This is a genomic window from Actinoallomurus sp. NBC_01490 (assembly GCF_036227085.1).
Taxonomy (GTDB): Bacteria; Actinomycetota; Actinomycetes; order Streptosporangiales; family Streptosporangiaceae; genus Actinoallomurus; species Actinoallomurus oryzae.
Genome location: NZ_CP109433.1, coordinates 6,635,727 through 6,691,617 on the forward strand (window position 1 = coordinate 6,635,727; position 55,891 = coordinate 6,691,617).

Annotated in this window: 56 protein-coding genes and 2 pseudogenes (2 of these 58 only partly in view); 27 read left to right on the forward strand and 31 right to left on the reverse strand. The window is 72.3% G+C overall.

From position 1 onward, the window contains the following. A protein-coding gene (locus OG417_RS31025; RefSeq protein WP_329236062.1) for a methionine ABC transporter permease crosses the window boundary here: on the forward strand, positions 1 to 201 show its final stretch. It extends 459 nt beyond the left edge of the window; only the last 201 of its 660 coding nucleotides appear in the window; the start codon falls outside the window, past its left edge; its stop codon occupies positions 199 to 201. 3 nt (positions 202 to 204) lie between these two features. Here OG417_RS31025 and OG417_RS31030 read toward each other — a convergent pair whose 3' ends face one another. Together OG417_RS31030 and OG417_RS31035 are read right to left on the reverse strand one after the other, a co-directional pair. Next, positions 205 to 1,116: a GlxA family transcriptional regulator gene (locus OG417_RS31030; protein WP_329236064.1), complete on the reverse strand. Its 912-nt coding sequence runs from the start codon at positions 1,114 to 1,116 to the stop codon at positions 205 to 207. After that, entirely contained in the window at positions 1,113 to 1,652 is a 540-nt protein-coding gene (locus OG417_RS31035; protein WP_329236066.1) for a cysteine hydrolase family protein, read from the reverse strand. The genes OG417_RS31030 and OG417_RS31035 overlap by 4 nt, the downstream gene beginning before the upstream one ends. Positions 1,653 to 1,811: 159 nt before the next feature. On the opposite strand from OG417_RS31035, the gene OG417_RS31040 reads away from it, so the two are divergent. Continuing rightward, positions 1,812 to 2,516 (forward strand): phosphatase PAP2 family protein, encoded by a 705-nt coding sequence (locus tag OG417_RS31040; RefSeq protein ID WP_329236067.1) that lies wholly within the window; start codon positions 1,812 to 1,814, stop codon positions 2,514 to 2,516. Between the two features lie 191 nt (positions 2,517 to 2,707). After that, positions 2,708 to 3,094 (forward strand): nitroreductase family deazaflavin-dependent oxidoreductase, encoded by a 387-nt coding sequence (locus OG417_RS31045; RefSeq protein WP_329236070.1) that lies wholly within the window; start codon positions 2,708 to 2,710, stop codon positions 3,092 to 3,094. A gap of 18 nt (positions 3,095 to 3,112) precedes the next feature. On the opposite strand, the gene OG417_RS31050 is transcribed toward OG417_RS31045, so the two are convergent. Further along, the gene (locus OG417_RS31050) at positions 3,113 to 4,216 is read right to left on the reverse strand and encodes a PP2C family protein-serine/threonine phosphatase (protein ID WP_329236072.1); all 1,104 of its coding nucleotides are present in this window, start codon (positions 4,214 to 4,216) and stop codon (positions 3,113 to 3,115) included. Between the two features lie 236 nt (positions 4,217 to 4,452). On the opposite strand from OG417_RS31050, the gene OG417_RS31055 reads away from it, so the two are divergent. After that, complete coding sequence (locus tag OG417_RS31055) at positions 4,453 to 6,711, forward strand: Orn/Lys/Arg decarboxylase N-terminal domain-containing protein (RefSeq protein WP_329236074.1); 2,259 nt, start codon at positions 4,453 to 4,455, stop codon at positions 6,709 to 6,711. Between the two features lie 15 nt (positions 6,712 to 6,726). Here the strand turns inward: OG417_RS31055 and OG417_RS31060 are convergent, their stop codons facing one another. From OG417_RS31060 to OG417_RS31080, 5 genes are read right to left on the reverse strand one after another with little or no spacing between them, the layout of a single operon-like run. Beyond that, a complete protein-coding gene (locus OG417_RS31060; RefSeq protein WP_329236076.1) occupies positions 6,727 to 7,491 on the reverse strand; it encodes an amino acid ABC transporter ATP-binding protein in 765 nt (254 codons plus the stop codon). After that, the gene (locus OG417_RS31065) at positions 7,488 to 8,426 is read right to left on the reverse strand and encodes an amino acid ABC transporter permease (RefSeq protein WP_329236078.1); all 939 of its coding nucleotides are present in this window, start codon (positions 8,424 to 8,426) and stop codon (positions 7,488 to 7,490) included. Before OG417_RS31065 ends, OG417_RS31060 begins: the two co-directional genes overlap by 4 nt. Positions 8,427 to 8,431: 5 nt before the next feature. Continuing rightward, positions 8,432 to 9,364 carry an ABC transporter substrate-binding protein gene (locus OG417_RS31070; RefSeq protein WP_329236080.1) on the reverse strand — a complete coding sequence of 311 codons (933 nt, stop codon included), beginning with the start codon at positions 9,362 to 9,364 and terminating at the stop codon, positions 8,432 to 8,434. Further along, positions 9,361 to 10,170 (reverse strand): nitrilase-related carbon-nitrogen hydrolase, encoded by an 810-nt coding sequence (locus OG417_RS31075; RefSeq protein WP_329236082.1) that lies wholly within the window; start codon positions 10,168 to 10,170, stop codon positions 9,361 to 9,363. The genes OG417_RS31070 and OG417_RS31075 overlap by 4 nt, the downstream gene beginning before the upstream one ends. After that, a complete protein-coding gene (locus OG417_RS31080) occupies positions 10,167 to 11,105 on the reverse strand; it encodes a hypothetical protein (protein WP_329236084.1) in 939 nt (312 codons plus the stop codon). Before OG417_RS31080 ends, OG417_RS31075 begins: the two co-directional genes overlap by 4 nt. A gap of 110 nt (positions 11,106 to 11,215) precedes the next feature. Here OG417_RS31080 and OG417_RS31085 point away from each other — a divergent pair, with 110 nt between their 5' ends. Continuing rightward, on the forward strand, positions 11,216 to 12,571 hold the full coding sequence (locus OG417_RS31085; protein ID WP_329236086.1) for an aminotransferase class I/II-fold pyridoxal phosphate-dependent enzyme: 1,356 nt from the start codon (positions 11,216 to 11,218) through the stop codon (positions 12,569 to 12,571). 16 nt (positions 12,572 to 12,587) lie between these two features. Here OG417_RS31085 and OG417_RS31090 read toward each other — a convergent pair whose 3' ends face one another. After that, positions 12,588 to 12,920 carry a hypothetical protein gene (locus OG417_RS31090; protein ID WP_329236088.1) on the reverse strand — a complete coding sequence of 111 codons (333 nt, stop codon included), beginning with the start codon at positions 12,918 to 12,920 and terminating at the stop codon, positions 12,588 to 12,590. A gap of 164 nt (positions 12,921 to 13,084) precedes the next feature. Here OG417_RS31090 and OG417_RS31095 point away from each other — a divergent pair, with 164 nt between their 5' ends. Next, positions 13,085 to 14,212 carry a suppressor of fused domain protein gene (locus tag OG417_RS31095; RefSeq protein ID WP_329236090.1) on the forward strand — a complete coding sequence of 376 codons (1,128 nt, stop codon included), beginning with the start codon at positions 13,085 to 13,087 and terminating at the stop codon, positions 14,210 to 14,212. 141 nt (positions 14,213 to 14,353) lie between these two features. Here the strand turns inward: OG417_RS31095 and OG417_RS31100 are convergent, their stop codons facing one another. The 3 genes from OG417_RS31100 to OG417_RS31110 all read right to left on the reverse strand — a co-directional run bounded on the left by OG417_RS31100 (position 14,354) and on the right by OG417_RS31110 (position 16,249). Further along, complete coding sequence (locus OG417_RS31100) at positions 14,354 to 14,704, reverse strand: ATP-binding protein (RefSeq protein WP_329236092.1); 351 nt, start codon at positions 14,702 to 14,704, stop codon at positions 14,354 to 14,356. A 156-nt stretch (positions 14,705 to 14,860) separates the two neighbouring features. After that, positions 14,861 to 15,670 (reverse strand): SAM-dependent methyltransferase, encoded by an 810-nt coding sequence (locus OG417_RS31105; protein ID WP_329236094.1) that lies wholly within the window; start codon positions 15,668 to 15,670, stop codon positions 14,861 to 14,863. 45 nt (positions 15,671 to 15,715) lie between these two features. Beyond that, positions 15,716 to 16,249, reverse strand: coding sequence for an ATP-binding protein (locus OG417_RS31110; protein ID WP_329236096.1), 534 nt, complete (start codon positions 16,247 to 16,249; stop codon positions 15,716 to 15,718). 185 nt (positions 16,250 to 16,434) lie between these two features. On the opposite strand from OG417_RS31110, the gene OG417_RS31115 reads away from it, so the two are divergent. After that, complete coding sequence (locus OG417_RS31115; protein WP_329236099.1) at positions 16,435 to 17,283, forward strand: helix-turn-helix domain-containing protein; 849 nt, start codon at positions 16,435 to 16,437, stop codon at positions 17,281 to 17,283. Then, complete coding sequence (locus tag OG417_RS31120; protein WP_329236101.1) at positions 17,280 to 17,561, forward strand: DUF397 domain-containing protein; 282 nt, start codon at positions 17,280 to 17,282, stop codon at positions 17,559 to 17,561. Before OG417_RS31115 ends, OG417_RS31120 begins: the two co-directional genes overlap by 4 nt. Positions 17,562 to 17,602: 41 nt before the next feature. On the opposite strand, the gene OG417_RS31125 is transcribed toward OG417_RS31120, so the two are convergent. Continuing rightward, entirely contained in the window at positions 17,603 to 18,037 is a 435-nt protein-coding gene (locus tag OG417_RS31125; RefSeq protein WP_329236103.1) for a MarR family winged helix-turn-helix transcriptional regulator, read from the reverse strand. A 66-nt stretch (positions 18,038 to 18,103) separates the two neighbouring features. Between OG417_RS31125 and OG417_RS31130 the strand changes: the two genes are divergently transcribed. Further along, positions 18,104 to 18,598, forward strand: coding sequence for a universal stress protein (locus tag OG417_RS31130; protein WP_329236105.1), 495 nt, complete (start codon positions 18,104 to 18,106; stop codon positions 18,596 to 18,598). Between the two features lie 77 nt (positions 18,599 to 18,675). On the opposite strand, the gene OG417_RS31135 is transcribed toward OG417_RS31130, so the two are convergent. The 5 genes and pseudogenes from OG417_RS31135 to OG417_RS31155 all read right to left on the reverse strand — a co-directional run bounded on the left by OG417_RS31135 (position 18,676) and on the right by OG417_RS31155 (position 22,202). Next, positions 18,676 to 19,173 carry a MarR family winged helix-turn-helix transcriptional regulator gene (locus tag OG417_RS31135; protein WP_329236107.1) on the reverse strand — a complete coding sequence of 166 codons (498 nt, stop codon included), beginning with the start codon at positions 19,171 to 19,173 and terminating at the stop codon, positions 18,676 to 18,678. Positions 19,174 to 19,274: 101 nt separating this feature from the next. Next, positions 19,275 to 19,850 (reverse strand): MSCRAMM family protein, encoded by a 576-nt coding sequence (locus OG417_RS54485; protein ID WP_442875773.1) that lies wholly within the window; start codon positions 19,848 to 19,850, stop codon positions 19,275 to 19,277. After that, positions 19,814 to 20,566: pseudogene (locus OG417_RS54490) on the reverse strand (MFS transporter); the annotation flags it as partial. The pseudogene OG417_RS54490 and the gene OG417_RS54485, both read right to left, overlap by 37 nt. A 45-nt stretch (positions 20,567 to 20,611) precedes the next feature. Beyond that, complete coding sequence (locus OG417_RS31150) at positions 20,612 to 21,352, reverse strand: MFS transporter (protein ID WP_329262753.1); 741 nt, start codon at positions 21,350 to 21,352, stop codon at positions 20,612 to 20,614. A 103-nt stretch (positions 21,353 to 21,455) separates the two neighbouring features. Next, positions 21,456 to 22,202 carry a type 1 glutamine amidotransferase gene (locus tag OG417_RS31155; protein ID WP_329236111.1) on the reverse strand — a complete coding sequence of 249 codons (747 nt, stop codon included), beginning with the start codon at positions 22,200 to 22,202 and terminating at the stop codon, positions 21,456 to 21,458. A gap of 193 nt (positions 22,203 to 22,395) precedes the next feature. Here OG417_RS31155 and OG417_RS31160 point away from each other — a divergent pair, with 193 nt between their 5' ends. Both OG417_RS31160 and OG417_RS31165 read left to right on the forward strand, forming a co-directional pair. Continuing rightward, positions 22,396 to 22,992 (forward strand): RNA polymerase sigma factor, encoded by a 597-nt coding sequence (locus OG417_RS31160; protein ID WP_329236114.1) that lies wholly within the window; start codon positions 22,396 to 22,398, stop codon positions 22,990 to 22,992. Then, positions 22,989 to 23,624, forward strand: coding sequence for a hypothetical protein (locus tag OG417_RS31165; RefSeq protein WP_329236116.1), 636 nt, complete (start codon positions 22,989 to 22,991; stop codon positions 23,622 to 23,624). The genes OG417_RS31160 and OG417_RS31165 overlap by 4 nt, the downstream gene beginning before the upstream one ends. Before the next feature lie 121 nt (positions 23,625 to 23,745). Here the strand turns inward: OG417_RS31165 and OG417_RS31170 are convergent, their stop codons facing one another. The 3 genes from OG417_RS31170 to OG417_RS31180 form a co-directional block, all read right to left on the reverse strand. Then, a complete protein-coding gene (locus tag OG417_RS31170; RefSeq protein ID WP_329236118.1) occupies positions 23,746 to 24,267 on the reverse strand; it encodes a hypothetical protein in 522 nt (173 codons plus the stop codon). 1 nt (position 24,268) lies between these two features. Beyond that, positions 24,269 to 26,332 (reverse strand): toll/interleukin-1 receptor domain-containing protein, encoded by a 2,064-nt coding sequence (locus tag OG417_RS31175; protein WP_329236120.1) that lies wholly within the window; start codon positions 26,330 to 26,332, stop codon positions 24,269 to 24,271. A 75-nt stretch (positions 26,333 to 26,407) separates the two neighbouring features. Further along, complete coding sequence (locus OG417_RS31180; RefSeq protein WP_329236122.1) at positions 26,408 to 27,286, reverse strand: DUF4231 domain-containing protein; 879 nt, start codon at positions 27,284 to 27,286, stop codon at positions 26,408 to 26,410. A 153-nt stretch (positions 27,287 to 27,439) separates the two neighbouring features. Between OG417_RS31180 and OG417_RS31185 the strand changes: the two genes are divergently transcribed. From OG417_RS31185 to OG417_RS31200, 4 genes are all read left to right on the forward strand, one after another. After that, positions 27,440 to 27,847, forward strand: coding sequence for a PaaI family thioesterase (locus tag OG417_RS31185; protein WP_329236124.1), 408 nt, complete (start codon positions 27,440 to 27,442; stop codon positions 27,845 to 27,847). A gap of 65 nt (positions 27,848 to 27,912) precedes the next feature. Beyond that, entirely contained in the window at positions 27,913 to 28,416 is a 504-nt protein-coding gene (locus tag OG417_RS31190) for a hypothetical protein (protein WP_329236125.1), read from the forward strand. Next, positions 28,413 to 30,440, forward strand: a complete 2,028-nt coding sequence (locus OG417_RS31195; RefSeq protein WP_329236127.1) for a molybdopterin-containing oxidoreductase family protein — start codon at positions 28,413 to 28,415, stop codon at positions 30,438 to 30,440. The genes OG417_RS31190 and OG417_RS31195 overlap by 4 nt, the downstream gene beginning before the upstream one ends. 128 nt (positions 30,441 to 30,568) lie before the next feature. Then, complete coding sequence (locus OG417_RS31200) at positions 30,569 to 31,261, forward strand: hypothetical protein (protein ID WP_329236129.1); 693 nt, start codon at positions 30,569 to 30,571, stop codon at positions 31,259 to 31,261. 162 nt (positions 31,262 to 31,423) lie between these two features. Here OG417_RS31200 and OG417_RS31205 read toward each other — a convergent pair whose 3' ends face one another. After that, positions 31,424 to 33,580: an anthranilate synthase component I gene (locus OG417_RS31205; RefSeq protein WP_329236131.1), complete on the reverse strand. Its 2,157-nt coding sequence runs from the start codon at positions 33,578 to 33,580 to the stop codon at positions 31,424 to 31,426. 339 nt (positions 33,581 to 33,919) lie between these two features. On the opposite strand from OG417_RS31205, the gene OG417_RS31210 reads away from it, so the two are divergent. Together OG417_RS31210 and mctP are read left to right on the forward strand one after the other, a co-directional pair. Continuing rightward, positions 33,920 to 34,186: a DUF3311 domain-containing protein gene (locus OG417_RS31210; protein WP_329236133.1), complete on the forward strand. Its 267-nt coding sequence runs from the start codon at positions 33,920 to 33,922 to the stop codon at positions 34,184 to 34,186. 3 nt (positions 34,187 to 34,189) lie between these two features. Beyond that, entirely contained in the window at positions 34,190 to 35,815 is a 1,626-nt protein-coding gene (gene mctP / locus OG417_RS31215) for a monocarboxylate uptake permease MctP (RefSeq protein ID WP_329236136.1), read from the forward strand. Positions 35,816 to 36,598: 783 nt separating this feature from the next. Here the strand turns inward: mctP and OG417_RS31220 are convergent. After that, positions 36,599 to 37,213 (reverse strand): TetR family transcriptional regulator, encoded by a 615-nt coding sequence (locus tag OG417_RS31220; protein ID WP_329236139.1) that lies wholly within the window; start codon positions 37,211 to 37,213, stop codon positions 36,599 to 36,601. 398 nt (positions 37,214 to 37,611) lie between these two features. Between OG417_RS31220 and OG417_RS31225 the strand changes: the two genes are divergently transcribed. The 6 genes from OG417_RS31225 (at position 37,612) to OG417_RS31250 (ending at position 44,330) form a co-directional block, all read left to right on the forward strand. Continuing rightward, positions 37,612 to 38,592 carry an alpha/beta hydrolase gene (locus OG417_RS31225; RefSeq protein ID WP_329236141.1) on the forward strand — a complete coding sequence of 327 codons (981 nt, stop codon included), beginning with the start codon at positions 37,612 to 37,614 and terminating at the stop codon, positions 38,590 to 38,592. A 140-nt stretch (positions 38,593 to 38,732) separates the two neighbouring features. Next, complete coding sequence (locus OG417_RS31230; RefSeq protein WP_329236143.1) at positions 38,733 to 39,566, forward strand: SGNH/GDSL hydrolase family protein; 834 nt, start codon at positions 38,733 to 38,735, stop codon at positions 39,564 to 39,566. Positions 39,567 to 39,681: 115 nt separating this feature from the next. Beyond that, on the forward strand, positions 39,682 to 40,482 hold the full coding sequence (locus OG417_RS31235; protein ID WP_329236145.1) for a DUF4253 domain-containing protein: 801 nt from the start codon (positions 39,682 to 39,684) through the stop codon (positions 40,480 to 40,482). Between the two features lie 77 nt (positions 40,483 to 40,559). Then, positions 40,560 to 40,958, forward strand: coding sequence for a TIGR03618 family F420-dependent PPOX class oxidoreductase (locus OG417_RS31240; protein ID WP_329236147.1), 399 nt, complete (start codon positions 40,560 to 40,562; stop codon positions 40,956 to 40,958). Between the two features lie 126 nt (positions 40,959 to 41,084). Continuing rightward, positions 41,085 to 43,556 carry a discoidin domain-containing protein gene (locus OG417_RS31245; RefSeq protein ID WP_329236149.1) on the forward strand — a complete coding sequence of 824 codons (2,472 nt, stop codon included), beginning with the start codon at positions 41,085 to 41,087 and terminating at the stop codon, positions 43,554 to 43,556. Positions 43,557 to 43,826: 270 nt separating this feature from the next. Further along, a complete protein-coding gene (locus OG417_RS31250; RefSeq protein WP_329236151.1) occupies positions 43,827 to 44,330 on the forward strand; it encodes a hypothetical protein in 504 nt (167 codons plus the stop codon). Here the strand turns inward: OG417_RS31250 and OG417_RS31255 are convergent. Beyond that, positions 44,327 to 44,440: pseudogene (locus OG417_RS31255) on the reverse strand (IS481 family transposase); the annotation flags it as partial. The gene OG417_RS31250 and the pseudogene OG417_RS31255 sit on opposite strands and share 4 nt — an antisense overlap. Before the next feature lie 141 nt (positions 44,441 to 44,581). Between OG417_RS31255 and nhaA the strand changes: the two are divergent. Then, positions 44,582 to 46,477 carry a Na+/H+ antiporter NhaA gene (gene nhaA, locus OG417_RS31260; protein ID WP_329236153.1) on the forward strand — a complete coding sequence of 632 codons (1,896 nt, stop codon included), beginning with the start codon at positions 44,582 to 44,584 and terminating at the stop codon, positions 46,475 to 46,477. 5 nt (positions 46,478 to 46,482) lie between these two features. Here nhaA and OG417_RS31265 read toward each other — a convergent pair whose 3' ends face one another. Further along, positions 46,483 to 47,277 (reverse strand): SDR family oxidoreductase, encoded by a 795-nt coding sequence (locus OG417_RS31265; protein WP_329236155.1) that lies wholly within the window; start codon positions 47,275 to 47,277, stop codon positions 46,483 to 46,485. A 220-nt stretch (positions 47,278 to 47,497) separates the two neighbouring features. Here OG417_RS31265 and OG417_RS31270 point away from each other — a divergent pair, with 220 nt between their 5' ends. Continuing rightward, positions 47,498 to 48,382: a helix-turn-helix transcriptional regulator gene (locus OG417_RS31270; protein WP_329236158.1), complete on the forward strand. Its 885-nt coding sequence runs from the start codon at positions 47,498 to 47,500 to the stop codon at positions 48,380 to 48,382. A gap of 6 nt (positions 48,383 to 48,388) precedes the next feature. Here OG417_RS31270 and OG417_RS31275 read toward each other — a convergent pair whose 3' ends face one another. Then, on the reverse strand, positions 48,389 to 49,357 hold the full coding sequence (locus OG417_RS31275) for an ArsR/SmtB family transcription factor (protein WP_329236160.1): 969 nt from the start codon (positions 49,355 to 49,357) through the stop codon (positions 48,389 to 48,391). A gap of 122 nt (positions 49,358 to 49,479) precedes the next feature. Between OG417_RS31275 and OG417_RS31280 the strand changes: the two genes are divergently transcribed. After that, positions 49,480 to 50,133 carry a C39 family peptidase gene (locus OG417_RS31280; RefSeq protein ID WP_329236162.1) on the forward strand — a complete coding sequence of 218 codons (654 nt, stop codon included), beginning with the start codon at positions 49,480 to 49,482 and terminating at the stop codon, positions 50,131 to 50,133. 175 nt (positions 50,134 to 50,308) lie between these two features. Next, positions 50,309 to 52,534 carry a carbamoyltransferase HypF gene (gene hypF / locus OG417_RS31285; protein WP_329236164.1) on the forward strand — a complete coding sequence of 742 codons (2,226 nt, stop codon included), beginning with the start codon at positions 50,309 to 50,311 and terminating at the stop codon, positions 52,532 to 52,534. A 12-nt stretch (positions 52,535 to 52,546) separates the two neighbouring features. On the opposite strand, the gene hypE is transcribed toward hypF, so the two are convergent. The 5 genes in view from hypE to OG417_RS31310 are tightly spaced (each overlapping or abutting the next) and all read right to left on the reverse strand, a layout consistent with a single transcriptional unit that may run on beyond the window. After that, positions 52,547 to 53,698 (reverse strand): hydrogenase expression/formation protein HypE, encoded by a 1,152-nt coding sequence (gene hypE, locus OG417_RS31290; RefSeq protein ID WP_329236166.1) that lies wholly within the window; start codon positions 53,696 to 53,698, stop codon positions 52,547 to 52,549. Then, entirely contained in the window at positions 53,691 to 54,818 is a 1,128-nt protein-coding gene (gene hypD, locus OG417_RS31295) for a hydrogenase formation protein HypD (RefSeq protein WP_329236168.1), read from the reverse strand. Before hypD ends, hypE begins: the two co-directional genes overlap by 8 nt. After that, the gene (locus OG417_RS31300; RefSeq protein ID WP_329236170.1) at positions 54,818 to 55,063 is read right to left on the reverse strand and encodes a HypC/HybG/HupF family hydrogenase formation chaperone; all 246 of its coding nucleotides are present in this window, start codon (positions 55,061 to 55,063) and stop codon (positions 54,818 to 54,820) included. The genes hypD and OG417_RS31300 overlap by 1 nt, the downstream gene beginning before the upstream one ends. Beyond that, positions 55,038 to 55,430 (reverse strand): hydrogenase maturation nickel metallochaperone HypA/HybF, encoded by a 393-nt coding sequence (locus OG417_RS31305; protein WP_329236173.1) that lies wholly within the window; start codon positions 55,428 to 55,430, stop codon positions 55,038 to 55,040. Before OG417_RS31305 ends, OG417_RS31300 begins: the two co-directional genes overlap by 26 nt. Beyond that, a protein-coding gene (locus OG417_RS31310; protein WP_329236175.1) for a hydrogenase maturation protease crosses the window boundary here: on the reverse strand, positions 55,431 to 55,891 show its 3' portion. 37 nt of this gene lie beyond the right edge of the window; 461 of the gene's 498 nt are visible here — the last part of the coding sequence; the start codon falls outside the window, past its right edge — the gene reads right to left on this strand; it ends in the stop codon at positions 55,431 to 55,433. It lies immediately after the preceding gene.

Below are 55,891 nucleotides of genomic sequence, written 5' to 3' on the forward strand. Positions count from 1 at the left end.
TTCATCTTCGTCGCGGTCGTCGACATGTCCGCACAGGCCGGCCTGTTCGGCGGCGGCGGTCTCGGCGACTTCGCGATCACGTACGGGTCGCAGCGGTACAACTGGCCGATCGTCTACATCACCGTCGGCGTGATCATCGTCATCGTCCAGGCGGGGCAGTTCCTCGGCAACCGGCTCGCCCGCCGCGCACTACGCCGCTGACCGTCACCGAACGCGGGCGCGGAGCCGCCGTAGCATCCGGGCGTCCTCGAAACCCACTTCGCGGGCCGCGGCCTCCACCGTCGATCCGTTGTCGATCAGGTGCTGGGCGCGTTCCAGCCGTAGCGCCTGCTGGTAGCGCAGGGGCGTCAGCCCGCACGTGGCGCGGCTGAACAGCCGGGTGAGGGTGCGTTCGCTGACGCCGGCGCGAGCGGCCAGGTACGCCAGGGGCAGCGGCTGGGCGAGCCGGTCGTCGATGAGGTCCTGGATGCGGTGCACGGTGTCGTCCACGTGCGAACGGTGCCGCAGCATGGCGCTCGCCTGCGGCTCGTGACCGTTGCGGCGCGCGTAGATGACCATGTCCCGCGCCACCCGGGCGGCGAGAGCCGGGCCGTGCCGGACCGCCAGCAGGTGCAGCGCCAGGTCGATGCCGCTGGCGATTCCCGCCGAGGTCATCACCCGGCCGTCGGTGGTGAACAGCACGTCCCGTACCACCGTCGCCCGGGGGTACCGGGCCGCCAGCTCGTCCTGGAGCTCATGGTGGGTCGTGCACCGGCGCCCGTCCAGCAGGCCCGCCCGGCCCAGTGCATCCGCCCCCGCACAGACACTGACGACGGTGCCCCCGGCGGCGTGGTGAGCGCGCAGGTATTCCACCCCGGACGGGCCCGGCGCCGGTCCCTCGCGCAATGTGGACGCTCGCCAGCCCGGCACCACGATCAGGTCGTCGGCGCCCAGGTCGGGCCACCGGACGCTCGCGGTCAGCGGCAGTCCCTGGGCGCTGGGGACGTGTTCGCGCTCGGCCACATAGACGAGCCGGTAAGGCCGCCCGAAGCAGGCCGCCGTATCGAACACCTGGGCCGGGCCCGCCACGTCGAGCACGTGGACCCCCGGCAGCAGGACGAACACGACTTGGCTCACACCTTCGATGCCTCCAGCTCTGCCACCGTCGCGATCCGGGCGAACCGGTCCCGCAGCACCGCCTCCGTGCGCTCGGTGACCTCGCCGGCGGTGAGCCCGCCGACCGGTTCGGTCGTGGTGGCGTCGGTGACGAAGACGACCCGATAGCCCAGGTCACTGCCGACCCGGGCGGTGGTCTCCACACACTGCTCGGTGCGAATGCCGCAGACCGTCAGCTCGCGGACGCCGGCCTCGGTCAGCAACCGCTGCAGGTTCGTGGTGGTGAAGGCGTTGTGAGAGGTCTTGTGCAGTACCGGCTCGCCGGGCCTTGGCGGCTCCAGCTCCTCCAGCAGCCGCACGTGACCCAGCGCCGGGTCGAACACGTCCTGGCTGCCGGGCTCGGCGTGGAGCACCCAGACCACCAGGTCACCGCCCGCGCGGGCGAGGCGGACCAGCCGGTTGACCGGCTCCGCGATGTCCGGATCGGCGATCCGGTCCCACTCCGGGCGGGCGCGAAAGGACTCTTGGACATCCAGCACGATGAGCGCTCGGTTCATGCTCCCACTCTGACCAGGGTGGGTACGAGACCGGAAGGCTTGATCCAGCCGCGTACCGGAACGATCCGGTCATGGGGCGCTCCGTGCGGACGTCGAACCACCCGGGCCGTACCGGCCGCGAATACTACTGGTGTAGTACGGCTGCGGTAGTGTCGAGCGATGCGTACCCGAGCCGCCGACCTGCCGTCGGTCCGCGCCTCGGTTCTCGCGCAGGCGGGGAAGATCACCGTGGCGGTCGCGGCCGTTCTGCTGGTGGCGCTGTTCACGGCCGTCGTGATTCGGCACGGACGGCCGTTCTCATCCGATCTGGCACTGCATCGCTGGAGTCTCGCCCATCGTCCCGGCGCGGCGAGGGCGGTGGCCGCCGATCTCACCGCCACCGGCGTCGGCGTGGTGCCGTACGTGCTCGCGCTGGCCGCCGGGGCGCTCACCGGGCGCGGCGCCCGCGGCCGGGCGCTGGCCGCCGTCGCGGCGATGCTGGTGCTGCTGGTGGTGCAGCTCCTGCGGTTCGGGCTGGCCACCGCCATCGGCCGCTCGCGTCCTCCGTCGGCCGACTGGGCGGTCCACGTCTCCGGGTTCGCCTTTCCCTCCGGACATACGGTGACCTCGGCGACGGCGGCCGGGCTGCTGATCTGGGCGCTGTGCCGGCGCGACGGCGGGTGGCCGCGTACGGTCGCGGTGTCCCTTCTCGCGCTGTGGGCGGCCGCCGTCGGGCTCACCCGGATCTATCTCGGCGTGCACTGGCCGACCGACGTGGCCGGCGGATGGCTGATGACGGTCCTGCTGCTCGGCCTGGCGGCCATGGTCCTCCCCCGCCTCCCGGCCGTACGGCCGCGCGACGGGGATCCCGCCGCCGACGCCTGATCGCGGCGCCGCCGTCCGCCCCGTACGCCGAGCGCCCGCGGCTCCTGTCCCTGCCGTCGCGAATCTGTCAGTCTGGAGACGCGTGAGGTGGTCCGCCCGCCGGCACCACCGCACGACGGTGCGGGAGAGGAGACCTGACCGTGGCACGCGCCTACCGGCCGACGTTATCCGGACGCCTTCGCGACCGAGTCATGACGTTCCTGCTGACCAAGGGCGTTGGGCCGCCCGGGATCCACCTGCTGACGGTGCCGGGGCGCAAGACCGGCGTCCCCCGGACGACACCGGTCGCTCCGCTGGAGGACGCCGAGGGCCGCTGGCTCGTCGCTCCGTACGGGCCGGGCGGCTGGGTGCGGAACGCCCGTGCGGCCGGCCGCGTGACGCTCAGCCGGGGCCGTACGAGTGAGTCTTTCGCCGTCACGGAGCTGCCGGCGGCGGAGGCCGCGCCGGTCCTCAAGCGGTATCTGGCCGAGCACCCGCGTTCCGTCGGCGCCTACTTCGACGTGGGCAAGGACGCCGCGGTCGAGGAGTTCGCCGCCGAGGCCGCCCGGCATCCGGTGTTCCGGCTCGAGGCTCGGTAGGCCTGCCGGTCACCGGCGTCAGGCGGACCGCTGGATCGCGATCATGGCGGCGTCGTCGCCCAGCCGTCCGTCGACGTGAGCGGTGAGGTCCTCGCACAGGCGCGTGATCAGGCCCGCGGGGTCGGTGCGCGGCCAGCCCGCGACGCGTTCGGCCAGGGGGTAGAACCGTCCGCCGGCGTCCCGGGCCTCGATCAGACCGTCGGTGTACAGCAGGAGCAGGTCGCCGCGTTCGAACGGGAAGGACTCGACGTTCCCCCCGACGTGGGCCAGCCCGCCCAGGCCGAGCGGAAGGGCGGGCTCGCGTGCCGCCAGCTCGATGACATGGCCGCCGCTGAGCAGCAGCGGCGCCGGGTGCCCCCGGTTGATGATGTGCACGACCGGCCGGTCGTCGGGGATGTCCACGGCCACGGCGGTGACGAAGCATTCGTCGGGGTCCGGGACGTCCGTGTCCGGCGCGGTGGGCTCGAAGCAGGCGGCGTTGTCCAGGAAGTCGAGGAGTTCGGGCAGCGCGGCCCGCTGGTGGGCGGCCGCGCGGAAGGCCCCGGCCACCAGGGCGCAGGTGTCGATGGCCGCCAGGCCGTTGCCCCGGACGTCACCGACGATCAGGCGCGTACCGGATCGGATCCGGGCCGCGGCGTACAGGTCTCCGCCGATCCGCGCCTCCTGCTCGGCGGTCAGGTAGACGGACGCGAGGCGCAGCGGGCCGACACGCTCGGGCAGCGGGCGCATCAGCGCGTGCTGGGCGATCTCGGCCACCTCCCGGGCCTTGGTCAGCTGGCGCCGGTGCCGTTCCCGGACGATGGAGAAGAACACGATCAGGGCCGAGACCACCGCGAGCGCGACGACGTGCGTCTCGTTCTCGGTGCCGCCGGCCGCTCCCTCGATCAGGACGGTGGACACCTCACCGGCGACGGCGAGGGCTCCGATCAGGGCGACCAGCCCGGGACCGGCGAAGGCGGCCGTGATCGCGGGCGCCACGATGAGCAGCGGCCCCAGGTGGACACCGGGACCGTTCAGGAGGTCCACCGCGACGATCGCGACGATCAGCGCGATCGGGATCACCAGCAGGGCACGCCCCGGACGCCACGCCTGCCGTAGAGCCGCGTACCAGATAAGACGCATCTTCCCTGCCTACCGCATGAAACGCGGTGCCGGGCCGCCGGGGAGCGCCCGGCGCCGCGGCGAGCGCCACACCGGCCACACCAGCGCCCTGCCGTCCCTCACCGCCGGCGACCGGACCGGCACTTTACGTTCACCGGGGCATGCGGTTACATTTCGCAGTGGCTCGGCCACTTCTCGTAGTGATCGCTCGACACTACCGATGCCGCCCGGCATCCCGCAGCGACCCGGAGGTCCCCATGGAGCGCGTGGTTCTCATCGCCGTCGACGAACGACCGGACGGGGACTCGGCCGTCGCCGAGCAGTTGCGCCGCCTCCGTACGGCGATAAACGAGCACGGGGTGCAGGTCCGCTGGACCCACCGGAGGGCGGACGCGCTGGCGGTGATCCGGTCGGACGCGACGCTGTCGGCGATGCTGGTCGCGTGGGACGCCGCCGGCGCCGAAGAGATCATGACCGCGGTGACCAAGCGGTTCCACCGCCTGCCGGTCTTCCTGCTGACGACCGAGCACGAGCCGCGCGACGTGCCCCTGTGGGTGCACGAGGTGATCCAGGGCTACGTCTTCCCGCTCGAGGACACTCCCGGCTTCATCGCCGGGCGCATCGCGCACGCGGCCGAGCAGTACGCCGAAGGCATGCTGCCGCCGTTCTTCGAGGCGCTGCGGCACCTGGAGGACAGCCACCGCTACTCCTGGCACACGCCCGCCCACGCCGGCGGTGTCGCGTTCCTGAAGTCGCCGGTGGGCCGCGCGTTCTTCGACTACTACGGCGAACGCCTGCTGCGCACGGACCTGTCCATCTCCGTGCCCGAGCTGGGCTCGCCCCTGGAGCACACCGGCCCGATCGGTGACGCCGAGCGCAACGCCGCCCGGATCTTCGGCGCCGAGCGGACGTTCTTCGTGGTGAACGGCAACTCCACCGCCAACCGCGTCGTCGGCCACCACGCCATCGCCCGCGACGACCTGGTGCTGGTCGACCGCAACTGCCACAAGTCCATCCAGCACTCCCTCACCATCACCGGCGCCCGGCCGGTCTACCTGGTGCCCGAGCGCAACGGTCTCGGCCTGGCCGGGCCGATCCCCGCCCATGCCCTCTCCGCGGCCGCCGTACGCCACCGGCTGGCGGGCCATCCGTTCGCCGGCGGGGCGGCCGGGCCCGACCCCACCTACGCGGTGATCACCAATTCGACCTACGACGGGCTGTGCTACGACGCGGTCGGCGTCGCCGGCCTGCTGGGCGCGTCGGTGCCGCGCGTCCACTTCGACGAGGCGTGGTTCGCCTACGCCCGGTTCAACCCGTTGTACGAGCGCCGGTACGGCATGGCGGTGGACGGGCGGACCCTGCCCGGCCCGGAGCGCCCGACGGTGTTCACCACGCAGTCGACGCACAAGCTGCTGGCCGCGCTGTCCCAGTCGTCGATGCTGCACGTACGCTCCTCGCCGCGCGCGCCGGTGGACCACGACCGGCTCAACGAGACGTTCCTGATGCACGCCAGCACCTCGCCGCTCTACCCCATGATCGCGTCGCTGGACGTCGCGGCGGCGATGATGGACGGGCCGTCGGGTGCGTTCCTGACCGGTGAGGCGATCGTCGAGGCGGTCCGCTTCCGGCAGGCGATGGCACGGCTGGCCGCCCGCATCCGGGACGACGGCACCCGCCCGGACTGGTTCTTCGGCGTCTGGCAGCCGCCCCGGGTGCCCGATCCCCGTACGGGCGACACGGTCGCGTTCGAGGACGCCGATCCGGAGCTGCTGGCCACCCGGCCCGAATGCTGGGCGCTCGAACCCGGTGCCGCCTGGCACGGGTTCGACGGGCTGGACGACGGCCACTGCATGCTCGACCCGATCAAGGTGACGATCACCTGTCCCGGCGCCGAGGCGGCGGGCGGCACCACGGAGTGGGGCGTGCCCGCCCGGATCGTGGCCGCCTACCTGGAGCGCCGCGGCATCGTGGTGGAGAAGACCGGCGACCACACCCTGCTCGTGCTGTTCTCGCTCGGCATCACCAAGGGCAAGTGGGGCACGCTCATCGACGCGCTGATCGACTTCAAGAACGCCCACGACGACGACGTGCCGCTGGCGGAGGTGCTGCCGGGGTTCGGCCCGTCGGGCGTGACGCTGCGGGAACTGTGCGGGCAGGTCCACGGCAGCATCCACGACTCCCGGCGTGGCGCGCTGCTCGACCAGGTCTTCACCGACCTGCCCGAGCCGCGCATGACGCCGGCCGACTGCTACCAGGCGCTGATCCGGTACCGGACCGAGCGGGTGCCGCTCCGCGAACTGGCCGGCCGGGTCTCCGCCGCGACCGTCGTCGTCACCCCGCCCGGCATCCCGATGCTGGCACCCGGCGAGTCGACCGGGCCCGACGACGGGCCGCTGATGCGCTACCTACGCGCTCTGGAGGACTTCGACCGTTCCTTCCCCTACCTCGCCACCGACATCCACGGCGCACACCGCGACGACGACGGGCGCTACTGGATCGAGTGCGTCACCGCGTGACGCGCACCCGCCGGTTCACAGGACCTTGCTGAGGAAGGCCTTCGTCCGCGGGTTGGCGGGGTTCTCCAGCACCTCCGACGGGGGCCCGGACTCCACGATCAGGCCGCCGTCCATGAACACCACCCGGTCCGCGACCTCGCGGGCGAAGCCGATCTCGTGGGTCACCACGATCATGGTGAGGCCGTCGTCGGCCAGGCTCTTCATCGTGGTCAGGACCTCGCCGACCAGCTCGGGGTCGAGCGCGCTGGTCGGCTCGTCGAACAACATCAGCTTCGGGCGCATGGCCAGGGCACGGGCGATCGCGACCCGCTGCTGCTGGCCGCCGGACAGCTGCCGGGGATAGGCGCCCGCCTTCTCCTCCAGCCCGACCCGGCGCAGCAGCTCCAGCGCGTGCTCGCGGGCCCGCGCCGACGGCTCGCGGCGTACGCCGGTGGGCGCTTCCACGATGTTCTGCAACACGGTGAGGTGCGGAAACAGGTTGAACTGCTGGAACACCATCCCGATCTCCCGGCGCTGCCGGGTGATCTCGCGCTTGCGCAGGTGGCGTACGCGCCCGCCGTCGGCGCGAAAGCCGATCAGCTCGCCGTCGACGTGGATGGAGCCGCCGTCGATGGTCTCCAGGTGGTTGATGCAGCGCAGGAAGGTGGACTTGCCCGACCCGGAGGGGCCGAGGACGACGACGACCTCGCCGGGCGCGACGTCCAGGTCGATGCCGTTCAGCACCTCCAGGTGCCCGAACCTCTTGCGCACCCCCGCGGCGCGCACCATCGCGGTCGTCATGACGGCACCTCCGGGGTCCTGGCGCGACGGCGGAGCAGGGCGAAATCCCAGAAGCCCTGGGGCGCCTGGCGGGTCGCGCCGCGAGCGTAGTGGCGTTCGATGAAGGACTGCCCGACGTACAGGATCGAGGTGATCAGCAGGTACCACAGGCAGGCGACGATGAGCAGCGGGATCGTCTGGAACGTCCGGTTGTAGATGGACTGGACGGTGTACAGCAGATCGGCCAGGGCGATCACGCTGACCAGCGACGTCGCCTTCAGCATGTTGATCACCTGGCTGCCGGTGGGCGGGACGATGAACCGCATCGCCTGCGGCAGCACGACGCGCCGGAACGTGCGCGCGTCGCTCATGCCCAGCGCCTGGGCGGCCTCGGTCTGGCCGGGGTCGACGGCGAGCAGGCCGCCGCGGATGATCTCGGCCATGTACGCGGCCTCGTTCAGGCCCAGGCCGAGGATCGCGGCCAGCAGCGGCGTGATCAGGTGGTTGGTCTCGCCGCTGACGAACTCCGGCCCGAACGGCACGCCGAAGGAGATCCTCGGCAGCAGCGCGGACAGGTTGTACCAGAACACGAGCTGGACCAGCACCGGGATACCGCGGAAGAACCAGACGTACAGGCCGCAGGCGCCGCGCAGCAGGCGGTTCTCCGACAGGCGGCCGACGGCGAGCAGGACACCGCCGACGATGCCGACCGCCATGGCGACCACGGTGAGCTCGAGGGTGATCGCGATGCCGTGGCCGATGATCGAGGCGTTGACGTACTCGCCGACCACATGCCACTCGAAGTTGTCGTTGGTGACGAGCAGGTGCACGAGCTGTGCCGCGAGGACGAGCAGCACGAGCGAGGCCACCCAGCGCAGCGGGTGCCGCGGGCGCGCGGCTCCGGCCACGTCGACCTCCGCTCGCTCCTCCTCGGGCCGCCGGTCGGTGACGGTCATGCTCATCACCCCTCTCTCGGAGCCAGGTTGACGCCGGGCTTGGCCAGGATGTTCGCGCTCAGCCCCCACTTGTTCATGACCTTGGTGTAGGTGCCGTTCTTGACCAGGGTGCGCAGGGCGTCGAGGAGCACGTCGCGCAGTGGCGAGCCCTTGGCGACGACCGCGCCCTGGTACAGGTCGGCGAAGCCGTTGGCCTTACCGGTGCCGGCCAGCTGCAGGTCCTTGCCGGACTGCTGGACGAAGTACGTCAGCGGGGCCTGGGAGGAGAAGAACCCGTCGGCCCGGCCGGAGCGCACGGCGAGGATGGAGGTCGGCTGGTCCTTGTAGGACTGCACCTGGACACCGGGGCGGCCCTGGGAGGTGCACGTCTTGGACTGCTTCTTGATCACGTCCTCGGCCGAGCCGCCGGCCATCACCGAGATCCGCAGCCCGCAGGTGTCGGCGATGGAGCCGATGTGCTTGGGGTTGCCCTTGGGCACCGCGAAGACCACGAACTCCCGTACCCAGTCGACGAAGTCCGCGGCGCCCTCGCGGTCGGGGAAGTCGCCGATCGGGCCGATCGCGAAGTCGTACCGGCCGGCCTTGATGCCGGTCAGCTCGCTGGGCAGGCCGTCCACGGTGACGTGCTCGATCTTGACGCCGAGGAGCTGGGACAGCGCGGTGGCGATGTCGGCGGAGGCGCCGCTCAGCGAGCGTCCGTCGGAGCCGGCGATCTCGTACGGCGGGAAGGACCCGTTGTTCACCGAGATCAGCCTGCCGGCGGCGCGTACCTTGGCCGGCAGCCGGTCGTGCAGCTTGTGGTCGGTCGTCTGGCGCAGGTCCGCCGGGTCGACGCCCTGGGACTTGTGGCCGCCCAGGATGCCCTCGGCCTCGGGCGGGTTCTTCCCGCACGCGCCCAGTAGCAGGGCCGCGGCGAGTACGGCGATGATGCCTCTCAACACCATTCCTCCAGGGGACGGATCGCGGGGTCGACGGCGAATCTGCGGTTGGCGAGCACGGGGAGCCGGCGGCGGGCCTCGTCGAGTTCGGGGCGGTCGGCGGTGGCCCAGGCCAGGCCGGGTGCGTCGGTGAGCCGGGCGCGGACGGTGCCGAGCGGGTCCACGACCATGCTCGCGCCGATGTTGCGCCGGCCGCACTCGCCGGAGGCCGCGACGTAGCAGGTGTTCTCCAGCGCGCGGGCGACGGTCATGACCTCCCAGTGCCGTTCCTTGGCCGGCCCGCGGACCCAGGCGGCGGGGAGGGCGATCACCTCGGCGCCGCGGTCGGCCAGCAACCGGGCGATTTCCGGGAATCTTACGTCGTAGCAGGTCATGAGGCCGACGGTCCATCCCGCGCAGTCGAAGACCACCGGCTCGCCATCGCCGGGCCGGACGCGGTCGGACTCGCGGGACCCGAACGCGTCGTACAGATGGATCTTGCGGTACGACGCGACGACCGCGCCGTCGCGGACCGCGGCGAGCGTGTTGAACACCTTCCCGTCGCCGGCCGGCTCGTGCAGGCCGGCGACGACGGTGACGGACGTCCCCGCGGTGCGCTCGGCCAGTGCCGTCACGAACGGGCCGTCGAGCGGCTGGGCGACCCCGGCGATGCGGGCGGGCTGGTCGATGAACAGCGCGAGTGAGTCCTCGGGCAGCACCAGCAGGTCCGCGCCGCCGGCGACGGCCTGGTCCACCAGCGCCAGGCAGGACTTGAGGTTGGCCGTCCAGTCCTCGGTGGAGGCGAACTGGCCCACGGCGATCCTCATGCGAACAGCTCCTCGGGGTCGATCGGGTGCGGGGCGATGCCCTGCTCATGCAGCTCGGTGCAGAAGGCCGCCGTCATCGCGGCGTTGGCGGCGGCGCCGTAGGGCATCCAGTCCGCACCGAAGATCCGCGTGCCGGCCTCCAGCTCGGCCAGCAGCCAGGGCGTCGTGTCGGCCAGGTGCCGCCGGCGCGCCAGCCAGTGCCGCTTGGACTCCTCGAACGCCTCCTCCAGCGCCGACGGCAGCCACGGGTGCTCGTCGACCACCTCGCTGCGCAGCGCCAGCAGGTGGATGCCCGGCACGAAGCCGGTCCGGCCGAAGTAGTCGAGCTCGGCGCCGCGGTGGTCGTCGTACAGGTGGCGGAAGCGGCTGGTGCCGGTGAACATCTCCTCCGGCATGAACGGCGTGAAGATCGCGTCGTGGCGGCCACTCGCGAGCCCGTCCACCAGTGACTCGTCGGTCACCGTGACGTTGGCCGGCAGCGGGCGGGGGCCGACGCGGTCCTTGCCGGTCTCCCCCGCCGTCAGCGGGCCGACCGTCCAGGCGATGCCGCTCAGGTCGACGCCGGCCGAGCGCAGGATCGCCCGCGTCCAGGTGTTGCCCGAGTCGGGCCAGCCGGTCAGCCCGATCCGCGCCCCGGCCAGGTCCTTGGCGGTGGTCAGGCCGCTGTCCCGGCGTACGAGGACACAGCGGTGGCGGAACCCGCGCATCACGAAGATCGGCAGACCGGTCAGCCGGCCGTCGCCGTCGCCGCGCCCCAGGGCGTACCGGCTGAAGGAGGTCTCGCCGCCGTCGAGCCCGGGTTCGCGCAGAACGTCCGGGGTGACGGCGCGGGACTCGATCTCCAGCTCGAAGCCGCGGGGGCGGACCTGGCCGGTGACGAGCGGGACGAGATGGTCCCAGTCCCGCAGGGCGAGGCGAATGCGTGGAACCGACACAACACTCCGTTTCGGATAGGCCGTAATGACGACCGACCTTATGTTCAGCCAACCGTGAGTACAATGGGTGTTTTGTTACTGCACAAAGAAATCCGTGAGGTCGGGGGAACATGGGCGAGACCACGGTCGAGGCGAGCTGGCTCGCCGGGCACATCGGCGAGCACAGCGCACGGGGCATCGCCTCGGCCCTGACCGGCCTGATCCGGCGCGGCGACATCGCCGCGGGCTCCCGCCTGCCAACGGTGCGCGGGCTCGCCGCCGAGCTCGGGGTGAGCCCGGCGACGGTGGCCGAGGCGTGGTCGACTCTGCGCCGCCACCGGGTGGTCAGCGCGCAGCGACGGCGCGGCACCGTCGTCATCGGGCCGCCCAGCGTCCCGCGGCCCGCGCGCTACGAGCGGATCGGGGAGTTCGGCAGCCGGCTCGCCGTCGACCTGGCCATCGCCGCGCCCGACCCCGCGCTCCTGCCGCGCCTGGACGACGCGCTCGCCGCCGCCGCCCGCACCGAGCGGCTGAACGACTACGCACGCGAGACGATCACCGGGCGGCTGCGGGAGGCGGTCGAGCCGACCTGGCCGTTCCCCGCGGAGCGCTGGCTCGTGGTCGGCGGCGGGTACGAGGGCGTGCAGCTCGTCTGCCAGACTCTGGCGCTGCCCGGCGACCGCATCGCCGTCGAGGATCCGACCGGCGCCCGGCTGCTGGACATCTTCGAGGCACTGGGCGCGGAGGTCGTGCCGGTCGCCTGCGACCGGGACGGGCCGATCCCCTCCTCGCTGGCCCGCGCACTGCAGACCAACCCGGCGGCCTTCGTCTACCAGCCGCGCGGTCAGACCCCGTGCGGGCACACGCTCAGCCCGGCCCGCGCGGCGGAGCTGGCCGCGCTGCTGGCCCCCACCGGCACCCTCGCGGTCGAGGACGACGGCATCGGCGAGGTGTCGACCGCACCGGCGGTCACTCTCGGCGAACACCTGCCCGGCCGTACGGTGCTGGTGCGGTCCTACTCCAAGTCACACGGCCCCGACCTGCGCGTCGCCGTGATCGGCGGCGCCGGCGAGACCATCGAGAAGGTGCGGGTGCTGCGCAGCTACGGCACCGGGTGGACCAGCCGCGTCCTGCAGGACGCCCTGGCCTGGCTGCTCACCGACCCCGAGGCGCGGCAGTCGGTCGCCCGCGCCCGCGAGGCGTACGCCCGGCGCCGCGAGGCCCTGGCCGGCGCGCTGGCCGAACGCGGCGTGCCCACGGGCAACCACGACGGCCTGATGCTGTGGGTGCCGGTCACCGAGGAGTCCGCGGCCCTGGTCACGCTCGCCGCCCACGGGGTCGCCGCGGTACCCGGCAGCCGTTACCAGGTGGCCGCGGCCGCCCCGCACCTGCGCATCGCCACCAGCCGGCTGCCGGATGACCCGGACCGCATCGCCGAGCTCGCCGAACTGATCGCGCTGGCCGCGGCGCCGCCGAGCCTGCACTGACCGCCGGGCCGGGGCCTCAGCGGGTGGCCAGGTAGTCGCTGATCCGCCTGAGCCAGCGGGTGTGGTGGCGACTCACCAGGCCGTCCGCGGTGAGCCGGGACAGCATCGGGCCGTAGCGGTCGGTGACCTCCGCGACCGCGAGCCTGGCCACGCGACCGGCCCGGCGTGACCGGGTCCGCTCGTACTCCCGCAGCGCGGACGGCAGGCCGGAGGGCGCGCGCAGGGTGTAGGTGATCAGCGCCGACAGGCGTGCTCGTAGGCCCGCGCGTTCCTTCGCGTGAGTCGGTTGCCGACGCGATGGGAGATGGGGTGCGGCTCCGGCCGGGTGACGCTCGTGATGTTTGATCACCGGTTCTCCCCGCGGGTGCAGGTGTGTGAGGCGGTGGTGACATGGACTCGTTGCGGACGGAGCCGGCGCGGCGGACCATGCCGTTGCCTCCCAGAAGCCAAGGCCAGGGAGGACACCGCAGCACTACGATCTTGATCACCCGCCCCCGGTGAAAGAGGTTGCCCGTGGTCACGCACTCCGAACTTGTCCGGGTCTTCGGCGCGGATGGTGTCGTGACGCTCGACCGCGATCAGCTCGAGGAGCGCGGCTTCCGGCCAGAGGACGTCGAGGTGCTGTGTGAGGTCGGCCTGCCGGTCACCGCCGACATTCTCTTCACGATGCACGTGGACGGTCCGTACGACGCCTTGACGGTCTTCGAGGCCGAGACGCCGGAGAGACCGGCGCGTTTCATGATCCTCGGTAAGGGCCGCACCGACGACCGGATCCGCTACGCCGTGGAGCTGGAGAGCAGCAACGTCTTTCTGCTCGCGCTGGAGGACGGCGTGCCCACCCCCGAGCCCGAGACCATCAACACCTCGCTCGGCGCGTTCGTGGAGTTCCTGCACCGGATTGAGCTGTGCGCGCAGGAGATGGGCGGGTTGTCCCTCGAAGAGACGCGCCCGTACGTCGAGAAGCTCATCGCCGACCTGAGGACATATGACGAGCGCGCTCTCGCGCCGGACACGTTCTGGGGTGGGCTGATGGACGCCTACCTTCACGGGGGCGTCGCACGACGGCGTGAGGGCAGCCGAATGGCGATCGCTGCCGCGCTGGAGGCTCACCTCCCCGATGACAAGCCGCTGCGCTGGGCGACCAACATCCCGATGGGTGAGGGCGTCCAGGAGCTGAGCGCGCACCGCGGGGACGGCTACTGGCTGCTTGTCACGTGGGGTTTCAGCGACCTGGACGGACTACTCGACGTCGAATCCCAACCGGGTGCCAGCGGCCTCGGTTTCGAGCTGACGATGCGCGTCCCGCGCGACGAAGGCGACGAACTGCCGCCTGGCTGGGCGCTGGGGACGCTGCAGAACCTCGGCGATTACGTGTTCGGCGAGGGCTGCCCGTTCGCCGATGGGCACCGGATGGGTGTCGCCGGGCGACTCGGCCCCGAGACCAGCAGGCTCAACGCGCTGGCCTTTGTCACCGACCCGCACCTGGGTGTGATCAATGCCCCGGACGGCGAAGTCGAGTTCATCACCGCCGTGGGCGTCACCCGAGAAGAACTCGCCGAGGCGAAGGCCACCAGCAACGACGCGGTGCTCGCCCGCCTCACCGGAGTGAACGGCGTCCCGCTCACTGACGTCACCCGGTGAGCGTCGACCTTGGACCACCGAAGGGCGCGCTCTTCCGAACAGGCCCCTCCACTCAGCTCGGCAGGTGGCCAAGCGCGCGAGACCGCCGGAGTTGACCCGGCGCGGCCCCTCCGATACACACCAGGCGGCGACCGGCCGGCGTCAGCGATCGCGCTCGCTCGCGCCGGGTCGGGATCCGTGCTTCGCCTGGTCGCCGGACGGCATCGACCGCGAGGTGACCATCTCGATGTCGAGCGGCTTGCGGGCCACGGCGCGTTCGCCGGCCGGCTCATACAGGTCGTCGGCCTGGACGGCCTTGAGTTCGCGCATCGCCCAGTCATCCAGGATGAGCACCGCGGAGCGGGCGAGTTCGGCCGGCCGTTTGGACCAGGATCCGTCGGCGTGCCCGCCGGACAGGTGCGCCAGGGCGCGGGAGGCCTTGACGAACCGGACGTCGTATCCGGCGCGGATGACAGGCTGCCCCAATGACCGGGCGACGTGGGTCTTGCTCACCCCGACCGGGCCATAGGGGGAAGAACTCCACGTCGGCGTCGTCGGCGGCCGCGAGCGTCACGGACCGGCGCGGTCCAGTGGCCGGAACGTCGCCGCAGCGGCCTGGAGACCGCCCGTGAGCTCGCCCCCCGGGCCGCTAGCCACGCCAGGTGCGGGTCAGGGCTTGCGGGCGACGGCGGCGTAGCAGACCGACCGGCCGGGGTCGTTCACGAGGCCCGTGTCGGCGTCCGGGCGCCACTGGGGCAGCCAGACGAGTCCCGGCTCGACGAGCGGCAGGCCCTCCAGGAGGGCGGCGACCTCCTCGCGCGTGCGGTTGTACGCGGTCTCGGTGGCCTTGCGGTAGACCTGGATCGCCTCGTCCAGCTCGGGGAAGCTGTCGGCGGTCGCGTGGGAGACGACGAGGTGGCTGCCGGGCGGAAGGGGCGCGAGCAGCGTGTCGATGACCCGGCGCGGGTCCTCGTCGTCGGAGAGGAAGTGGAGGATCGCCACGAGGAGCACGGCGACCGGCCGGTCGAAGGCCAGCGTCCGCCGCAGCCACTCGTCATCGAGGATCTTCTCGGGTTCCCGGAGGTCGTGCTGGACGATGGCGGTCTGGTCGACTCCCTGCAGCATCTCCCGGCCGTGGGCGATGACGATCGGGTCGTTGTCGACGTAGACGATGCGGCTTTCCGGCGCGATGCCTTTCGCGATCTCGTGCACCGATCCCATGGTCGGCAGGCCGGCACCGATGTCGAGAAACTGGCGAATTCCGGCTTCTGCGGCGAGATACCGCACGGCACGGCCGAGAAACCGGCGGTTTTCTCGCGCGGCGGTGCGGACGAGCCCCTTCGGCATGGCCGCGATCACTTTTTCGGCGGCCTCGCGGTCGGCCGGGTAATGATCACGCCCGCCGAGATAATAGTCGTACATGCGTGCGGGGCTGGGGATGTCGGGCCGGAACACGTCCGACGGCCGGGTACTCGACATCGAGCCTCCCTTGTTGCCAAGGCGGGGAAGAAAAGGCTGATTCTGTCATCGTGACGCATCGGCCGGGGGTGGTAACAGGGCCCAGACCCATTTGCCCGGCCGATCGCGCCTCGGCGCCCAGTCCCATCGACGGCTGTGGGCGGCCACCAGGTACAGACCGCGGCCCGTCTCGGCGGCGAAGTCGGCCTCGGCGAGCACGGGCGGCCGGTCGCTCGGGTCGGCGACCAGGCACACGACCGACCGGCGACGTCGGACGAGCCGCAGGAGGACGGGGGGATGCGGCCGGACCTCGACGGACGGCAGGGCGTGACGGAGCGCGTTGGTCACCAGCTCGGACACGACCAGGGTCGCGGCGGGGATGTGCCCGCCGAGCCCCCAGGCGCTCATGACGGCGGCCGTACGGTCGCGGGCGAACTTCACCCAGGTGAGATCGTCGCCCAGCGCGATCGTCAGATCGTCACCCGGACGAGTCTTTATGTGCAGGGATATACCTGGATCATCCTCGCCATCGGGATGATCCATGATCAACCCGAATTCCGGGCAGACGATCTCCGCCCGGGTCACCGGTGTTCCGACCATCGAAAGTCCTCGGTGTGTGACTCCAGGGTCAGGACGGCGACCCCGTTACCGAGATATCATTCCGCCGTGCAATTGCACCCGCAACCACATCGGCCGATCCGGACGCATAATGTTCGGACCCAATCGCGCGGCCACCGCGGCACGGAAACGGCCCTGGCCGTACGCCTCTTTTTAGGGTGGCCGTAATGAACATTTCCGGCTCGGGACCCGTGGTCCTCCGCATTCTCCTCGGCGCCGAACTCCGCCGCCTTCGTGAACTCGCCGACGTCACGCCCCAGCAGGCCGCACGCGAGATCGGCGCGTCGGAGTCGAAGATCAGCCGGATGGAGCGAGGCCGTAACGCGTTCAAGCAGGAGGACGTCGCCGAACTCCTCTTCCTGTACGGCGTCGGCGACGAGACCATCCGCGAGGACCTGCTGTCGCTGGCCCGGCGCGCCAACCAGCCCGGCTGGTGGCACAGTTACAACGACGTCCTGCCCGGCTGGTTCCAGGCCTACGTCGGCCTGGAGAACGCCGCGCAGCGCATCCGGACGTATGAGTCGCACTACATCCCCGGTCTGCTGCAGAGCTCCGACTACGCCGCCGCGGTGATCGCCCTGGACGGTTTCCGCGCCGAGGAGGTCGACCGGCGGGTCACGCTCCGGCGCGACCGCCAGCGACGGTTCCGCGACGGTGCGCTCCGGCTGTGGGCGATCATCGACGAGGCCGCGCTGCGCCGGCCGCTCGGCGGCGCCGACGTCATGCGCCGCCAGCTCGAAGAGCTCGTGGCCGCCACCAAGCTGCCGAACCTGACCCTGCAGGTCACCCCGTTCGCCGCCGGCGGTCACACCGCGCTGAACGGATTCTCCATCCTCCGCTTCCCCGATCCGCAGCTGACCGACGTCATCTACGTCGAACAGCTCACGAACGCGTTGTACCTGGACAAACGCGAGGAGGTCGATGCCTACCTACTCGTGATGGAGCGCCTGTCGATCATCAGCGCCTCCCCCGACGAGTCGGTCGACATCATCAACCGCATCATGGACGACTATTGAGCCCGCTCCACAACGGCATGCCCGCCGGCGACCTGCCCGACGCCCACTGGCACAAGAGCCCGGCCAGCAGCCCGCAGGGCAACTGCGTCGAGCTCGCCGCGCTGCCCGGCGAGCAGATCGCCATGCGCAACTCCCGGCACCCCGACGGCCCGGTGCTGATCTTCACCAAGGCCCAGGTGAAGGGCCTCATCGAGGCGATGAAGCACGGGTCGTTCGACCATCTCCTCTTCCGCCCCCACGCCGACGGCGCTCCCCGCCCTGACCCGCCCGACGGCTGAGAGACCGCCCGGACCCCATGCCTGGCGCCGCACGAGGCGGGTCAGGTGAGTTCGGCCGTGATCCGCGAGAGGCTGCGGATGAGTCGCACCGCGTGCTCGCGCTGGTCCTCCGCCAGCGACTCCCACAGCTCGCCGAAGCGTGCGACGACGTTCCGCATCGTCTCCTCCAGCACCGCCTTGCCCCCGGGGGTCAGCGCCAGGGACGTGGTCCGGCCGTCACTGGCGTGCGGGGCGCGGAGCACCAGGCTCCGGCGCTCCAGCGCCGCCAGCGCACGGGTCACCGTGGGCTGCGCGAGCCCCGCGCGCTCCGCGACGGCGGTGACCCCCTGCCCGCCCGCGACGTCGACCGCGGCGAGGACGACGAGCTGCGGCACCGAGACACCGTCCCCCCGGACGGTGTGGGCGGCGCCACCCGTACGCCGCGCCGTGCGCATCAGGTCCAGGACGGCATCGACGAATTCATCGAAAAGCTCCACGCTTCATCCCCCGCTCACCGATTTATATAGCGTACTATGGAACGGCGGTAAGGAGTCAGGACGGTGATGGATCACTCATTCGGACCCGACGGCTCGGACAGCGCTGTCCGGGGCTCGCGGAACAGACCGCTCTTCATCGTGGGCGTGGACGGCACCGACTCCGGGCTCGCCGCGCTCCGCGAGGCCGCCGACCGGGCAGCGCAGGTCGACGCGCGCATCCTGTGCGTCCACGTCCGCTCTCTGCCCGGCATGTGCGAGATGACGGCGTTCCTCGCTCCGGGCGCCGTGGCGATCAGCCGCGAGTGCCGCGACAGCCGGGAGATCGACGCCTGGCTCCAGTGCGTGCAGACCCTCGACCCGACGGGCCGGTCCTGGCGGTTCAAGGTCGTCTCAGGCCGTCCGGACCGATGCCTCGCGCAGATCGCACGCGCCGAGCACGGCGACGCCCTGTTCGTCGGGCAGTTGCCGCGCGCGCCGTGGTCGCGCTGGTTCCACCGCTGCCCGGCCCGCAGGCTGGCGCGGTCGGGCGTGTGTCCCGTTCACCGCACCGGCGTGACCTGAGCCGTCCTTTGAGACCGTACCGCTGCGGCGGTTCTCTCCGGGCACCGCCTGGACGCCGTTCGCTACGGACGGGGACTCTAGGTCAGTCCCTCGTCGCTTTCCGCCGGACGGGAGCGTGCGGGAGTGCCGTTCTCCTGGGCCAGCCGGTTGAAGCGCGCCAGCATCGTGGCCAGGGTGCGCACGTCCTCCTCCGGCCAGGTGTCGAGCAGCGCGAAGAAGCGCTCCCGGCGCGCGACGCGTACGGCGTCCATCCGGCGCCGCCCCTCGCTCGTGAGCGCGAGCAGGTGGGCACGCCCGTCGCAGGGATCGGCGCGGCGTTCGACGAGACCCAGATCCTCCAGCGCCCTCAGCTGGCGACTGATCGTCGCCTTGCCGACGCCGAAGTAGGCCGCGAGGTCGCTCGGCCGCACCGGCGCGCGGTCGTACAGGCCCAGGAGCAGGCCGTACGCCGCCGGGTCGAGCCCCTGGTGGACCTCACGCATCATGCCGACCGACAGCGCACGCGCGCGGCGCAGGAGGACGCCGAGCTCGTGCTCGACGGCGTCGTAGGTCTCGTGGTCGGCCGCGATCGTCATCACCGTCTTCTCACCTCGTCCGGATCTTGCCGCCGGCGAGGATTGTCCACGGGTCACCTTAGCGCCGGCGCGAACGGCCCTGTTCACCGGACCGCCGCGTGTCATCGCCCGAGGCGGCCGAGCCACACGTCGTGCGTGTCCTCGCCCCGGCCGTCGACGACGACCGGGCTGGTCACCGGCGGATAGGCGGAGGTCGTGAGGGTGTACCGGCCGCCGGTCAGATCGCCGAAGGCGTACGCCCCGTCCGGGCCGGTCGTGGCGACGCCGACCACGTTGCCGGCGGCGTCGTGCAGCGTGACGCGGGCGTCGGCGAGCGGCCCGCGCCCGTCGGCACGGACGACCCCGCGCAGCCGGGCGGCGGGCGGCATCGTGACGTCCTGCCGGGTCCGCCCGTCGCCGACCTCGACCGGTACCGCGGCCGGCCGGCGCGCGCCGGCGCCGACCGTGAGGGTGTACGGCCCGGGCGCCGGCCGGGCGAAGGCGTAGGCGCCGTCGCCGCCGGTCGTGCCGGTCGCGACGACCTCGCCACGCGCGTCGGTGAGGATGACCAGCGCCTCGCGCGCCGGCTCGCCGGCGCGCCCTCCGCGTCGTGGACCGTGCCGGCGAGCCCGCCGGAACCGGCGGGCGCCACGTCGAGCCGCGCGGGCCGGTCGCCGATGTCGACGGGGACCGCGCACGGGTCGTGCTCGCCCGCCGACGCGATCAGGACGTAGCCGCCGCGCCCCGGTGCCGTGAGCGTGTACCGGCCGTCGGCCCCGGCGGTGGCACGGCCGATCTGGCGGCCGTCGGCGTCGATGAGCGTGAGCGCGGCGCGTGCGACCGGGACGCCGGCGGCGTCGCGCACGGTCCCGCGGATGACGTTCCCGGTCTCCGGCGCGCGGCTCGGCACGGCGTACGCGGCCTCGGGCGTACGGTGCGGCGCGGCGTGCGCGGGCCGGTACGCCGCTCTCGCGACCGGAGCCGCGGCGGTCTCGGCGGCACCGGTGTTCGCGGTGCGCAGCGGCGCCTCCTTGATGAACAGGACGGTGATCAGCGCGAGGACCGCGAACGGTGACGCGTAGGCGAACACGTTGCCGATGCCGTGGCCGAACACGTCCTCCACGATCGGCCTGATCTGCGGAGGAAGTGCGGAAAGCCGGGGAATGGAGCCGCCGCCGGCGCCCGTGCCGTGCACGCCGATGCCGGCCAGGCCCTGCGCGGTGTAGTGCGCGACCCGGCCGGACAGCACCGCGCCCAACGCCGACACGCCGACCGCGCCGACCGCGCCGCCGAGCGTACGGAAGAAGGCCACGACCGAGCTGGCGGCGCCGAGCTCCTGCGGGCGGACCTGGTTCCGCACCGACAGCACGAGGTTCTGCATCACCATGCCGAGGCCGATGCCGACGAAGGCCATGAAGACCGCGGCCCGCCAGTACGGCGTGTCGTGCCGCAGTGCTCATCAGGTCATAGCCGCCGGACAGGAAGAGGCCGCCCAGCACGAGGATGCCCTTCCAGCGCCCGGTCCTGGTGATGACGCGCCCGGCCACGGTCGCGTCATCACCAGACCGAAGATCATCGGAAGGGTCATGAGACCGGCGCGGGTCGGGCTCGCGCCCCGGGCGAGCTGGAAGTACTGGCTGAGGAACGTCGTCGCGCCGAACATCGCGACGCCGACGAGGAGGCCGGCCACCACCGCCAGGCTCACGGTGCGGACGCGGAACAGCCGCAGCGGCAGGATCGGCTCGCTCGCGCGCCGCTCCACGAGCAGGAACAGGAGCGCCAGGACCACCGCGCCGCAGAGCATGAGGGCGGTCTGCCAGGACAGCCAGTCGTAGTCGTGGCCGGCGAACGACACCCACACCAGCACGAGGGAGGTCGAGGCGGCGATCAGCGTGGCACCCGCCCAGTCGACCTTCACCTGACGCTTCCGCGCCGGGAGGTCGAGCGTCTTCTGCGGGACGATCAGCGCGAGGACGGCGAACGGCACGCCGACGTAGAAGCACCAGCGCCAGCCCAGCCAGGAGGTGTCGACGATCACGCCGCCGACCAGCGGGCCGCCGATGGTGGCGAGCGCGAACACGGCGCCGATGTAACCGGAGTAGCGACCGCGCTCCCGCGGCGCGATCATCACGGCCATGATCACCTGCGCCAGGGCGGTCAGGCCGCCGGAGGTGCTGGTCCAGCTCGGGCTGCCCGTGATGACCCAGGTGTAGGTGGTCGGGCCCGCGTCACTGGTTGCCTCAAGCGACTTTCTGGACGGGAGAGCGCGCCGGGCGGTCCGGTGCCGTAGGTCGAGCGGCGGGTCAGCCGGGCAGGTTCGCGCGGGCGGCGGAGGTGCGTGCGGTCTCGCGTACGAGCGTGGCGAAGTTGGACGCGAGGCGCCGCGCGTGCCGGGACGACTCCGGCTCGGCCCGCTCGGCCCTGGCGCGGAGGACGCGCAGGTCCAGGCCGGCATCGGCGAGGGCGGCCTCGTCCCAGCGGTCGAGCCGGTCGGCTCCCGCCTCCGGATGGAACTGCACGCCCCAGGCCCGCTCCCCCACGCGGAACGCCTGGATCGGGCAGGCGTCGCTCTCGGCCAGCAGGACGGCGTCCGGCGGGAGCTCGGTGACCTGGTCGCGGTGGTTCTGGATGAAACGGAGCCGATCCGGCAGCCCGGCGAACAGCGGGTCCCCCTCGGCCTCGCGGCGCAGCGAGACGTGGCACGAACCGCGCTCCGGACGGCCGTGGTCGCCGCGGACCACGCCGCCCGCGACCATGGCCAGCACCTGGGCGCCCAGGCAGATGCCCAGCAGCGGGACGCCGCGCGCCACCGCTTTCCGCGTCAGCTCGCGCTCGGCCGCCAGCCACGGGGCGCGTTCGTCGTCATCGGGCAGGAGGCCGCCGCCGAGCAGGACCACCGCGTCGTAGCCGTCCGGCGTGGCGGGGACCGCGTCGCCCGTCACCTCGACCATGTGCAGGCCGTCAGCCTCCCACCAGGGAAGGAGCCGGCCGAGCGGGCTCCGCTCCGCGTTGCGGACGACGAGGACCCGGTGGGGAGGAAGAGAGGTCACTGCTGCGCTCCATCGAACGTCTGCTGCGGTCGGGCCGGCGCACCTCGTCCGATGTCCCGCGTCACTTGGGGCCGGCGGGTGACCACTATTCCAGCCCCGCGGACCGCCCGCTCCACGAGCGTCCGCCCCGTGCGTACCCGTTCGTCGGTGGACGGCTTTGGACGTACGTCTCATATGCCGCATCATGTCCCGGGTGAGTCACGCAGAGGAGCTCGATCACCCGCCTTGGCCGGTGGCGGGTCCGGAGGATCTCGGCACGGCTCTCCGGGCCGCCCGCGAGGGGGACGAGGACGCCTTCCGCACGCTCTACCGGCAGTTCCACCCTCGGCTGCTGCGCTACGTACGCACACTGGTCGGCGACGACGCCGAAGACGTCACCTCCGAGGCGTGGCTGCACATCGCCCGGGACATCACCGTCTTCGACGGCGACGCCGAGGGCTTCCGCGCCTGGACGGCGACCATCGCCCGTCACCGTGCGCTCGACCATCTTCGCCGTCGCCGGCGCCGTCCGGTCGAGCAGGCGCCGGTCGCCGAGTTCCCCGACCCGCCCGCGCCCGACGACACCGAGACGGCGGTGCTGGACTCGCTGTCCACCCGGGCGGCCCTGGCGCTGATCGCCCGCCTGCCCCGCGACCAGGCTGAGATCATCGTGCTGCGCGTCGTCATCGGCCTGGACGCCAAGGCCGTCGCGCGGCTCGTCGGCAAACGCCCCGGAGCCGTACGGACGGCGGCGCACCGCGGGCTGCGCCGTCTCGAGCGTCTCATCAACGACCTGGAGCTCCCGCGATGAACGATCCCGGTCTCGACCCCGACACCGCCGAGCGGATGCTCCGCGGAGAACCCGCCGGACCGCCGGGGCTCGCCGCGCTGCTCGCCGCGGTGTCCGCGCGCCCGGTACGGGAGCCGGACGGTGAGGAGGCGGCCGTCGCGGCGTTCCGCGAGGCGCGTTCGCTCCCGTCCGCAAGCCCGCGCCGGATCCGTACGCCGGCCGGGCTGAAGGCGGCCGTGGCCGCCCTCGTGTTGCTGCTCGCCGGGGGCGTCGCCGTGGCGGCCACCGGGCACTCGCGTGGACCCGCGAGGACCGGCTACCCCGAGCGTACCGACGCACCGGCCGGGTCGGGCCGTACGACGGGCCGCTACGGCCCGAGCCCGCCTCCGGGCCTGAGCCCGCGTCCGAGCACGAGCCCGACTCCACGCACGGCGGCCTCGCACCCCACGCCGGAGGCCGGGCGCAGCGAGCGGCCGTCGCAGGAGACGGAGACGCCGTCCGGGAAACCGCAGAGGCACACCCCGCGGGACAAAGCAACCGTCAAGGTGGGCGTTCCGTCCGTCCGACCGCGGAAGCTCATCGGGACGAGCCCCACGAAGAAGATCGCGCAGGACGAGGCCGATTCCGTGGCGGGCACCCTCGGGAACCTGTGACACCGAAGGCGGCCGTGACGGTGGAAATCAGTAGTCCTCGCCTCTCTCCCGTGAGTTCCGTAACGGGCGAACTGCATTCAAACGCGGGGGAGGGGCGAGGGCCGTCGCGGGCTCACCCGGCTCAGCGCGGCGCTCCGGCCGCCGCTCGCCGCAGCGCGCCGCGAGGCCACATGACCTCGACGCGGATCGCCCGGCGGCGGGCCTCCTCCACGGCCTCGGCGGTGCCGCCGCGACCGCGGGCGGGACGGCCGTCCCACACGGCGATCAGCCGGTCCGCGCCCCGCAGCATCAACTCGTTGGCCGCCGCGTACGAGGCCGGGACCGGCAGGTCGAACGGCAGTGTGTCGACCCTCTCGGCCCGGCTCAGGAGCGCGTCGTAGGCCCGGCGCGCGTCCGGCGGGAGCGAGGCGCGGTAGCCGCTCGCCGCGACGACCACGTGCAGCCGGCCGCCGAGCCCCAGTACGGCGCGGGCGAAGATCTGGTCCGCGCCGGGGGCCAGACAGGAGACGCCGACCAGGTCCGGGCCGTACGGCGCGAGGGTCTCGTGGATGGCGGACGACACCAGGCGCGCGGTCCGCTCGGTGAGGTCGCGGTGGCCGGTGACCGCCACGCGCGGGCACCCGGCCGGCAGGCCGGTCGTCAACTCAGGTCTCCAGCGGGAGTTCGGTCATCACGGCGGCGTCGGCGTAGGTCGCGGCCAGCCGCTCGACGGCGGCGTAGCGCGTCGCGTCGGCCTGCAGCCCCTCGAGGTACTCGACCGCGCCCGGCACGCCGAGGTGGACGTACAGCGGCAGGATACCGGTGAAGAACTCCCGGTACTCCAGGCCGGACAGGCCGAGGACCGGCCGCTCCCCCACGCCCGTGCGGTTGGTGCGGCGGGTCCGCTCGGCGAGGGCGGTCAGCTCCGCCTGGAGCGCCGCCGTCTCGGCCGTTCCGTCGCCGCGCACGGCGTCCAGGAGCGCGGCGGCCGGCTCCTCGTGGCCGTGCACGATCAGGTTGTCCGCGGACAGCCGCGCCATGCGTTCGACGTCCCGCCGCGACGCGTGGTGGTCGCGGCACAGCCGCAGGGCGTACTCCACGGCCTGGTTCTCCCGGATCGCCAGGAGCTCCTCCAGGGTGTACGGGCGCATCTCGGCGTCGGCCGGAAACTGGAACCGCGCCGGCAGCCGGCAGTCGAACACCCAGTAGAACAGGTGCTCCTTGGCGTGGTGGTAGTAGCGCATGTTCCGCGCGAACGTGACCCCCTGCGACAGGTCCGCGCCGAGCTCCAGCGCGATCCGGCGGCGGGCGGCGACCATCGGCGCGTGCGATGGCAGGGGGAAGGTCCCGACCCCGGCGTGCTCCTCCAGCCGCCGGTAGTCCTCCTGCGTGATGTAGCCGGCGGGGTGGGACAGGTGGTCGAGTTCGCGTTCGGCATTGCGCGAGGTGCGGAACTGCAGCAGCGGCACGGCCGCGCCCCGCGACTCCCACCAGGTGACGACGAGGACGAGCGGCAGCCAGCCCGTCGCGCCGGAGCCGCGCCGCAGGACGCGGTTGCCGAACCGGGCCTCGGTGATCTGGAAGATGTCGTCGTCATCCGGCTCGCCGATGGGCAGGACCTCGTCGTACTTGGTGCTGAGGTCGACGATGTCGTTGAACGCGGCGCCGAAGTACTGGTCGGTGCGGTCGGCGAACTCCAGCATGAGGTGGTCGGAGGCGCTGCGCCGCGGCGGACGGATCACCATCTGCACGACGCGGCGCCCGTCGGGCATGTCGAACAGCGTCCCGGTGAAGGGCGGGATGTGCCCGTACTCGTGCAGCGTCAGCCGGTGCGGCTGGTTCTCCTTCTGCAGGAACGCCGACAGGGACCGCCGCCCGTAGCCGGCGTTCTGCCGGCGGCGCCGCAGCGCCGTCTCCTTGTCGGGGAACTGCGCGTCGTGCTCGTCGCGGACCAGCTCCAGCAGGCCGTCCTCCAGGAAGACGATGCGCAGCGAACGCCAGAAGGCGTGGCTTCCGTGCCGGGACCGCTTCCGTTTGAGCGCGGCCTCCAGCGACTCGGCGAGGCTGGTGTTGGTCCAGCCCACGACGGTGACGTTCACGGCCTCGGCGAGCAGCGAGACGAACCGGTCGCCCTCGCCCACGTAGCCGGAGGTGACCTGCGGGTGCTCGGTCTCCTCGTCGCCGGCCGGCGCGAGCACGGCCGGCGAGGCGCCGTTCAGGCGGACGAGCGCGTCGTGGATGTCGCGTGCCAGCCGGGTCACCTCCCGGGTGAACTCCGCGTCCGCCAGCCCCGCGAGGTCGATCCCCTGGCGCTCGTTCACGTCCAGCCGCCGTCGCCGCTGCTCCGCGGTCAGGCCCTCCTCGGCCGGGGAACCGGCGGGCATGACCGGGAAGATCCGCGGGACCGAGCGCGCCGAGCCCTCCTCGAGCGAGTGGTCCCGCTCGGCCCGGACGAAGAACTCATACTCCCGCGCGCACCAGTCCGAGATCAGGTACCGCTCGGTGAGGACGGCGATCATCACCGAGCTCGTGCGCAGGGCGCCGGTGATGGTGCGCTGCCAGCGCTGCGCGGTCGGGATCCCGTCCTGGTCGAGGAAGACGGTGAGCCGGCGACCGGCGATCGCGGCGAACGCCTCCTGGAGCTCCTCGACCAGCCGCTGGATGAGCTGCGGGTCGTCATCATGGGCATAGCTGACGAATACGTCGAAGCCGGCCGCTCCCTGACTCAACCATTCCTCCGTGTCCAGCCCTGCCCTCCTTCCCTTCGACGCGCGGGCCGCCCCGCCGGTGCCACTGAGGTCAGCTCAGGTGTGTGAGGCCCACCAGAGAGTGTGCTCGCGGGAGATGGCCTCCTCCGCCTCGTCCACGAAGTGGGCCCACTCGACCTCGGTCTGTGGCCACTCGGCGCGTTCGGCGATGGTGGCGAGCTCGAGCGCGGCGACGGAGTAGGCGCTGGCCAGCTGCTGGTGCTGCCGGGTCTGCAGCCAGGCGACGCCGCCGGCGGCGAGCGCGCCGAAGATCCCCGGCAGGTCGAAGTCGACCAGCTGGACGGCCGCCAGCACGGCCGCCACGAGCCCGGCCGTCTCCAGGGCGGCCAGCGCGACCGACCACTGGGCGCTGCGGCGCTCATTGCGCCGCGCCCGGCCGGCGTACCAGGCCCGCTGGTCGTTGATCCGCCCGATGAGGTACTGCCGCTGCCGTTCCTCCAGCGGCAGCGTGCGCACATGGCGCATCGCCGAGGTCACCTGGCGATCCTCGCCGCGCACGGGCACCGGGGCGAAGTCGCGCAGGCTGGAGGTGATGCCGGTGAAGCGCCGCAGGAGGAGCCGCTCGGCGCCGCGCTCGTCCGCACCCCCGTCCAGGTCGAACGGCTGGCCGCCCACGGCGTAGCGCCACGCGAGGGTCTTGGCGGACTCGGCCGCGGCGCGCGCTTCGTACCAGTGGCGGTCGGGCCGGACGGTCAGCAGGAAGACCTCGGTGACCAGCGCCGTCGCCAGGGACGCGGCCGCGCAGATCGCGGCGGCGTCGACGCGCCCGGCGTTGAGGCTGAACGAGCCGAAGACGGCGGCGAGGAGGAGCGAGGCGAGCTGGAACCGGACGGCGAGGAGAAAACGCCGCTGCCCCACCGTCGCGCTGTGGTCGGCGGCACGGTAAAGCGCCGGAAACTCCGACTCCGCTATCACCTCCACACACTAAGAAATGCATCACCATACGTACGAATGTCAATGAGGTACCCTATCCGGGCAACGGGATATCTCTTTTCGGCAAGCCGGGAATCGGCGCAATGACCTCGGAGGTAACGGACCCGGCGCGCCGGGACTGGCAGAATGCCGCGCATGCCCTCCCCCGACGAGTTGCGCTCGGCGATGCCGTTCGCGCAGGCCACCGGCGTGATGATCGAGACCGCGTCCCCCGAAGAGGTCACCGGAACGCTCGGCTGGGCGCCGGAGCGCTGCACCGCCGGCGGCGCGCTGCACGGCGGCGCGCTGATGACCCTCGCCGACAGCATCGGCGCCGTCTGCGCCTTCCTCAACCTGCCCCCGGACGCCGCCACCACGACCGTCGAGTCGAGCAGCCGCTTCTTCCGCGCCGTGCGCGAGGGACAGGTGCGGGCGGTCGCGCGCCCGCTGCACGCCGGGCGCAGGACCATCGTCGTCCAGACCGACCTGTACGACGACGGCGGGCGCCACGTCGCGCAGACCACCCAGACGCAGGCCGTGCTAGGGACACCGGGCCGGGCGTAATGCGCGTTTAATACGGACATTCCTGGCGGGTATAAAGGGAGCAACACCAGTCCGCAGGAGGGCCCGTGACGGAGAGCACGATCACCAGGACCGGCGCGTACCGACCGCGGGCCATCAGCTTCCTCAAAATCCACGAGGCGGCCGGCTGGCGGCTGAAGTTCTACGGCATCACGGTGAACGGGGGGCCGCCCCGGGCCGAGCTCGTCACGGTCGGCGAAGCGCTCGTGCCCTCGGTGCTGCCGAACCCGGCCGTGCACAGCGGAGGCGGCGACCCGCACGACATCGACCGGTACGGCGTCGGCTTCGTCATTCTCCACGACGCGAGGGACTACGCCTTCGCCCTGTTCGACTGGTGGGCCGGCGAGAACGAGCTCCACCAGCGGATCTACTCCGCACTGCCGACGCGGCTCGGCGCGATGCGGCCGCATCCGACGCCCGCGATCGGCTGCGTGTGGGAGCTGGCCGTCACCGAGTTCGAGCGGCGCGCCTGGCTCGAACACGTGCTCGCCCGGCCCGGCGGACCCGACATCGAGGCCTACCTCGCCCAGCGTTTCCAGGGTGACGTGTGAAGACGGTCCTTGGCGCCTGCCCGCTCGACTGCCCGGACGGCTGCTCCTGGCTGGTGACCGTGGACGACGACGGCACGGCCGTGAAGCTGCGCGGCAACCCCGCCCACCCCGTGACCCGCGGCGCGCTGTGCGTGAAGGTCAACCGCTACCTGGAGCAGACCTCGGCGCCCGACCGCATCCTGCACCCGATGCGGCGCGTCGGCCGCAAGGGCGAGGGCCGCTTCGAGCGGATCAGCTGGGACGAGGCCCTCGACGAGATCGCCGGCCGGCTCGGCGACATCACGCGCGAGTACGGCGGCCAGGCGATCTGGCCGTTCCACGGCACCGGCTCGCTCGGGTACGTCCAGGGGCTGGAGGGCTTCGCGGGCCGCCGTTTCTTCAACGTCCTCGGCGCCTCGGTGCACGAGCCGACCATCTGCTCGATCGCCGGCAGCGCGGGCCTGAAGTACACCCTCGGCACCTCCGGCGGCATGGATCCGGAGGACTTCGCCCGGTCCAAGCTGGTCCTGCTCTGGGGCACGAACCCGCTGACCAGCGGTCATCACTCCTGGAAGTTCATCCAGGACGCCCGGCGCGACGGCGCGTACGTCGTGGCCATCGACCCGGTGCGCACCCGCACCGCGGCGCAGGCCGACGAGCACCTGGCCCCGATGCCGGGCACCGACGCCGCGCTGGCCCTCGGCCTGCTGCACGTCATCGTCCGCATGGGCGCGCACGACCAGGACTACATCGACGCGCGCACGCTCGGCTGGGAGGCCTTCCGCGCCCGCATCGAGGAGTTCCCGCCCGACCGGGTCGCGAAGATCACCGGGCTGCCCGAGGAGCGGATCGTCGCGCTCGGTGAGCGCGTCGCCCGCACCCGGCCGACCGCGATCCGCGCCACGCAGGGCATCCAGCGGCACGCGGGCGGCGGGATGGCGCTGCGCACGCTCGCCTGCCTGCCCGGCGTGACCGGCGACTGGGCGCTCCCCGGCGGGGGCCTGTACTACTCCACGAGCGGCCACTTCAAGCTCAACCTGCCCAAGCTCGTGCGGATCGACCTGCTGCCGCACCCGGTGCGGAGCCTGACCATGACCCGCCTCGGCGAGGGGCTGCTCGAGGTGGACGACCCGCCGGTCAAGGCGCTCTTCGTCATCGCGGCCAACCCGGTCGGCAGCAACCCGGCGCAGGGGAAGGTGCGCCGGGGGCTGTCCCGCGAGGACCTGTTCACCGTGGTGCTGGAGCACTTTCCCACGGACACCACGGACTACGCCGACATCGTGCTGCCGGCCACGATGCAGACCGAGCACCTCGACGTCATCGCCGGGTACGGGCACCTCTACCTGGTCTGGAACGAACCGGCCGTGGCCCCGCCGGGCGAGTGCCTGTCCACCTCCGAGACGTTCCGCCGGCTGGCCCGCCGCATGGGCATGACCGAGCCGAGCCTGTACGACTCCGACGAGGACCTCGTACGGCAGCTCCTCGACTCGGCCCACCCGTGGCTGGACGGCATCACCGTGGAGGAACTCCGCAGGCGCGGGTTCGCCCGCCTGCGGGTCGACCGGCCCTTCCTGCCGTTCGCCGACGGCTTCCCGACCTCCTCGGGGCGGCTGGAGTTCTACTCCGAGCGCGCCACGCGTCTGGGGCTCGACCCGCTGCCCGGGTTCACCCCGCACGCCGACCCCGGCGAGGGGCTCGTGCTCATCTCCGCCGCGCCCCACCACTTCCTCAACACGACCTTCGGCAACAACCCCGAGCTGCGGCGCCGGGCCGGCGGGCCGGTGATCGTCCTGCATCCGGACGACGCCGCCGCGCGGGGCATCGCCGACGGCGACGCGGTCCGCGTGCACAACGCACGGGGCGCGTTCGAGGCCACGGCGGAGGTCTCGGACCGCGTACGTCCCGGGGTGGCCGCCACCACCAAGGGGCGCTGGGCGAAGTTCACCGGTGGCGCCACCGTCAACGCGACGATCGACGAACGGGACGCGGACATGAGGCACGGCGCGGTCTTTCATGACAACCGTGTCGAGGTTGATCTTTCCTGAGATTTACTGATATTCCCGGTGGATCCTGCCCGCCGCGGCCTGCCACCGGCGCACCTCACCGCTGAACCGATCAAGACAGGCGACGTACGGGTATTGGCCTGTACTGATCATCGGTCGATCGGAGCGTGATGACGCACGAAGCGGTATGTACGGACCTGGGAGACGCCCTGCCGCTGTCTCCCGGTTACATCGAGACCTTCTACCGGCCCTTCGTCGAGGGCGGCGGGGCGCGGTCGCTCATCCGGTCGATCCTCGCGGACGAGAGCCGTCTCGCCTGGTGCGCCGCGAACGGCTACCGGCACCACAACGACTTCACCAAGGTGGTGCTCGCGGTCTCGCCCGCCGGACGCAAGCTCGTCTGGCACGAGTGGCGGCAGCGGCAGCCCTGGGTGGACGGCGACTACCACAACCATCGCTGGGACTTCGTGTCCTACCTCGCCGCGGGTGAGCTGGAGCTGACGGAGTACGAGGAGGACCCGCAAGGTGAGCTGGCGGTGAGCCACTACCGCTACGAGTCGCCCGGATCCCGCGCGGAGTACGTCCTGCGGCTGACCGGCCCCGCCCGGCTGCTCGAGGTGCGGCGGCGGAAGGTCGCGTCCGGCGAGTACTACCACCAGCCGTACGCGATCGTGCACAACGCCGCCTCGATGGCGCAGGGCACCAGCACGCTCATCGTGCAGGGCGAGGTGGCCTCCGCCGCGACCGACGTCTATCTGGCCGGGGCGGACGAGGAGCGGCTCAGCCGCGCCGCGCCGCGGCTGTCGCCCGCCGACCTGCGACCGCTGCTGGAGGAGTTCCACGCCCGCCTGAGCGGCCGGTGACAGGCCGTACCGGGATCCCGGCCGCCGCCGGAACGGTGTCACGTGGGACCGGGGTGCTCCCCGGAGGCTCGCGGTCGCGCCGAGGCCGCTCCCACGGCCGCCCGGGCGGCCGATGACCGTACGGGAACCACGGCCGGGACTCCCGTACGGTCTCCGGGCGGCTCACGGGCGGGCGGCGCGGCACATCTCCAGTACGTTCGTGATGATGCGGTGGCCGGTCTCGCCGGTCGCGGTGAGGATCGACTCGGGGTGGAACTGCACCGCCCAGCGCCGGCGGAGCGGATCCTCGATCGCCATGACGACGTCGCCCAGCGTCGCGGTCACCTCGAACCTCTCACCGACCCGGTCCCGCGTCGTGTGCAGCGAGTGGTAGCGCGCCGCGGTGAACTCCGCCGGCAGCCCCTCGAACAGCCGCCCGCCGGCGACCACGACGCGGCCCGGCTTGCCGTGCGCGGGTTCGGGCAGCAGCGCCAGCTCGCCTCCGGCGTGCTCGACCATGCCCTGCAGGCCGAGGCACACGCCGAAGACCGGCAGGTCGCGGGCGTAGACGGCGTCGAGCAGGCCGGCCGTGTCGAAGTCGGCGGGCCGGCCCGGGCCCGGTGAGAGCACGACGAGGTCGGGACGGATCTCGTCCAGCATCTTGTCGGGGAAGCCGAACCGCAGCGTCGTCACGTCGGCGCCCTGCTGGCGGAAGTAGTCGGCCAGGGTGTTGACGAAGGAGTCCTGGTGGTCCACGAGCAGCACCCGCAGGCCCTCGCCGGCCCGTGCCCGCCCGGCCTCCGCCTCCTCACCGGTCTCGTCGGCCGGGGAGAGCGCGGCGATCAGGGCGCGCGCCTTGAGGTAGGTCTCGCGCTCCTCCGCGTCGGGGTCGGAGTCGTACAGCAGGGTGGCCCCGGCGCGTACGGCGGCGACACCGTCGCGGATCTGCGCGGTGCGCAGCGTCAGGCCGGTGTTCATCGAGCCGTCGAACCCGATGCAGCCGACCGCGCCGCCGTACCAGCGTCGCGGCGTCTCCTCGTGGTCCTCGATGAACTGCATCGCCCAGGTCTTGGGCGCGCCGGTCACCGTGACCGCCCACATGTGCGTCAGGAACGCGTCGAGCGCGTCGTACCCGGGCCGCAGCCGCCCCTCGATGTGATCGACGGTGTGGATCAGCCGGGAGTACATCTCGATCTGCCGGCGGCCGATCACCTTGACGCTGCCGGGCACGCAGACCCGCGACTTGTCGTTGCGGTCGACGTCGGTGCACATCGTCAGCTCGGACTCGTCCTTGGCGGAGTTGAGCAGCTCACGGATGTTGTCGGCGTCTTCCAGCGGGTCGTCGCCGCGCCGGATGGTGCCCGAGATCGGGCACGTCTCGACCCGGTCGCCGGTGACGCGCACGAACATCTCCGGCGAGGCGCCGACGAGGAACTCCCCCTCGCCCAGGTTGAAGAAGAACTCGTACGGCGCCGGGTTGGTGACCCGCAGCCGCTCGAAGAACGCCGCCGGCGACGGGCAGGGGCCGTACATGACGTGGCCGGGCACGACCTCGAACAGGTCGCCGCGGACGAACTTCTCCTTGGCCGCGCGCACCACCTCGGCGTACGCACCGGGCGTGGGCTGCGGCGGCAGCTCGCGCGGCCGTGGCGCCGGCGTCGGCTCGGTCCGCCGCGGCAGGCCCCGGGTGCTCACGCCGCCGACCTCGAAGTCGTACGACATCCGCGCCGACGTCTCGCGCTTGCGGTCCACCACGATCATCTCGTCGGCGAGGTGAAGGACGAGGTCGCGCTGGTCGGCCGGGCGCTCGATGGCGAGCCGGATCGGCTCGAACTGGAACGCCAGGTCGTAGCCGAACGCGCCGTACAGGCCCAGGTGCGGGTCCGGCCCGGCGAAAAGATCGCAGACGGCGCGCAGCGCGGTGAAGACGGTGGGCCGGCGGCTGCGCTCCTCCTCGGCGACGACCTCGTCGGAGGAGGGGACGAAGACCTCGACGCCACCGGGGAACTCGGCGGGCTCGCCGGTGGCGGCCACGGCCGACGAGACGGCCGGGAGCAGCACCTGCCCGCGCTCGTTGAGGGCGCGTACGGTCAGGCGGCGCCCGCGCGCGACGATCTCCAGGCAGGGGTCGACGTAGGCCATGTGCCAGCGGCTGTACCGGCCGGGGTACTCCATGCCGGAGCTGAGCACGCCGCCCCGGCGCGTGCCCACGGCCTCGACCAGCGCGTCCAGCGCCTCGCTCTTGCGCGCCGGGTCAACGGGCGTGTCGGTACGGACGACCCGCAGGCCGCCCGCCGTCGTATAGTCCGTCGTCGTCTCCACGATCGGCCCTTCGATCATCCAGGCCCTCGTCGGCGGAAACGAGAAACGACCGCCGGACGAGGGCGGTCGCTGCGGTGTCCGAGAACGCGAAACCCGCGCCGCCTAGCGGCGCCACCACCACTGCTGCCTGGCCGGGGTTCGCATGGCATGAGATTACCCCGTGAGCGGGGCGGCGCGCCAGCCCGGTCCCGTCCGTGAGCATGGACAACGGCCCAGATGAGGGGACGAAACGTCCAAAGAGACGCGTAGCCGAGACCGAACCGAGACCCGTCCTTCCTTAAATCTTCTGCGAACAAGATTCGGCCGCCCGGAAGGTGCCCCGGCGCGGCTCCCCATTGACGTACGCGAGGAGGACCGTTGGCCGATACAGAGCCCGGACCACGCCGGAGTGACCGCAGCCCCTGGAACTGGCTGCTCATCATCCCGGTCGTCGTTCCCCTGCTGACGTTCCTCTTCAACAAGGACGAACCCCGGCTGGCCGGCTTTCCGTTCTTCTACTGGATGCAGTTCGCGTTCATCGTCCTCGGCGTCGGCTGCACGACGATCGTCTACCTGGTGACGCGGCGCCCATCGGGCGGCGAGAGCGCCTCCGCGTCGTCCCCGGCCGAACCGAAGGAGGACTGACCGATGTCCGGAAGGCACACCACCGAACTGGTCGTCTTCGCCGTCCTCTTCGTGATCGTCAGCGCGATGGGCTTCGTCGCCGCCCGCTGGCGGCGGCCGACCACCATGCAGAGCCTGGACGAGTGGGGCCTGGGCGGTCGCAGCTTCGGCTCGTGGATCACCTGGTTCCTCGTCGGCGGCGACCTGTACACCGCCTACACCTTCGTCGCGGTCCCCGCGCTGGTGTTCGGCGCGGGCGCGGCCGGCTTCTACGCCGTGCCGTACACGATCGTCGTGTATCCGCTGGTATTCCTCGTGCTGATCCGGCTCTGGTCGGTCTCGCACGTCCACGGCTTCGTCACGCCGGCCGACTTCGTACGGGCCCGGTTCGGGTCCTCGACGCTCGCGCTGCTCGTCGCGATCACCGGCATCGTCGCGACCATGCCGTACATCGCCCTGCAACTCGTCGGCATCCAGGCGACGCTGGAGGCGATGGGCGTGACGGGCCACTGGCCGCTGATCATCGCGTTCGCCATCCTCGCGGCCTACACGTACCAGTCGGGCCTGCGCGCGCCGGCGCTGATCGCGTTCGTCAAGGACCTGCTGATCTACATCGTGATCCTGGTCGCGGTCTTCTACATCCCGCACAAGCTGGGCGGCTGGGGCCACATCTTCGGCGCGGCGCACGCCAAGTTCGACAAGACCCCCGCCCCGGCGGACGGGACGCTGCTGAACCACAACAACCAGCTGAACTACGCCATGCTGGCGCTCGGCTCCGCCCTCGCGCTGTTCCTGTACCCGCACAGCGTCACCGGCGTGCTGGCCAGCAAGAACCGCAACGTCATCAAGCGGAACATGGCGGCGCTGCCGGCGTACAGCTTCCTGCTCGGCCTGATCGCGCTGCTCGGCTTCATGGCGATCGCCGGCGGCATCAAGCCGGTCGCCGGGGGCAACGGCAAGCCGGACGGCAACACGGTGGTGCCGCTGCTGTTCGACCACGTCTTCCCGAGCTGGTTCACCGGCGTGGCGTACGCCGCGATCGGCATCGGCGCGCTGGTGCCCGCCGCGATCATGTCGATCGCCGCGGCGAACCTGTTCACCCGCAACATCTACAAGGAGTACTTCCGGCGGGACGCGACTCCGTCGGAGGAGGCCACGGTCAGCAAGCTCGCCTCCCTCGTCGTCAAGATCGGCGCGGTGCTGGCCATCCTGCTGCTGGACCCGCAGTTCTCCATCGACCTGCAGCTGATCGGCGGCGTCATCATCCTGCAGACGCTGCCGTCGGTCGGGCTCGGCCTGATCACCCGCTGGTTCCACCGCGGCGGCCTGATCGCGGGCTGGGTGGCCGGCATGGCGGCGGGCATGTGGATGCTCTACCGCATCCCCAACCCGGCCACCAAGAAGCTGCACTTCGGCGGCTCGGCCTACCCGCTGAGCGACATCGGACTCGACACCAAGATGACGGTGTACGTCGGCGCGATCGCGCTGGCGATCAACCTGATCGTCGCGGTGCTGGCGACGGTGCTGCTGCGGGCGCTCAAAACCACCGACGGCGTCGACGTCACCCGGACCGACGACTACCTCGCCGACGAGGGCGACCCGAAGGTCGTCCAGGGCACCCGCGAGGTCGAGGAGGGCCTCGCCACTTGAGCGAGGATCGGCACGGCCCGGCGGTCTCCGCCGGGCCGTCGCCACGACCGCCCCACCCGCCCGGAGTCAGCGGTCCCCGCCCGCCCGGGGTCAGCGGTCCCCGCCCGCCCGGAGTCAGCGGTCCCCGCCCGCCCGGGGTCAGCGGTCCCCGCCCGCCCGGGGTCAGCGGTCCCCGCCCGCCCGGGGTCAGCGGTCCCCGCCCGCCCGGGGTCAGCGGTCCCCGCCCGCCCGGGGTCAGCGGTCCCCGCCCGCCCGGGGTCAGCGGTCCCCGCCCGCCCGGGGTCAGCGGTCCCCGCCCGCCCGGGGTCAGCGGTCCCCGCCCGCCCGGGGTCAGCGGTCCCCGCCCGCCCGGGGTCAGCGGTCCCCGCCCGCCCGGGGTCAGCGGTCCCCGCCCGCCCGGGGTCAGCGGTCCCCGCCCGCCCGGGGTCAGCGGTCCCCGCCCGCCCGGGGTCAGCGGTCCCCGCCCGCCCGGGGTCAGCGGTCCCCGCCCGCCCGGGGTCAGCGGTCCCCGCCCGCCCGGGGTCAGCGGTCCCCGCCCGCCCGGGGTCAGCGGTCCCCGCCCGCCCGGGGTCAGCGGTCCCCGCCCGCCCGGGGTCAGCGGTCCCCGCCCGCCCGGGGTCAGCGGTCCCCGCCCGCCCGGGGGCTCCAGCCCACTTCCAGTGTCCAGCGCCCACACGTGCCCTGAGAAGGGCGCGGCAGCGGCTGTGGACAACCCCGGGCCGGTCTCGGGCGGCCCCGCCTACCGGCGGCGGATTCGCGTGAGCCTGGCCGCAGCGGCCTTGCTCAGGGGTGGCCGGCGGCGGTGAAGCCGTCGAGGAGCAGGTCGACGATGCCGTCCACGACGGTGGCGCGGGGCACGGTCGCGTGCTCCAGCCACCACTCTCCGGCGGCCTGGACCATGCCGACCACGGCGTGCCCCCAGATGTGGCCGCGGACGGGGTCGCGCAGGCGTCCCTCGGCGAGGAGCGTCTCGGCGAGCTCGCCGCCGAGACCACGGATGAGCGTGCCCATCACGCTGTGCGTCGCGGTGTCCTCGGCGCCGGCGCGGTGGACGAGGAAGCCGTACAGGTGCCGGTTGGCGGCGATCGTCGCGAGGTAGGTGTCGATCGCCGCCCGCGCCCGCTCACGGAGCTCGCCGGGGCCGCGGAACGCGGTGCGCACGCCGTCGATCAGCACGCGGACGTGGCGCTCGGCGAGGGCCTGGTAGAGCCCGCTCTTGTCGCCGAAGTGGCGGTAGAGGATCGGCTTGCTGATGCCCGCCTCGGCCGCGATCGAGGCCATGGACACGTCGGGCCCCTCGCGGAGGATGATGCGGTCGGCGGCGTCGAGCAGCGCGCGGCGGCGACGTGGGTCACGCCCGGTCACCGCCGGCGGCCGCGACCCGGTCTCCGTCTCCATCTCGCCTCCCCGGCCGCCGTCCACCCGACGAGCGTAACCACCCCGACGCGGCCGGCCGCCGCGGGGCCGCTGTGACGTCGGCCGCATCCACGAATGTAGGCCGCCCGGGCCCGGACGTCGCCGGGTGCCCGGCCGACCGGCGCGTTCTGCCGGGGCGGGCGTCCCCGGCGGGTGTTTCGCCGGCCCGCCGCCGTGAGAACAGCCCTTAGGATCGGCGGCGGCCGGGCGGAACAAAATCCTCCGGCCGCCCGTCTCACTTCGTACGGCGGCCAGATCCCGGACATGTCGGCGTTTCCTCTGACACCATCGGCGACTCGGGGCGGTCGCGCCGGCCGTGGCCGATCCGCTCCGGGGATCGGCTCCCGTTCCCCGCACCCGACGCCTGGAGGATGTCCCGTATGGCCACGCCGCGCCTTCCCCGCTCCCGCGTCCTGGGGAGGTGCCTGGCGGCCACGGCCGTCATCATCGCGGTCTGGGTGACCACGCTGGGCGCGTCCAGGGTGGACCTGTACTCCCGGCCGGGCGCGCTGCCCGCCATCTCGGTGTCCACGCTCGCCGCGCGCTACAAGGCGAACCGGCGCGCCGTCGGGCAGGCGCTGCGGACGGCGCGCCGCATCCAGGACCGTGACCGCGCCCGGTCGCTGAGCCGTCTCCTGGCGCCCGGTCGGCAGTTCCTGTTCTTCGACCCCCGCGGCACCGGGCGGGCCGTGGAGGTCATCGGCGACCTGGCGCACGCCCGGCGGGTGGCGATCCTCGTGCCCGGCGCCGACACCACGCTGTCCACCTTCGACGCCCGCGGAGAGCGGCCGTACGCCACGCCCGGGGGCGGCGCGCGCGCCCTGCTCGCGGAGGCGAGGGCGCTCGATCCGCATCCGGGCCTGGCCGTCGTCGCCTGGCTCGGCTATCGCCCGCCGAAGGTGACGAGCGCCGGCGTCATGACGGACGTGCGCGCCGACGCCGCCGCCCCGCGGCTGCGCCGGCTGGTCCGCGCCCTGCACCGCCTCAACCCCAGGGCCGGCACGACGCTGCTGTGCCACAGCTACGGCTCGGTGGTGTGCGGCGAGGCGCTGCGGGGGCTGCCCGTGAACGACGTCGCGGCGTTCGGCAGCCCGGGGATGCGCGCGGCGACCGTGGGCGCGCTCGGCACGCGTGCGAACGTCTGGGCCGCGCGCGGGTCGGGCGACTGGATCCAGCTCGTGCCGCACGTCCACGTGCTCGGGCTCGGCTTCGGCGCCGACCCGGTCTCCCCGGGTTTCGGCGCCCGGGTGTTCGCGGCCGGCTCGGCGGGGCACAGCGACTATCTGCGGCCGGGTTCGCCGTCATTGCGGAACCTGGCGCTCATCACGCTCGGGCGCGACCGCCAGGTCACGCTCGTATAGGTAACCGTCGGTTATCTGACACATACCCTCCACATTTGTCAACGGCGAAATCGCCCATAAATCGGCCGATTTCGGCTCCTCCCCAAATGGCGAAAACGGTGCTTGAGTAAGGCGAGCGTCAGTCCCGCCTTGGAGAGCCGATGAAATTCCCCCGCCTCGTCGCCTCGACCGCCTGCGCCGTGTCCCTCGCGGCGGCCGCCGTCACCGCCGCCACCTCGCCGGCGTTCGCGTCGTCCACCAGCTATGTCGCCCTCGGCGACTCCTACTCCTCCGGCACCGGCACCGGGTCCTACGACCTGGACAGCGGCTGTCAGCGCAGCAGCAAGGCCTATGCCGCGCTGTGGGCGTCCTCGCACTCCCCCGCATCGTTCAAGTTCGTCGCCTGTTCCGGCGCCAAGACCGGTGATGTGCTGAACAACCAGGTCAGCGCCCTGAGCTCCAGCACGACGCTGGCGAGCATCACGATCGGCGGCAACGACGCGGGCTTCTCCAGCACCATGCAGACGTGCGTTCTGGGCAGCGACCAGGACTGCCTGAACGCCGTCGCCACCGCCGAGAGCTACGCGAAGAACACACTGCCGGGCAACCTCAACAACCTGTTCTCCACGATGCGGGGCCGCGCCCCCTCCGCGCGCTTCGTCGTACTCGACTACCCGCACCTGTACATCACCGATGACACGTTCTGCATCGGCATGAGCCACACCAAGCACGTGGCGCTCAACCAGGCGGCCGACGTGCTCGACGGTGTGATCAAGACCGCGGCCTCGAACGCGCAGTTCACCTTCGCCGACGTACGCAGCCAGTTCTCCGGGCACGAGCTGTGCTCCGGCGACGGCTGGCTGCACGCGGTCGACTTCACCAACATCGGCAACTCGTACCACCCGACGGCCACCGGCCACGCGTCGGGCTACCTGCCGGTATTCACCTCGGCGGCCGGCGCCGCCCTGGCCGCGTCGCACGCGAAGGACAGCTGACACCGCGACGGCTCCCGTACCGAAATCACACTTTGACCGGGCCGCCCGCACATGGGCGGCCCGGTCGCATTACGATCTCCCGCAGCGCCGGGAGGCCCGGTGCCGGAGCGATGCGATGGACGATCTCGAACCGCTGACGGCAGGCGTAGACGAGCTGTTCTCCGGGCATGCCCTGGACCCGTCACTCTCCGTGACGCTCCCGCCCGGATACGCGGTGTGGCCCGACCCGAGCTTCCCCCAGCACCAGGGGGTGACGGGGCCGGCGCTCTGGATGACCGAGGGGCCGGCGCCGCCCGGCCTGTGGGCCCGGTTCCACGCGGCGCACGCCGAGACCGGCCTGTGGCCGTTGCTGCTGGACGACTCCGCCCAGCCCTGGTCGGCCGGGCAGATCGCGCCCGAGCCGGTGGCCGAGATCGACGCCTACGATCCCGCGGCGTTCGTGGCCGAGGTGTGGGCCGAGTGGTTCGAGCCGCCGATCGACCTGACGCCGTTCGGCCGCTACTCCCCCGGCCTCGCCCCGGCGGGGCGCCTCCGCGAGGATCCCGGCGCGGCCGCCGAGCGCCTCTCCGCGGGGCTCGCCGGGCGTCCTCTCGGCCTCGTCCCGGCCGCGCGCGGCGCCGACGTGCTGGCCGCCGTCGGCTGGCAGGGCGCGAGCCACCACAACGCGCTCACCGCGCCGCTGTCGGCGGTCGTGCGGGGCTGGGAGGACCGGTTCGGCGTGCGGGTCGTCGGCCTCGGCTTCGACACCCTCGAACTGAGCGTCGCCGCGCCTCCCGTCACCTTCCGGCACGCCCTGCGGGTGGCCGCCGAGCACGCGACGTTCTGCCCCGAGGTCATCGTCCAGGGACCGGGCTCGCTGGCCGGGCACGCCGAGCAGATCCGCGACGCGCGGGTCTGGTCGTTCCGATGGGAATGATCAGCGGCCACACTCGGTTCGGTCACGCGAAGAGGCGGCGGCGTCACACGCCGTCGCGACAGACGGGGGCTCCATTCATGACCACGCTGAGCGACGGCGCCAAGGCGCTGCTGACCGAGGCCTTTCCCGGGTGGGCGACGGTGCTGCGTCCCGACGGCTCCCTGCACAACACGGTCGTGTGGGTCGACGTCGACGGCGACGACGTGATCTTCAACACCGCCGTCGGGCGGGCCAAGGAGCGTTACCTGCGCGCCGACCCCCGGGTGTCGGTGAGCATGGTCGACCCGAACGACGCCTTCCGCACCGTCAGCGTCTCCGGGCAAGCGCGGCTCGAAGAGGAGGGCGCCGACGACGTGATCGACCGGCTGGCGCACAAGTACCTCGGCGTCGACCGGTACCCCTACCGGTCCGCCGACGAGCGGCGGATCACGGTCCGCGTGCGTCCCGAGCACGTGCTGTTCACACCCGGCGGCTGACGGCTCCCGTACGGTCTCCGGCGGGCAAACCTCCGGATCGGCGCCCTGCCGGTTCCGGACAGATCTGTTGACGTCCGGTGACGGACGTGAAAATCGGTGGTGCGTTGCGTTTCGTGAGGAGACGACATGCGCCCCCGCCCCCGCTGGATCCTGCTCGTCCTCGGCCTGCTACCCCTGCTGGCCCTGGCCTCCCCCGCACGTGCCGCCGCCCCGCCGCAGGTGACGATCGACGGCGCCGCGAGCGGACGGGTCTTCGACGGCGTGGGCGCGCTCAGCGCCGGCGCCTCGTCCCGGCTGCTCGTCGACTATCCGGAGCCGCAGCGAAGCCGGATACTCGACTACCTGTTCAAGCCCGGCTACGGGGCCGCGCTGCAGATCCTGAAGGTCGAGATCGGCGGCGACACCAACTCCACCGACGGCGCCGAGCCGAGCCACATGCGCACCCCCTCGGACCTGAACTGCGACCGCGGCTACGAGTGGTGGCTCATGGAGCAGGCCAAGGCCCGCAACCCGGGGATCACGCTGTCCGCGCTGCAGTGGGGCGCGCCCGGCTGGACCGGCAGCGGCGACGCGCGCCCGACCGTCTGGACGGACCGCAACATCGACTATCTGATCTCCTGGCTCGGCTGCGCCGCACGGCACCACCTGCGCATCGACTACCTCGGCGGCTGGAACGAGGGCTACTCCGACGGCGACTGGTTCGTACGGCTCCACCAGGCCCTGCGCGAGCACGGGTACGGCGACGTCAAGGTGGTCGCCGACGACAGCTTCAACTGGGACGTGCTCCAGCCGATGGCCGCGAACCCGGCCTTCGCCGCGGCCGTCGACGTCGTCGGGCAGCACTACGTCTGCGGGTACCTCAGCGACTACCTGCACTGCCCGAGCCCGGCCGCGGCGCAGGCCCTCGGCAAGCCGCTGCACGCCAGCGAACAGGGGTCGCTGCCGTACGACTCGGGCGCCGCGCCCCTGGCCCGCGCGCTCTCGCGGCCCTACATCGACGGCGCGATGACCTCGACGATCAACTGGTCCCTGATCGCCTCCTGGTACGACACGATGCCCTTCCAGGCGTCCGGGCTGATGGGCGCGAACGAGCCGTGGTCCGGCGCGTACGTCGCGGGCCCGAGCCTGTGGGCCGTCGCCCACACGACCCAGTTCACCCGGCCGGGCTGGCGCTACGTCGACTCCGCCAAGGGCTACCTCGACGGCGGCGGCAGCTACGTGGCGCTGCGCTCCCCGGACTCCCGCGACTACAGCCTGATCGCCGAGACCATCGACGCCACCGCGCCGCAGCGGCTGCGGTTCACGGTCACCGGCGGCCTGGCGGACGGCCCGGCCGCCCTGTGGTCCACGGACCTGTCCTCCGGTGACTCACGGCGGTGGTTCGTCCGCCAGGGGACCGTACGGCCCGGAGACACCCTCACGCTCGCGCCCGGGCACGTCTACACGCTGACGACGACACGAGGGCAGGGAAAGGGCCGGGCCGTCTCACCGCCGGCGGCGCCGCTCCGGCTGCCCTACCGCGACGGCCTCGACTCCTCCGCCGTCGGGTCGTCGCCGCGCTACGTCTCCGACCTGGACGGCGCGTTCGAGGTGACGCGCTGCGACGGACGGCCCGGACGCTGCCTGCGCCAGGTCATCGGCGAGCAGCCCGTGTGGTGGAACGGCTGGCTCCGGCGGCCGGTGACCATCGTCGGGGACCTGCGGTCCTGGCGCGACTACGAGGCCGGGGTGGACGCCCGCCTCGACGGCGACGGCGACGGCTGGGTGGAGCTGCTGGGCCGGGTCGACGGTCAGTGGGCGGACGCGGTCTCCGGCATCCACCTGCGCGTGTCGGGCGACGGCGACTGGCAGCTGTACGACGAGAACCTCCAGGGACAGGACTCCACGCTCTGCGTGCCCAGCGACCCGGCCTGCGCGGGCGTCCAGGCCCAGAGCCGGCGCCCGGTCCAGCGCCGGACGCTCGCGGCGGGCCGTACGACGGTCGGCGCGGGCACGTGGCACCGGCTGCGGCTGCGCTTCTCCGGCGATGAGGTGACCGCGTCTCTCGACGGCAGGCGGCTGGCGCGGGTCGTCTCGTCGACGCACGTGTCGGGGCAGGCCGGGCTGGCGGTCGCGCCGTGGCGGCACGCGGAGTTCGACGACCTGGCGGTGACGCCCGTGGCCCCGGCCGGAGACGTCCGGTATCTGCCCGGGCAGTGGCTGAGCGCGACGGGGACCGGATTCCACCACGGCTACGAGCCGCGCAAGGCGGTCGACGGCAGCGTCGAGTCGATGTGGCACAGCGAGTGGAGCCCGCGCGCCGCCCTCCCCCAGGCGGTGACCGTGGACACGGGACGTACGCGGCGGATCTCCCAGGTGACCTACCAGCCGCGTGAGGACGGCAACCACAACGGCGTGATCACCCGCTACGAGCTGGCCACCAGCGTCGACGGGGTGACCTACACGCGGGTGGCGAGCGGCACCTGGCCGCTCGACGCGACCCGCAAGTCGATCTCCCTGCCGGACGTCGAGGCCCGCTATGTCCGGCTCACCGCGATCGAGGGGGGCGGCGGATACGCCTCGGCCGCCGAGATCCAGATCGGGGTTCCGGCGGGGTAGGGCTCGCAGTCCCCGTCCGGCGCCGCCGGACGTCTCGTACCGCGCCCAGGGCCTGTCTCGAAGTCCCGGCCGTGTTGCCGTGCAGCTAGGACAGCGGGCCGTTGAGACGGGCCCCGCGCGCACCAGCCATCGGCCCTCAGCCGGGAGAGGAGACGCCACGCCAGGCGGGTTGTCACGCGTCGAGGCGGCCCTGCCCTTCCCTGATGGCCGGTCCCGGCCTACGGCCACTCTCCGGAACATTTCGGTCACGATCCAGCTAGGATCTCCGCCATGCCGGACAGAGTGACGCCGTTCGCCGGCGGCCGAGGCCCGCGGCTGGGCACCGGCAACGGGTTCGGGTGGGCCATGATGGGGCTCACCAGAGTCGACGAGAGCGGCCGGTGCTTCGCCACGCGATGGGTCACCGCTCTCGGGCTGCCGCTGGTTCCGCTGGACCGCTACTACCTGAAGGAATCCGGGATGACCGTGGTCTCCCACGGGTTCGGCTCGACGACCACCACCAGGTACGAGATCTCCGGCGTGGCCCCGCTCCGCGGCAGCGAGATCATCCGCACCTATCTGTACTGCTGGCTGTTCGCACCGCTCCTCGGCGCCGGCCCGACGATCCTCCTGCTGTCCAACGCCGACGACGTCAGCGCCGCGCTCCCGGGCGGTGTCATCGCCCTGATCGTACTGTTCATCCTGCTGTTGATCACCTCGATCATGCTGCTCGTGGCGATTCACGGCTACTACCGCAAACACTGGGCACCGCTGCGCGAACCGGAGTGGCGCTAGGTGTACCGCCCAGGGACGTTGGTCAATCTGGTGATGGGTGGTTTGCCGCCGGTTGCGGTGTGGGGGCGGTGGTGATTGTAGAAGTGGAGCCAGGCGGGGAGGGCAGTCGCGAACCGTGTTCGCGCCCGGCGGGGGCGGCGCGCCGCCTGCGGGCGCACATGGCCTGAGGTGCGGTCATGCCCGATTACGATGTTTTCTGTGGGAATCTTGACCGGTCTCCAGGGGAGACGGCACCAGTTGGGCTCTCCGGAATGAGCGAGACCGGGGAGGCCGCCGAGCGGTTCTCCGGGCGCACCGCCTGGGCGACGCAGCTGAAGACGCCGCTGCGCGAGTTCCTTCGTACGGAGACGGGCGGCGCCGCCCTGTTGCTGACCGCGACGGTGGCCGCGCTGCTGTGGGCGAACGTCGACACGTCCTCCTACGAGTCGGTCTGGGGCATGCGCCTGTCGATCCGGCTCGGCGGCTCAGGGCTGTCCCAGGACCTGCGTGAGTGGGTCAACACCGGGCTGATGACGTTCTTCTTCTTCGTCGTCGGGCTGGAGGCGCGCCGCGAGTTCGACATGGGCGAGCTACGCGACCGCCGGCGACTCGTGCTGCCGCTGACGGCGGGCGTCGGCGGGATGATCGTGCCGATCGTGATCTTTCTGGTGTTCAACGCCGGCGGGCCGTCCGCGCACGGCTGGGGCGCCGCGATGTCGACGGACACGGCGTTCGCGCTCGGCATGCTCACCCTGGCCGCCAAGAACGTTCCGTCGCGGATGCGCGCGTACCTGCTCACCGTCACGGTCGTCGACGACCTGGTCGCCCTGGCCGTGATCGCGGTGTTCTACAGCAGCCACGTCCGGGTGGTGCCGCTGCTCGTCACCCTGGCCATCCTCGTCGTCGTGCTGGTCCTGCGGGTCCGCGGGGAGCGGCACGGGATCGTGTACGCCGTGCTCGGCATCGCCGCGTGGGTGGCGATGTTCGAGTCGGGCATCGAGCCGGTCGTCGTCGGGCTCATCCTGGGCCTGCTCACCTACGCCTCTCCCGCCGCACGCGACGACCTGCAGCGCGCGAGCGAGATGTTCCGGCTGTTCCGCGAGCAGCCGACCGCCGAACTGGCGCGCACCGCCAGCGACGGGCTGGCCTCGGCGATCTCACCGAACGAACGGCTGCAACTGCTCTACCACCCGTGGACCAGCTACGTCATCGTGCCGATCTTCGCCCTCGCCAACGCCGGGGTCGCCATCAGCGGCGGGCTCCTCTCCCACGCGCTGACCTCGCCGATCACGCTGGGCATCCTGATCGCCTACATCGCCGGCAAGCCGGTCGGCATCACCGGCTGCTCGTGGCTGATCACCCGGCTGACGCGCGGGCGGGTGGAGGTGCCGGTCGGGTGGGCGGCGGTCGTCGGCGGCGGCGCGATCGCCGGCATCGGGTTCACCGTCTCGCTGCTGATCGCCACACTCGCCTTCGACGGCACGCGGCTGGAGGAGGCCAAGCTCGGCATCCTCGGCTCCGCGCTCGTCGCCTCGATCCTCACCTGGGCGATCTTCCGGGTCACCCGCATGCTGCCCAAGAAGATGAAGCTGCGGGCGCTGCTCGGCACCGCCGAACCCATCGTCGACCTGGCCGCCCCGGTCGACCCCGAACGCGACCACATCCGCGGACCGTCGGACGCCCCCGTCACCGTGGTCGAGTACGGCGACTACGAGTGCCCGTACTGCGGGCAGGCCGAGCCCGTCGTACGCGAGCTGCTCGCCGACTTCGGCGACGTCCGCTACGTCTGGCGGCACCTGCCGCTGCACGACGTGCACCCGGCGGCCCAGCTCGCCGCCGAGGCCTCCGAGGCGGCCGCCGCCCAGGACATGTTCTGGGAGATGCACGACCGGCTGTTCTCCCACCAGGAGCGGCTGCGCGCCCGTGACCTGGTCGCGCACGCCGGCGCGCTCGGCCTCGACGTCGAACGGTTCGCCACCGACCTGCGCCGCCACCTCGGCGCCGCGCGGGTCGCCGAGGACCTCGACTCCGCCGACCTGAGCGGCGTGTCCGGCACCCCGACGTTCTTCATCAACGGCAAGCGCCACTACGGCGCGTACGACATCGAAACCCTGTCCGCGGCCGTCCGCGCCGCCCGCGCCCGCGCCTACCTGGGAACGGTCTCCTAGGCGGCCTACGCGGTTGTGGCGATGCCGCCGTCGACGGGGATCACGGCGCCCGTCAGGTATGCGCCCGCCCGGCCGGCGAGGAACACGGCGACACCCGCCATGTCGTCGTCGCGGCCGATCCGGCGTAGTGGGGCCGACGCCGCGATCATTTCGCCGAACTCATCGAGCGTCGCAGCCATCATCGTCGACGGGAACGGTCCCGGCGCCACGGCGTTCACGGTGACGTGCTGCGGTCCTAGTTCCTTGGCGAGCACTCTGGTGAGTTGATGCAGTGCGGCCTTGCTGCTGGAGTACGAGTAGTTGGGCCGCTGGGGGATGTGGATGGCGGCGATGCTGCCGATGTTGATGATCCGCGCGGGATCGTCGGCGGTGCCCGCCCTGCGAAGTGCGGGCAGCAACGCCTGAACCAGCCAGAACGGCGACTTCAGGTTGAGGTCGACGACCGTGTCCCAGGCCGCGTCGGGGAACGTCGCCAGCGGCTCGTCCCACATGGCGCCCGCGTTGTTGACGAGGATGTCGAGACGCTCCGAGTCGGCGGTGATGAGGTCGGACAGTCGCCGACACTCGTCGTGGCGGGACAGGTCTGCGGGGATGGCCCGCACCTCACCGAATGCGGACAGCTGCTCCTGCGCCTGAGCGCACGCTTCTGCGTTGCGTGAGCTGATGACCACGCGGCCGCCCGCCTGGAGAAGGCCACGCGCGATCATCATTCCGATGCCTCTGGTGCCACCGGTGACGAGCGCGCGCTTTCCACTCAGATCGAAAAGTTCTGCATGCGTTGTGAATTGGTTGTCCACCACTTGCGGTCCTTCTAGGCGTACGGGAGGGCTTGGCGGAGGATCAGCAGGTCGATGTGTTCGACGCCGAGCTTGTCGGCTGACTTCTCGAAGCCGTGCAGGGTCTCTCCGCCTTGCCGGGTCCCTCCCATGAAGCCCGTATTCGTGCGCGGGTGGGAGTCACTGCTCTTCCGGGTAACGGCAGTACCTCCCAGCACACCGCCGTACGACCTACGGTGGTGATGTGACCGACAGCGAGAGGCATGAGCAGGCCGACGAGGTGCGGGAGTTCCTCAGTACTCGTCGCGCCCGCATTACGCCGCAGCAGGCAGGGCTGCCCGTCTTCGGTGTCAATCGACGTGTGACCGGGTTGCGCCGGGAGGAGGTGGCACTGTTGGCCGGGATGAGCATCGACTACTACATCCGCCTCGAGCGCGGGAACTTGAGCGGCGCCTCGGACTCGGTGCTGGACTCCTTGTCCCACGCACTCCAGCTCGACGATGCCGAGCGGGCCCACCTCTACGACCTGGCCCGCGCGGCCACGGCGTCCGAGCGCCGACCACCCGCTGCGCCTGGGCGGATCCGACCGGTGATTCTGCGGATGCTCGACGCGATGACCGACCTGCCGGCCTATATCCGCAACGGACGGTTCGACATCCTCGCCGCCAACTCTCTCGGCCGGGCTCTGTACGCCCCGGTCTACGATTCCCCGTTGTTCGCGCAGCGTGGTCCGGTCAACACCGCGCGGTTCCTGTTCCTCGATCCTGGTTCCGCCGATTTCTGGTCCGAGTGGGAGAAAGCCGCCAACGACTCGGTCGCCTTCCTGCGCACCGAGACCGGCCGCTCGCCGCGGGACAAGGGCCTGACGGACCTGATCGGCGAGCTCTCCACAAAGAGCGACGAGTTCGCCCAGCGTTGGGCCAGGCACGATGTGAAGTTCCCCCGCTCCGGCGTGAAGCAACTCCACCACCCGCTCGTCGGGGACCTGGCCCTGCCCTACGAAGCCCTCGATCTGCCCGCTGACCCCGGGCTCTGTATCACCGTCTACTCACCCGCGCCCGGCTCACCCGAACGCCAGGCACTCGATCTTCTGGCCAGCTGGACCGGCTCGACCGCACTTCAGCGCTGACAATCGTCAGGCGACAGGGTGGCCGCCGCGCAGCAGGGCGGCGCCGAGCGGGGTGATGCGGTGGATCACGGCGTTGCCGGCGCGGCGGCTCACCACGAGGCCCGAACGGCGCAGCACCGAGGCGTGCTGGCTGGCGGAGGCGGTGGAGATGTCCAGCACGCGGGCCAGCTCGCTGGTGGTGGCCGCGGCCTCGCCGAGGCGCCGTAGTACCTCGCCCCGCGTGCTGCCGACCAGGGCGGCGAGGCCGTCGTCGGCCGGCGTCTCGGCCGGGCCGCTGTCGTCGATCGGGTAGACGAGCGTCGGCGGCAGGTTCGGGTCCAGGAGGCTGACGGGCGTGCGCTCGCAGAACACCGAGGGCACCAGCAGCAGGCCGCGGCCGTTCAGCGCCAGCTCCTGGTCGACGGGGTAGTCGGTCTCCAGCACCGGCCGCCGCCAGCGTACGGCGGGCCGCAGGGTCTTGAGCAGCCCCTCGACGCCGCCGTCGAGCAGGGCCCTCGCGCGTACCGCGCGGTCGGCGTCGATCAGCGCGCGCATCCGCCGCATGTACGGGGCGACGGCGGCCTCGTGGTAGTGCGCGAGGGCGTCGCCGACGGGTGCGAGGCGCCGGCCGGCCGGGGGCAGAACGCCGTCCTCGTCCTCCGTACGTCCCCGGCCGAGCAGCTCGAGTTCGGCGGCCACCCGCCGGCGCGGGGTGCCCAGCACCGCCGCGATGCCGCCTTCAAGGTCGTCGGCGGCGGGGGTGAGGAAGTCGGGGAAGTACCCGCGGACCGGGACCAGTGGGCGCAGCGTCCTCAGTGCGGCCGTGGCGCGTGGCGTGGCGAGCCGGGCGAGCGCGGCGTTCCGCCAGCCGGTCAGCGGCGTGCGCTGCCGTGTCCGCAGCGTCTGCAGGCTGAGCACGGTCTCCCAGAGCGCGTGCGGGCGCCGCGCCACGCGTACCCGCTCCAGATCCTCGCTGCCGAACCAGATCCGCAGCATGGTCGGTCCGCCACCTCCGCGCGGAGTGTTTTGGCTGTGCCTGAAAGATGCGGAAAAGAACGTCTGTCACGGGCATTGTGGGTGAAAGGTCCCTCCGCGCACAGCGGATTGAGGAGACACAGATGAAGCGATCGGTCCCTCGGGCGGTCATCGCACTGGCCGGTGCGTCCGCCGGAATCCTGCTCGTCGTGCCACCCGCGTCGGCCTCCGCCACCCGAGCCCGCACCACGACGGGAACGGTACGGGCGGCGGCCGCCAAGACCCTGCCGTTCACCTGGTTCGGGCAGGAGCGGTACTACTACTGCGGGCCCGCGTCCACGAAGATCGCGTTGAGCGCCCGCATGACGCCGCCGTCGCAGGACACGCTCGCCGCGAGCCTGGGCACCACCACGAACGGCACCGACGACATCTCCAACGTCGTCGCCACCCTCAACCACTTCCTGGGCACCGGCTGGTACGAGCGCAAGCCGGTGAACGACCCGCCGACCCAGGCGCAGCGGGACCTGCTCAAGCAGGACCTGGTCTTCGACGTCGACCGCGGCTGGGCGATCGTCGCGAACGTCGTCAGCGGCTGGCGTCCGCCGGGCTACCCCAGCGGCACGATCTACCACTACGTCGCGGTGGTCGGCTACGCCGACGACGGCGACAGCGCGGTCATCGCCGACCCGGCGGGCGCGGGCGCCGGCGGCTCCGGCTGGACGGCCGTGCCGAAGACCTACACGATCAGCACCTACGACCTCGGCACCTGGATCGGCCTGAAGGCGTACGCCGCCTGAGAGACCGCCCGGACGGGTCCGGGCGGCCACCGGGCCGTCGCCGGCGCGGACGCGCGGTCCCCCGGCCGGCGATGATGGGGGCGGTTCTCACCACGGGCGGGGTGCGGTGAGGACCGCCCCCACCTGCCGGGGGCGGTCGCGATTCCCACGTTCCGTGCGGGGGACGATACCGAGCGTGCGCGTCCGCACCGCAGTGAGAGTCGAGGGCACCGTCCAGGGCGTCGGGTTCCGGCCGTTCGTGCACGGCCTGGCGACCGGGCTCGGGCTCACCGGTCTGGTGGGCAACGACGCGCGCGGCGTCTTCATCGAGGTGGAGGGCGACCGTGAGGCCGTCGAGCGGTTTCTCGGCGGGCTGCGCGAGCCGCCTCCGCTGGCCGTGATCGAGCGGATCACCACCCGGGCGCTCCCGCCCGGCGGGCCGCGCGGCTTCGCCATCGTCGGCAGCGACGCGACCGGGCGGCGTGCCGCTCTGGTCGCCGCCGACTCCGCGACCTGCGACGACTGCCTGCGCGAGCTGCGCGATCCGGCGGACCGCCGCCACGGCTACCCGTTCGTCAACTGCACCAACTGCGGGCCGCGCTTCACGATCGTCACCGACGTGCCCTACGACCGGCCCAGCACCACGATGGCCCGCTTCGCGATGTGCGACGCGTGCGCGGCCGAGTACCACGACCCGGCCGACCGGCGGTTCCACGCCCAGCCGGTCTGCTGTCCCGCCTGCGGGCCACGGCTCGTGCTGCGCGACGCGGACGGCCGTGACCTGCCCGGCGACCCGGTGAAGGCCGCGCGTGCGCTCCTGGCGGACGGCGGCGTCCTGGCGGTCAAGGGGCTGGGCGGGTACCACCTGGCCGCGACGGCGCGCGACGAGGCCGCGGTCGCCGCGCTGCGGTCCCGCAAGCACCGGGAGGACAAGCCGTTCGCGGTGATGGTCGCGGACGTGCCCGCGGCGCGGTGGCTGGCCGACGTGGGCCCCGCCGAGGAGGCCCTGCTGGCGAGCGCGCGTCGCCCGATCGTGCTCCTGCGCCGGCGGGCGGATGCCCCGCTGGCCGGATCGGTCGCGCCGGGCGACCGGTCCATCGGCGTCATGCTGCCCTACACGCCCCTGCATCACCTGCTCACCGCCGAGCCGCTCGTGCTGACCAGCGGGAACGTCTCCGACGAGCCGATCGCCCACCGCGACGACGACGCCTTCGCGCGCCTCGGCGCGATCGCGGACGCCTTCCTGACCCACGACCGGCCGATCCACGTGCGCACCGACGACTCGGTGACCCGGGTCTTTCGCGGACGGGAGCTGCCGGTGCGGCGCTCCCGCGGGTACGTGCCCGCGCCGGTGCCCCTGCCGCCCGGCGGTCCCGCGGTGCTCGCCTGCGGCGCGCAGCTGAAGAACACCTTCTGCCTGGCCCACGAGGGCCGCGCGTTCGTCTCGCACCACATCGGCGACCTGGAGAACCACGAGACGCTGCGCGCGTACGAGGAGGGCGTGGCGCACTTCCGCCGGCTCTTCGCGATCACGCCCTCGGTCGTGGCGCACGACCTGCACCCGGAGTACCTGTCCACCAAGTACGCGCTCGATCGCGGCCTGCCGCCGGTCGGCGTGCAGCACCACCACGCGCACATCGCCGCGTGCCTGGCGGACAACGAGCGGGCCGGACCGGTGATCGGCGTCGCGTTCGACGGCACCGGGTACGGCACGGACGGCACGCTGTGGGGCGGGGAGTTCCTCGTCGCCGACCTCGTCGGGTTCGAGCGGGCCGGGCACCTGCTGCCGGTGCCGCTGCCGGGCGGCGCGGCCGCGATCCGCGAGCCGTGGCGGATGGCCGCCGCGTACGGCGTGCCCGCCGGGCTGGACGTGGCCCGGCGCAACGCGGCGAGCTGGGACCGGGTCGTCGCGCTGGCCCGCCGCGGGGTCGGTTCGCCGCCGACGTCGAGCGTGGGCCGGCTGTTCGACGCCGTCGCCGCCGTGCTCGGCGTCCGCGACCGCGTCACCTACGAGGGGCAGGCCGCCGTAGAGCTCGAGCAGCGCGCCGACCCGGACGAGCAGGGCGCCTACCCGGTCCGCCTCGACGGCGGTTCGCCGTTCACCGTACGCGGCGCCGACCTCGTCGCGGCCGTCGCGGCGGACCTGGCCTCGGGGGTGCCGACGGTCGCCGCGCGGTTCCACAACACGGTCGCCCGCCTGGTGGTGGCCGGCGCCGTACGCCTGCGCGAGACCACCGGCCTGACGACGGTCGCCCTGTCCGGCGGCGTCTTCCAGAACGTCCTGCTCCTGGAGCGCGCGGTCGCCGGCCTGGAGGCCGAGGGCTTCGACGTGCTGGTCCACCACCGCGTACCGCCGAACGACGGCGGCATCAGCCTGGGCCAGGCCGCGATCGCCACCGCCCGCGCGCTCACCGCCCGCTGAAGGGCCGCCGCGTCAGCAGATGCGCGGCAGGGGGTCGCCGACCAGCAGGTCGACGATGCGCGTGCCGCCGAAGGCGGTCTTGAGCAGGACGAGTCCCGGCGGGTCGTCCCTGATCCGGCCCACGATCGCGGCTCCCTCGCCCAACGGGTGGGAGCGCAGGGCGGCCAAGGCGTCGCCGGCCGCGTCGCCGGACACGATCGCGACCATGCGGCCCTCACAGGCGACGTACAGCGGGTCGATGCCGAGCAGCTCGCAGGCGCCGCGCACGTCCGGGCGTACCGGGATCGCGTCCTCCTCCACGACGACGGCCACGTCCGCGTCGCTCGCCACCTCGTTGAGGATCGTCGCCACTCCCCCGCGGGTCGCGTCGCGCATGCGGCGCACGCCGTCTCCGCAGACCTCCAGCAGCGTCGTGACCAGGCCGTTCAGGGGTGCGGTGTCGGAGGCCAGGTCGGACTCGATGTCCAGCTCGCCGCGGGCCAGCATGATCGTCACGCCGTGCTCGCCGATCGGGCCGGAGACCAGGACGGCGTCGCCCGGCCGTACCTCGCCGCCGGGCGGGCGCCGGGCCACGCCGACCCCGGCGGTGCTGATGTAGCAGCCGTCCGCCTTGCCGCGCTGGACCACCTTGGTGTCACCGGTGACGATCCGCACACCCGCCGCCTCGGCGGCGGCGCGCATCGACTCGACGATCCGGCGCAGGCCGGCGACCGGGAAACCCTCCTCCAGGATGAAGCCGGCCGACAGGTGCAGCGGCTCGGCGCCGGAGACGGCCAGGTCGTTGACCGTGCCGTTGACGGCCAGGTCGCCGATGTCGCCGCCGGGGAAGAACAGCGGCGACACGACGTAGGAGTCGGTGGTGAACACCATCGAGGCGCCGTCGACGGCGAACCGGGCACCGTCGTCGAGGGGTTCGAGCAGCGGGTTGCGGAAGGCGTCGAGGAAGACCGCCTCGATGAGCGTGTGGGTGGCCTTGCCGCCGGAGCCGTGGGCGAGGGTGATGGCGTCCTCGCGCAGCCGCGGCCTGCGGCGGCGGGCCCGCTCGATGCGTTCGAGCACCTGCTCCTCGCGGTCGGCGACCTCGGTGTGCGCGTGCTCGCGCACGGCCGCCTCGGCCCACTCCGCGGAACGCCCGGTCACGGGCCGCCTCACGTCCTCAGTCACGGGCCGCCTCCCGTACCCGGTCGCGGGAGAACCGGCCGAAGTTGTAGTACGCGGCGCAGGCGCCCTCGGAGGAGACCATGCAGGTGCCGATCGGCGTCTCCGGTGTGCACGCGGTGCCGAAGACCTTGCACTCCCAGGGCTTGAGCACCCCCTTGAGCACCTCGCCGCACTGGCAGGCCTTCGGGTCGGTCACCCGCCCGCCGGGGATCTGGAAGATCCGCTCGGCGTCGAACTCGGCGTACGCGTCGCGGACGCGCAGCGCGGAGTGGGAGATGAAACCGAGGCCCCGCCACTCGAAGTACGGCCGCGGCTCCATCGTCTCGGCGATGGCCCCGAGCGCCCTGGGGTTGCCGTCCCACGGCACGACGCGGGCGTACTGGTTCTCCACCTCCGAACGGCCCTCGGCGAGCTGCGTGAGCAGCATGTGGATCGAGGTCAGGATGTCGAGCGGCTCGAACCCGGCGACGACCAGCGGCTTGTCGTACTCCCGGGCGATGAAGTCGTACGGCCGGCAGCCGATCACCGTCGAGACGTGACCGGGGCCGATGAACCCGTCGAGGCGCAGGTCCGGAGAGTCGAGGATCGCCTTGATCGCCGGGATGATCGTCACGTGGTTGCAGAAGACGGAGAAGTTCCCCAGCCCCTCGGCCCTGGCCCGCAGCACGGTCATCGCGGTGGACGGCGCGGTCGTCTCGAAGCCGATCGCCAGGAAGACGACCTTCTTGTCCGGGTTCTGCCGGGCGATCTTGAGCGCGTCCAGCGGGGAGTACACCATCCGGATGTCGGCGCCGCGCGCCTTGGAGTCGAAGAAGGACCCGCGCCCGCCGGGCACCCGCATCATGTCGCCGAACGAGGTCATGATCACGTCGTCCTGCTCGGCGATGTGGATCGCATCGTCCACCCGGCCCATCGGGATCACGCAGACCGGACAGCCGGGACCGTGCACGAGCGTGACGTTGTCCGGCAGGTGGTCCGCCAGCCCGTGCTTGTAGATGGTATGCGTGTGCCCGCCGCAGACCTCCATGAACTTGTACTCCCGGCCCGGGTCGCACAGGCGCGCGATCGAGGCGGCCAGCGCGCGGGCCTGGTCCGCGTCGCGGTACTCGTCGACGAAACGCATCACTCGATCCTCGATTCCCGTAGCGCCTCCATCTCGTCGGCGTAGGCCTGGCCGACGCCTTCGAGGAAGTCCATCGCCGCCTTGGCCTCGGCCTCGTCGATCTTGGACAGGGCGAACCCGACATGGATGAGGATCCAGTCGCCCGGCCGTGGCTCCTCGTCGGTGATCAGCCCGATGTTGATCGCCCGCCGGACGCCGCTGACGTCGACCTTGGCGAGGTCAGGCTGGTCGGGGAGGATCTCCACGATCTCCCCCGGGATTCCCAGGCACATCGGGAGCCTCCCCTATCTCGATGGATTCCAGCACCAGCTCGTCGCCTCCGGTCACGTCCACGTCGCCGTCGCCGCACGTGGGGCAGACCGCCAGCGGGTCGAGCGTGCTGCCGTCGTGACCGCAGGCGCGGCAGGTGAGCCGGGCCGGGGTCACGACCATGTCGATGGCCGCCCCCTGCGCGACGGTGCCCTCGGTGACCAGCTGGAACGCCTGGTCCATCGAGGGCTCGACGATCCGCAGCAGGGCGCCGGCCCGGATCGTCGCCCGGCAGACCGGGCGGCCCGCGGCGCGTTTCTCCACCGCCTCGAGGATCGCCGCGGCGAGTCCGATCTCATGCACTCACGTCACCGCCCCACCGTGGGTTGCCTGATGGTCACGGAGCTCCTCCTCGATGAGTTCGCGAACCAGCCGGACGGCGGGTTCGATGGCCGCGGCGACCGGGGCGCTGAGCTCCATGCCCGGCGCGACGTCCGCGGGCTCGCAGCCGACGAGCAGGACCCTGCGCATCTCGCCGCCGACGGCGCCGACCAGGCCGAGCACGACCTCGGGCGTCATCCCGTGCGCGTCGACGGCGGCCTGGGGCTCGCCCTGCCCGAGCTCCAGGGCGTACAGCGTGCCGGGCTCCTCGCCGCGCGGCGCCGCGTCGATGAGGATCGTCGTGTCGTACGCGGACAGCTCGTAGGCGAGGTGGATGCCGCGGATGCCGAAGTCGCCGACGACGACGCCGTCGGGCAGCGGGGTACGGTCGAGCCGCTCGCTCAGTCTCCGGGCGACCTCGACGCCGAACCCGTCGTCGCCCA

Bases quoted from the DNA above. Each gene is read 5' to 3' on its own strand.
- OG417_RS31240 (WP_329236147.1), top strand. From the start codon at position 40,560: ATGACCACGCTGAGCGACGGCGCCAAGGCGCTGCTGACCGAGGCCTTT.
- OG417_RS31165 (WP_329236116.1), top strand. From the start codon at position 22,989: ATGAACGATCCCGGTCTCGACCCCGACACCGCCGAGCGGATGCTCCGC.
- OG417_RS31235 (WP_329236145.1), top strand. From the start codon at position 39,682: ATGGACGATCTCGAACCGCTGACGGCAGGCGTAGACGAGCTGTTCTCC.
- OG417_RS31275 (WP_329236160.1), bottom strand. From the start codon at position 49,357: ATGCTGCGGATCTGGTTCGGCAGCGAGGATCTGGAGCGGGTACGCGTG.
- OG417_RS31185 (WP_329236124.1), top strand. From the start codon at position 27,440: ATGCCCTCCCCCGACGAGTTGCGCTCGGCGATGCCGTTCGCGCAGGCC.
- OG417_RS31280 (WP_329236162.1), top strand. From the start codon at position 49,480: ATGAAGCGATCGGTCCCTCGGGCGGTCATCGCACTGGCCGGTGCGTCC.
- OG417_RS31035 (WP_329236066.1), bottom strand. From the start codon at position 1,652: ATGAACCGAGCGCTCATCGTGCTGGATGTCCAAGAGTCCTTTCGCGCC.
- OG417_RS31220 (WP_329236139.1), bottom strand. From the start codon at position 37,213: ATGGAGACGGAGACCGGGTCGCGGCCGCCGGCGGTGACCGGGCGTGAC.
- OG417_RS31050 (WP_329236072.1), bottom strand. From the start codon at position 4,216: ATGCGTCTTATCTGGTACGCGGCTCTACGGCAGGCGTGGCGTCCGGGG.
- OG417_RS31075 (WP_329236082.1), bottom strand. From the start codon at position 10,170: ATGAGGATCGCCGTGGGCCAGTTCGCCTCCACCGAGGACTGGACGGCC.
- OG417_RS31130 (WP_329236105.1), top strand. From the start codon at position 18,104: ATGGATCACTCATTCGGACCCGACGGCTCGGACAGCGCTGTCCGGGGC.
- OG417_RS31040 (WP_329236067.1), top strand. From the start codon at position 1,812: ATGCGTACCCGAGCCGCCGACCTGCCGTCGGTCCGCGCCTCGGTTCTC.
- OG417_RS31115 (WP_329236099.1), top strand. From the start codon at position 16,435: ATGAACATTTCCGGCTCGGGACCCGTGGTCCTCCGCATTCTCCTCGGC.
- OG417_RS31245 (WP_329236149.1), top strand. From the start codon at position 41,085: ATGCGCCCCCGCCCCCGCTGGATCCTGCTCGTCCTCGGCCTGCTACCC.
- OG417_RS31045 (WP_329236070.1), top strand. From the start codon at position 2,708: ATGACGTTCCTGCTGACCAAGGGCGTTGGGCCGCCCGGGATCCACCTG.
- OG417_RS31060 (WP_329236076.1), bottom strand. From the start codon at position 7,491: ATGACGACCGCGATGGTGCGCGCCGCGGGGGTGCGCAAGAGGTTCGGG.
- OG417_RS31225 (WP_329236141.1), top strand. From the start codon at position 37,612: ATGGCCACGCCGCGCCTTCCCCGCTCCCGCGTCCTGGGGAGGTGCCTG.
- OG417_RS31055 (WP_329236074.1), top strand. From the start codon at position 4,453: ATGGAGCGCGTGGTTCTCATCGCCGTCGACGAACGACCGGACGGGGAC.
- hypD (WP_329236168.1), bottom strand. From the start codon at position 54,818: ATGCGTTTCGTCGACGAGTACCGCGACGCGGACCAGGCCCGCGCGCTG.
- OG417_RS31205 (WP_329236131.1), bottom strand. From the start codon at position 33,580: ATGATCGAAGGGCCGATCGTGGAGACGACGACGGACTATACGACGGCG.
- OG417_RS31135 (WP_329236107.1), bottom strand. From the start codon at position 19,173: ATGACGATCGCGGCCGACCACGAGACCTACGACGCCGTCGAGCACGAG.
- OG417_RS31200 (WP_329236129.1), top strand. From the start codon at position 30,569: ATGACGCACGAAGCGGTATGTACGGACCTGGGAGACGCCCTGCCGCTG.
- mctP (WP_329236136.1), top strand. From the start codon at position 34,190: ATGTCCGGAAGGCACACCACCGAACTGGTCGTCTTCGCCGTCCTCTTC.
- OG417_RS31085 (WP_329236086.1), top strand. From the start codon at position 11,216: ATGGGCGAGACCACGGTCGAGGCGAGCTGGCTCGCCGGGCACATCGGC.
- OG417_RS31105 (WP_329236094.1), bottom strand. From the start codon at position 15,670: ATGTCGAGTACCCGGCCGTCGGACGTGTTCCGGCCCGACATCCCCAGC.
- OG417_RS31250 (WP_329236151.1), top strand. From the start codon at position 43,827: ATGCCGGACAGAGTGACGCCGTTCGCCGGCGGCCGAGGCCCGCGGCTG.
- OG417_RS31230 (WP_329236143.1), top strand. From the start codon at position 38,733: ATGAAATTCCCCCGCCTCGTCGCCTCGACCGCCTGCGCCGTGTCCCTC.
- OG417_RS31110 (WP_329236096.1), bottom strand. From the start codon at position 16,249: ATGGTCGGAACACCGGTGACCCGGGCGGAGATCGTCTGCCCGGAATTC.
- nhaA (WP_329236153.1), top strand. From the start codon at position 44,582: ATGAGCGAGACCGGGGAGGCCGCCGAGCGGTTCTCCGGGCGCACCGCC.
- OG417_RS31065 (WP_329236078.1), bottom strand. From the start codon at position 8,426: ATGACCGTCACCGACCGGCGGCCCGAGGAGGAGCGAGCGGAGGTCGAC.